General features: G+C 62.1%; 38 protein-coding genes. 23 read left to right on the top strand and 15 right to left on the bottom strand.

Going from position 1 to position 54,812, the window contains the following annotated elements; genetic code table 11:
* The first annotated feature begins 94 nt into the window (after positions 1–94).
* The 3 genes from VF629_RS02930 to VF629_RS02920 all read left to right on the top strand — a co-directional run bounded on the left by VF629_RS02930 (position 95) and on the right by VF629_RS02920 (position 2,858).
* On the top strand, positions 95–1,276 hold the full coding sequence (locus VF629_RS02930) for an acyltransferase family protein (protein ID WP_331056955.1): 1,182 nt from the start codon (positions 95–97) through the stop codon (positions 1,274–1,276).
* Positions 1,277–1,504: 228 nt separating this feature from the next.
* Entirely contained in the window at positions 1,505–2,305 is an 801-nt protein-coding gene (gene proC / locus VF629_RS02925; RefSeq protein WP_331056954.1) for a pyrroline-5-carboxylate reductase, read from the top strand.
* A 46-nt stretch (positions 2,306–2,351) separates the two neighbouring features.
* Positions 2,352–2,858 (top strand): DUF2059 domain-containing protein, encoded by a 507-nt coding sequence (locus VF629_RS02920; RefSeq protein ID WP_331056953.1) that lies wholly within the window; start codon positions 2,352–2,354, stop codon positions 2,856–2,858.
* Between the two features lie 36 nt (positions 2,859–2,894).
* Here VF629_RS02920 and VF629_RS02915 read toward each other — a convergent pair whose 3' ends face one another.
* From VF629_RS02915 to VF629_RS02905, 3 genes are all read right to left on the bottom strand, one after another.
* Positions 2,895–4,520, bottom strand: coding sequence for a 3-(methylthio)propionyl-CoA ligase (locus VF629_RS02915; protein WP_331056952.1), 1,626 nt, complete (start codon positions 4,518–4,520; stop codon positions 2,895–2,897).
* A gap of 72 nt (positions 4,521–4,592) precedes the next feature.
* Positions 4,593–5,225 (bottom strand): hypothetical protein, encoded by a 633-nt coding sequence (locus VF629_RS02910; RefSeq protein ID WP_331056951.1) that lies wholly within the window; start codon positions 5,223–5,225, stop codon positions 4,593–4,595.
* A gap of 94 nt (positions 5,226–5,319) precedes the next feature.
* On the bottom strand, positions 5,320–8,403 hold the full coding sequence (locus VF629_RS02905; RefSeq protein ID WP_331056950.1) for a glycoside hydrolase family 3 N-terminal domain-containing protein: 3,084 nt from the start codon (positions 8,401–8,403) through the stop codon (positions 5,320–5,322).
* Between the two features lie 2,242 nt (positions 8,404–10,645).
* Between VF629_RS02905 and VF629_RS02900 the strand changes: the two genes are divergently transcribed.
* From VF629_RS02900 to VF629_RS02855, 10 genes are all read left to right on the top strand, one after another.
* On the top strand, positions 10,646–11,221 hold the full coding sequence (locus tag VF629_RS02900) for a T9SS type A sorting domain-containing protein (RefSeq protein ID WP_331056949.1): 576 nt from the start codon (positions 10,646–10,648) through the stop codon (positions 11,219–11,221).
* A gap of 164 nt (positions 11,222–11,385) precedes the next feature.
* The gene (locus VF629_RS02895) at positions 11,386–13,197 is read left to right on the top strand and encodes a DUF885 domain-containing protein (RefSeq protein ID WP_331056948.1); all 1,812 of its coding nucleotides are present in this window, start codon (positions 11,386–11,388) and stop codon (positions 13,195–13,197) included.
* Between the two features lie 228 nt (positions 13,198–13,425).
* Positions 13,426–15,234, top strand: a complete 1,809-nt coding sequence (locus tag VF629_RS02890; protein ID WP_331056947.1) for a DUF885 domain-containing protein — start codon at positions 13,426–13,428, stop codon at positions 15,232–15,234.
* Between the two features lie 160 nt (positions 15,235–15,394).
* The gene (locus tag VF629_RS02885) at positions 15,395–17,212 is read left to right on the top strand and encodes a DUF885 domain-containing protein (protein WP_331056946.1); all 1,818 of its coding nucleotides are present in this window, start codon (positions 15,395–15,397) and stop codon (positions 17,210–17,212) included.
* Positions 17,213–17,306: 94 nt separating this feature from the next.
* Positions 17,307–18,914 (top strand): serine hydrolase, encoded by a 1,608-nt coding sequence (locus VF629_RS02880; protein ID WP_331056945.1) that lies wholly within the window; start codon positions 17,307–17,309, stop codon positions 18,912–18,914.
* A 69-nt stretch (positions 18,915–18,983) separates the two neighbouring features.
* Positions 18,984–21,029: a S9 family peptidase gene (locus VF629_RS02875; protein WP_331056944.1), complete on the top strand. Its 2,046-nt coding sequence runs from the start codon at positions 18,984–18,986 to the stop codon at positions 21,027–21,029.
* A gap of 221 nt (positions 21,030–21,250) precedes the next feature.
* Entirely contained in the window at positions 21,251–22,759 is a 1,509-nt protein-coding gene (locus VF629_RS02870) for a M28 family peptidase (RefSeq protein ID WP_331056943.1), read from the top strand.
* A gap of 194 nt (positions 22,760–22,953) precedes the next feature.
* Positions 22,954–23,892, top strand: a complete 939-nt coding sequence (locus tag VF629_RS02865) for a proline iminopeptidase-family hydrolase (protein ID WP_331056942.1) — start codon at positions 22,954–22,956, stop codon at positions 23,890–23,892.
* 63 nt (positions 23,893–23,955) lie between these two features.
* The gene (locus tag VF629_RS02860; protein ID WP_331056941.1) at positions 23,956–24,363 is read left to right on the top strand and encodes a DoxX family protein; all 408 of its coding nucleotides are present in this window, start codon (positions 23,956–23,958) and stop codon (positions 24,361–24,363) included.
* Between the two features lie 111 nt (positions 24,364–24,474).
* Positions 24,475–25,104, top strand: coding sequence for a flavin reductase family protein (locus VF629_RS02855; RefSeq protein ID WP_331056940.1), 630 nt, complete (start codon positions 24,475–24,477; stop codon positions 25,102–25,104).
* A 92-nt stretch (positions 25,105–25,196) separates the two neighbouring features.
* On the opposite strand, the gene VF629_RS02850 is transcribed toward VF629_RS02855, so the two are convergent.
* The 3 genes from VF629_RS02850 to VF629_RS02840 form a co-directional block, all read right to left on the bottom strand.
* The gene (locus tag VF629_RS02850) at positions 25,197–26,678 is read right to left on the bottom strand and encodes a di-heme oxidoredictase family protein (protein WP_331056939.1); all 1,482 of its coding nucleotides are present in this window, start codon (positions 26,676–26,678) and stop codon (positions 25,197–25,199) included.
* Between the two features lie 421 nt (positions 26,679–27,099).
* Complete coding sequence (locus VF629_RS02845; protein ID WP_331056938.1) at positions 27,100–28,299, bottom strand: MBL fold metallo-hydrolase; 1,200 nt, start codon at positions 28,297–28,299, stop codon at positions 27,100–27,102.
* A 198-nt stretch (positions 28,300–28,497) separates the two neighbouring features.
* Positions 28,498–28,884 (bottom strand): hypothetical protein, encoded by a 387-nt coding sequence (locus VF629_RS02840; RefSeq protein WP_331056937.1) that lies wholly within the window; start codon positions 28,882–28,884, stop codon positions 28,498–28,500.
* 115 nt (positions 28,885–28,999) lie between these two features.
* Between VF629_RS02840 and VF629_RS02835 the strand changes: the two genes are divergently transcribed.
* A complete protein-coding gene (locus VF629_RS02835) occupies positions 29,000–30,175 on the top strand; it encodes an esterase/lipase family protein (protein WP_331056936.1) in 1,176 nt (391 codons plus the stop codon).
* A 79-nt stretch (positions 30,176–30,254) separates the two neighbouring features.
* On the opposite strand, the gene VF629_RS02830 is transcribed toward VF629_RS02835, so the two are convergent.
* The 3 genes from VF629_RS02830 to VF629_RS02820 all read right to left on the bottom strand — a co-directional run bounded on the left by VF629_RS02830 (position 30,255) and on the right by VF629_RS02820 (position 32,828).
* Complete coding sequence (locus VF629_RS02830; RefSeq protein WP_331056935.1) at positions 30,255–30,542, bottom strand: hypothetical protein; 288 nt, start codon at positions 30,540–30,542, stop codon at positions 30,255–30,257.
* Between the two features lie 105 nt (positions 30,543–30,647).
* On the bottom strand, positions 30,648–32,192 hold the full coding sequence (locus tag VF629_RS02825) for an HTTM domain-containing protein (protein WP_331056934.1): 1,545 nt from the start codon (positions 32,190–32,192) through the stop codon (positions 30,648–30,650).
* 303 nt (positions 32,193–32,495) lie between these two features.
* On the bottom strand, positions 32,496–32,828 hold the full coding sequence (locus VF629_RS02820) for a hypothetical protein (protein WP_331056933.1): 333 nt from the start codon (positions 32,826–32,828) through the stop codon (positions 32,496–32,498).
* On the opposite strand from VF629_RS02820, the gene VF629_RS02815 reads away from it, so the two are divergent.
* The 3 genes from VF629_RS02815 to VF629_RS02805 all read left to right on the top strand — a co-directional run bounded on the left by VF629_RS02815 (position 32,827) and on the right by VF629_RS02805 (position 36,397).
* On the top strand, positions 32,827–33,012 hold the full coding sequence (locus VF629_RS02815; protein ID WP_331056932.1) for a hypothetical protein: 186 nt from the start codon (positions 32,827–32,829) through the stop codon (positions 33,010–33,012). The genes VF629_RS02820 and VF629_RS02815 overlap by 2 nt on opposite strands.
* 199 nt (positions 33,013–33,211) lie before the next feature.
* Positions 33,212–33,628, top strand: coding sequence for a thiol-disulfide oxidoreductase DCC family protein (locus tag VF629_RS02810; RefSeq protein ID WP_331056931.1), 417 nt, complete (start codon positions 33,212–33,214; stop codon positions 33,626–33,628).
* A 315-nt stretch (positions 33,629–33,943) separates the two neighbouring features.
* Positions 33,944–36,397, top strand: coding sequence for a reprolysin-like metallopeptidase (locus VF629_RS02805; protein ID WP_331056930.1), 2,454 nt, complete (start codon positions 33,944–33,946; stop codon positions 36,395–36,397).
* Between the two features lie 110 nt (positions 36,398–36,507).
* Here the strand turns inward: VF629_RS02805 and VF629_RS02800 are convergent, their stop codons facing one another.
* Both VF629_RS02800 and VF629_RS02795 read right to left on the bottom strand, forming a co-directional pair.
* Positions 36,508–37,812 (bottom strand): serine hydrolase, encoded by a 1,305-nt coding sequence (locus VF629_RS02800; RefSeq protein WP_331056929.1) that lies wholly within the window; start codon positions 37,810–37,812, stop codon positions 36,508–36,510.
* Positions 37,812–38,927 carry a dipeptide epimerase gene (locus VF629_RS02795; protein WP_331056928.1) on the bottom strand — a complete coding sequence of 372 codons (1,116 nt, stop codon included), beginning with the start codon at positions 38,925–38,927 and terminating at the stop codon, positions 37,812–37,814. The genes VF629_RS02800 and VF629_RS02795 overlap by 1 nt, the downstream gene beginning before the upstream one ends.
* A gap of 214 nt (positions 38,928–39,141) precedes the next feature.
* Between VF629_RS02795 and VF629_RS02790 the strand changes: the two genes are divergently transcribed.
* Positions 39,142–40,080, top strand: coding sequence for a T9SS type A sorting domain-containing protein (locus VF629_RS02790; RefSeq protein ID WP_331056927.1), 939 nt, complete (start codon positions 39,142–39,144; stop codon positions 40,078–40,080).
* Between the two features lie 125 nt (positions 40,081–40,205).
* Here VF629_RS02790 and VF629_RS02785 read toward each other — a convergent pair whose 3' ends face one another.
* Both VF629_RS02785 and VF629_RS02780 read right to left on the bottom strand, forming a co-directional pair.
* Positions 40,206–41,135, bottom strand: a complete 930-nt coding sequence (locus tag VF629_RS02785) for a DUF389 domain-containing protein (protein ID WP_331056926.1) — start codon at positions 41,133–41,135, stop codon at positions 40,206–40,208.
* A 770-nt stretch (positions 41,136–41,905) separates the two neighbouring features.
* On the bottom strand, positions 41,906–44,392 hold the full coding sequence (locus VF629_RS02780) for a glycoside hydrolase family 31 protein (protein ID WP_331056925.1): 2,487 nt from the start codon (positions 44,390–44,392) through the stop codon (positions 41,906–41,908).
* Between the two features lie 225 nt (positions 44,393–44,617).
* Here VF629_RS02780 and VF629_RS02775 point away from each other — a divergent pair, with 225 nt between their 5' ends.
* From VF629_RS02775 to VF629_RS02760, 4 genes are all read left to right on the top strand, one after another.
* Positions 44,618–45,910 (top strand): glycosyltransferase family 4 protein, encoded by a 1,293-nt coding sequence (locus VF629_RS02775; RefSeq protein ID WP_331056924.1) that lies wholly within the window; start codon positions 44,618–44,620, stop codon positions 45,908–45,910.
* A 99-nt stretch (positions 45,911–46,009) separates the two neighbouring features.
* Positions 46,010–46,834, top strand: coding sequence for a universal stress protein (locus tag VF629_RS02770; protein ID WP_331056923.1), 825 nt, complete (start codon positions 46,010–46,012; stop codon positions 46,832–46,834).
* An 86-nt stretch (positions 46,835–46,920) separates the two neighbouring features.
* Positions 46,921–47,394, top strand: coding sequence for a YdeI/OmpD-associated family protein (locus VF629_RS02765; RefSeq protein ID WP_331056922.1), 474 nt, complete (start codon positions 46,921–46,923; stop codon positions 47,392–47,394).
* A gap of 160 nt (positions 47,395–47,554) precedes the next feature.
* Positions 47,555–49,420, top strand: a complete 1,866-nt coding sequence (locus VF629_RS02760; RefSeq protein WP_331056921.1) for a glycoside hydrolase family 13 protein — start codon at positions 47,555–47,557, stop codon at positions 49,418–49,420.
* 788 nt (positions 49,421–50,208) lie between these two features.
* Here the strand turns inward: VF629_RS02760 and VF629_RS25750 are convergent.
* Both VF629_RS25750 and VF629_RS02755 read right to left on the bottom strand, forming a co-directional pair.
* Positions 50,209–50,610, bottom strand: coding sequence for a DUF6193 family natural product biosynthesis protein (locus VF629_RS25750; protein WP_414653844.1), 402 nt, complete (start codon positions 50,608–50,610; stop codon positions 50,209–50,211).
* Positions 50,611–50,654: 44 nt separating this feature from the next.
* Positions 50,655–52,703, bottom strand: a complete 2,049-nt coding sequence (locus tag VF629_RS02755) for an alpha amylase C-terminal domain-containing protein (protein WP_331056920.1) — start codon at positions 52,701–52,703, stop codon at positions 50,655–50,657.
* Positions 52,704–52,848: 145 nt separating this feature from the next.
* On the opposite strand from VF629_RS02755, the gene ggt reads away from it, so the two are divergent.
* Positions 52,849–54,600 carry a gamma-glutamyltransferase gene (ggt, locus tag VF629_RS02750; protein ID WP_331056919.1) on the top strand — a complete coding sequence of 584 codons (1,752 nt, stop codon included), beginning with the start codon at positions 52,849–52,851 and terminating at the stop codon, positions 54,598–54,600.
* Positions 54,601–54,812 lie beyond the last annotated feature (212 nt).

Below are 54,812 nucleotides of genomic sequence, written 5' to 3'. Positions count from 1 at the left end.
GCGCGGACGCCAGATGAGGATGACAAATAAGGACGACAGGCTCAACACGAACTGCTTTAACTTTAGCCCACCTCATTCCTTTTCCTGTCGAATCATGAATACCACCACGCAGGCGGCCGTCGCCACCACCGGCACGCTGCCCCTGGCCGAGGCCTCGCAGCCGGGCCGGCTTATCTCGCTCGACGTATTCCGGGGCCTCACGGTGATGGCCATGATTTTGGTGAACAACCCCGGCGACTGGGGCCACATCTACCCGCCCTTCGAACACGCCGAATGGAACGGCTGCACGCCCACCGACCTCATTTTTCCTTTCTTTTTATACATCGTAGGCGTGAGCCTGGTGTATGCGCTCGATGGTGTGAAGCAGCGCGGCGGGCCGCAAGGCGCGGTGCTGCTGCGCGTGGCCAAGCGCGCGGCGGTGCTGTTTGGGCTGGGCCTGCTGCTGTCGCTTTACCCAAAGTTTGACTTCTCGGTAGTCCGAATTCCGGGCGTGCTGCAGCGCATTGCGCTGGTATTTTTAGGCTGCAGCATCATCTTTCTAAAAACCAGCTGGCGCACCCAAGTCTGGCTGCTCCTCAGCTTTCTCATTGGCTACGCCGTGCTGATGCAGCTGGTGCCGGTGCCCGGCTTCGGCCCAGCCAACCTGGAGCCCAGCACCAATCTCGGGGCCTGGCTCGACCGCACCATTTTCACCGAAGCCCACCTCTGGAAATCCAGCAAAACCTGGGACCCCGAAGGCTTGCTGGGCACGCTGCCCGCGTTGGGCACGGGCTTGCTGGGCGTACTCACGGCCCAGTGGCTCCGCCGCCGCGACCAGGAACCCGCCGCCAAGGTGGCGTGGCTGTTTGTGGCAGCCTGCGGAATCATCGTCTCAGGGCTCATCTGGGCGCCGTGGTTCCCCATCAACAAAGCACTGTGGAGCAGTCCCTACGTCCTGTACACCGGCGGGTTGGCCATGGCCGGGCTAGCCGCACTCTATTGGGTATGCGACGTGCAGGGCTACCGTAGGTGGACGCGCCCGGCCCTGGTCTACGGCGTCAATGCCATACTGGTGTTCTGCCTTTCGGCGCTGCTGTCGCGCACCTTCGGGCTGCTTGAACTCGGCCTGCCCAACGGCAAAACCGGCGGCTTGAAAGAGTGGCTCTACGAATGGGGCATCGCGCCTTTCTTCGCCGACCCACGCACGGCTTCGCTGGTCGGCGCGGTTGTTCTTATCGTCATCTGGTACTTCATCCTGAGTTGGATGTACAAGAAAAACGTGGTGCTGAAGGTATGAGCTTACTGACTTTTTGAATAGAAAGTAAGCGTCCCATTCCTCTGGCCTCGGCAGAGCCGAAGTATGTCAACTGCGCTTCCTTTCGTGCTGAGCGCAGCGAACCGCATGACAGCCGATTGAGTGCCCACCCCAGGCGGAAGGCTTTGGCGACGCCGATGCCAGCGACCAGAGCAGCAGGCGCGTTCCTTTCTGCATGACGTTCTTTCGGAGAATCCCGAACCCTCAGTTATGAAAATTCTGATTATTGGCGGCGGCAACATGGGCCTTACTTACGCCCGGAGTTTCGTGCGGGCGCACATAACCTCGCGGCTCGACTTACGCCTCCTGGCCCGCTCGCCCGAGCGGGTGCCCGCCCTGGCGGCGCACGAAATAGGCACGGTGTGGGGCACGCCCGCCGAGTGCGTGCCCGGCGCCGATTTGCTCATTCTGGCCGTGAAGCCGCAAGACTCGCCGGCCTTGTTTGACGCCCTGCGCGGGCTGGTGCAGCCGCAGCAAGTGGTGCTCAGCATCATGGCTGGGGTGCGCATTGCCACCCTGCGCGACGAGCTGGGCACGCCCAAGGTCATTCGGGCCATGCCCAACCTGCCCTCCCAAATCGGCATGGGCATGACGGCCTTCACCAGCACCGACGCCGTGACCCGCGCCGAGCTGGTGCAAGTGCAAAACCTGCTCAGCACCACCGGCAAAACGGTGTACGTGGAAGAAGAGCCCGCCATTGACGCCGCCACGGCCATTTCGGGCAGCGGCCCGGCCTACGTGTACTACTGCATGGACGCCCTGATGGCCGCCGCCACCCAAATGGGCTTCAGCCCCGCCGAAGCCGAACTACTGGTGAGCCAAACCTTCCGCGGCGCGGTAGAACTCTACTCTCAATCGGGCCTGAGCTGCGGCGACTGGATAACGAAAGTGGCCTCCAAAGGCGGTACCACCGAAGCCGCTATGAAGGCCTTTGGCGCCGGCCAGGTGCGGGAGGGGCTGGTAGCCGGCGCCAGCGCCGCCCGCGACCGGGCCGAGGAACTGGGCAAGTGAGCCCCTTTTCACGGATAGTTCGCGTTCCAGTAACGTTATTCGGCAAATGAATCTTCGCCCTCTTTTTCTTATCCTGCTCGCCCTAAGCTTGAGCGTATCGGCCAGCGCACAAACCGTCACTGCCTCCGCTCCGGCTGTTCCCAAAGCCTCGTCCGCGAGCATCGCCCCCAGCCAGCGCCAGGCTGCAGACGTCTTGATAGGTTCCATCTATACTGCTGCTTCTTTCAACCAACTCATCGACCAGTTCTTGGACGCACAGTTGAAAACACATCAAGAAATTAAGCCATACGAGCCAGAAATGCGTGCCTTTCTGACCAAGTATATGGGGTTTGAGGTGATTCGACCGGCTCTGGCCGAAGCTTACGCCCAAAAGTTTACAGAAGCAGAGCTGCGGGAGCTGACGAAGTTCTACCAATCCCCGGTGGGGAAAAAAATGGCAGCCCTTTTACCCGAAATGATGCAAACTGGCGGTGAAATCGGGCAGCGCCTGGTTAAAGAGCACCTACCCGAATTGCAGGAGGCCATCGCCGCCAAAACATCCGGCACCAAGTAGTGCATCGGCAAGAAGCCGCGCCGCCATCCCGGCTAGCTACGCCACCGAATAGCCCGCGAAGTCCTTTCTTATCTGCGTCTTGAGCAGCTTGCCGGTGGCGGTGTGCGGCAGTTGGTCCACGAATTCTACTGCGTCGGGCTCGCAGAACTTAGCCACTTTGCCTTTGAAGAAATCGAGCATTTCTTCAGCCGATACGTCCATGCCGGGGCGGCGCACTACTACCAGCAAGGGCCGCTCGCTCCACTTGGCGCTGGGCACGCCGATAACGGCGGCCTCGGCCACGGCGGGGTGGGCCACGGCCAGGTTTTCGAGGTCGATGCTGGAAATCCATTCGCCACCTGACTTGATGACGTCCTTCGAGCGGTCGGTGATTTGCATGAAGCCGTCGGCGTCGATGGTGGCCACGTCGCCGGTGCGGAACCAGCCGTCGGCGGTAAGCTCGCCGGGCGTGCCGCTGTTGAAATAGTCGCCCACCACCCACGGCCCGCGCACCAACAAGTCGCCGAAGGCCACGCCGTCGTGCGGCAGCTCCTGGCCGTCGTCGCCCACAATTTTCATATCCACCCCAAACACCACCCTTCCCTGCTTGGACCGCACGGCCAAGTTATCGGCCGGGCTCAGGGCCGCATGTTGCGGCTTGATGCTGGCCATGGTGCCCAGGGGGCTGGTTTCGGTCATGCCCCAGGCGTGCAGTATTGTCACGCCCAGCTCTTCTTCAAAAGCTTTCATGAGGGCTGGCGGGCAGGAGGAGCCGCCCACCACCGTGCGTCGCAGCGTACGGAATTTGCGCTGGCCTTCGCGCATGAATTGCAGCAGCCCCAGCCAAATGGTGGGCACTCCGGCTGAGAACGTGACGCCCTCGTTTTCAAACAATTCGTAGAGACTGGCCGCGTCCATGCCCGCGCCCGGCAGCACCAACTTGGCGCCGTTGATGGGGGCCGCATAGGGCAAACCCCAGGCATTGACGTGGAACATGGGCACCACGGGCATAATCACGTCGAGGGCCGAGCAGTTGAGGGCATCGGGCAACGAAATGCCCAGCGCGTGTAGCACCGTAGAGCGGTTCGAATAAAGCACGCCCTTGGGCTGGTCGGTGGTACCGGAGGTGTAGCAGAGGGAGCAGGCCGTGTTTTCGTCCAGCATCGGCCACTCGTAATCGGCGGTTTCAGCCGCCAGCAGGTCTTCGTAGCTGCACAGGCCGGGCATGGCGGAAGCAGCCGGCAGGTGCGCGGCGGGGGCCATCAGCACCCATTTTTCCACCTTGGGGCACACTGGAGCGAGCCGCTCCACAAGTGGCAGAAACGTCAAGTCGAAGAACAGCAGCCGGTCTTCGGCGTGGTTGATGATGTAGACCAACTGCTCCGGAAACAGGCGCGGGTTGATGGTGTGGCACACCGCCCCGATGCCGGCCACGCCGTAGTACAGCTCAAAGTGGCGGTGGGTGTTCCAGGCCAGCGTGCCCACCCGGTCGCCGGCGGCCACGCCCAGCTTGAGCAAGGCGTTGGCCAGCTGCTTGCTGCGGCCGCGCGCGTCGACGTAGGTGTAGCGGTGCAGGCCGCCTTCGGGCAGGCGCGACACGATTTCGGCAGTGGCGTGCCATTTGGCGGCGTGCTCGATTATGCCAGCCACGCGGAGCTGGTCGGCCATCATTAGTCCTTGCATGTTATGAAAAGCAGGTAGGGAAAGAGGCTGTAAGGTAGCAGCTAGCGCCTGGCTTTTCATTGCGGCCAAACACTACGGCAACCGGTACCAAAGGCCCTTGCCGACTTCTTCAAAGGCGACCACGCCCTTGCCTTTGGCGTAGTAGAGGCGGCGCGTTATACGGCTTGGGGTTGCGGACCCAGTGTACGGTCGGTAGTCAGTTCGGATAACTTGTGAATAGGTTACCGCCCCGAAGACAGCTGTGGGCAAAAAATAGACGCCAGGAAACTGGTAAGCAGACGTATCAATTGCAGCGCCACGATTTACCACATCTATGGGCAAGGATGCGTACCTGTACGATTCCCAACCAGCCAAGGCGTGGACAATTCTATCGTCAAAAGGAGCTTCCGGCAACCTCAGCTCCAACACTTGCTCTGGCCGCGACAACGAATCCGTTCGCTGAACCTCCACGATAATGCGCTGATATTCTGGTCGGGTTCCAATAAAAAACCCACTCTGAGGTTCCATTATATCGTCGATTTTCGCGACTTGGTACGTGCGTACTTGGGCATCCCGGTCGCGGCCGAATCGCAATACCTCGCCGGCCTGGTATCCTTGCCAGGCCAGTTGCTCGTTTGAAAACCGGTGTTGCACCGGGTCCTTGGAGCAAGATGTTAAAAGCAGCGACGGCAACACAGCAGCTAACAGAATGCGAAGGGAGCACATAAAATCAGAGAATGAGAGGCGATTGGCTTAGAAGTACGAATAAAACAGGGATACTTAATTTATAGAAACCTTACTTCTGCAATTTATAGAAACCTTACTTCTGCACCGCCTCCAACGCCAGCTGCAGCAGCGACGAGCGCACGCTCAACTCCGTCAGCTTGTTGTTGTTGCGGGTGGGGTGCACGCGGTTGGTGAGCAACACCACCACCAACTCCTCCTTGGGGTCGACCCAGAAGTAGGTCCCGGTGAAGCCGGTGTGGCCGTAGCTGCCGGGCGAGGCGCTTTTGGCCGTGTTCACGGTAGGATTGGCAGCGGGGCGGTCGAAGGCCAGGGCCCGGCGGTTGTCGGGGCAAAATTGGCAACGGGTCCAGTCGGCCAGAATCTCCTTGCCGAAGACCTGCTGGCCGCCGTAGCGCCCGCCCCAGGCGTAGGTCTGCACCAGCTTGGCCACATCGTTGGCGTTGCCAAACAAGCCGGCGTGCCCGGACAAGCCGCCGAGCAGGGCCGCGCCTTCGTCGTGCACCGTGCCGTGCAACAGTTGGCCCCGGAAAGCGGAGTCGACTTCGGTGGGCACAATGCGCGACAGCGGGAAACGGTTGGTGGGCCGGAAACCCATGGTGGTTGCGCCCAGCGGCCCGTAAACTTCGCGCTGCAAAAAGGCATCGAACGGCATCCCGCTACGGGCCTTCACCAGCTCGGGGTAGAGAATGAAGGACAAGTCGGAATACACATAGCCGGGCTTCTCGTTCAACGGCGACTCCCCTATTTCCTTGTAGATGCGCTCCGGCAAGGTTTTGCGCGCCCAAAGGCCGTTGGCAGCTTCCAGGGGAAAACGCGCCGACGAGTCGGCGTGGAAATAGCGCCGCCGCAGCTTGCCCTTTTTGTTGGTTAGCTCCTTCCAAAACGGAATCCACGCCTTGAGGCGAGCTTGGTGAGCTAGCACGTCGCGCATGCGCAGGTTCTCCTTGTTGGTGCCGCGCAGGAAGGGAAAATAGTTGCCCATGGTGCTGTCGGGGCTGAATTTGCCTTGCCCCTGTAAGCGCAGCAAGGCCGGGGTCGCAGCCATCAGCTTCGTTAGGGAAGCCAGGTCGTAGATGTCGCCGTCGCGCACGGGACGCGGCACCGTCACCGGCTGGGTCCCGGCTGGGGCGGACTGGGACTGCTTCTTTTTCTTGTCGTCTACCAGGCCCGTTCCAAAGCCCGCATAAGTCTGGTTGCCATAGCTTTTGCGCAGCACCACCGTCCCGCGGCGGGCGATGACGACCTGAGCCCCCGGAAAGGCCTGGGCCGCCAGCGCCCGTCCCAGTAGGCTGTCCACGCGCGCTTCCAGGCGGCCGTCAAGGCCTTCGTCTTCGGGGTTGGCGTAGCGCAGCCGGTAGCTGCCGGCGGTGCGCAGCCCAAAGCCCCGCGGGTAGCGGTCCGAAACCGTGACAGGCAGCTTGCCCGTGGCCGCGCTGCCCCCGAAGATGACCTGAGCGGCCAGGCTTTGAGCGTCTTTGCTTTCCTGGTAGGCCAGTACCACGGCACCGGACCGTTCCAGGTCGCGCACCTTCGCCACGGCGTAGGCGGAGCCGAAGACACTCAGCACGATGGTTTGCTTTTGCCCCACCAGCTCTCGCAGCAACAGGTTGGTTTCAGGGGTGATGCCGAAACTGGTGGCGGGCAGGCGCCCCAGCCCCTGCAGGGCCACCAGCACGGTATTGTAGCGCTTCAGCGACTCGCGCAGCTTGGTCAGCTCGTCGAGCGTGGGCGAAGCAGAAGCGTGGTAGTGCGCCGCGGGGGCGTAGTCGGCCACGGCTTTCTGGAAGTCGGTGGTGTCGCGGGGCGAGCCGCCAATGACCAGCGTGGCAATGCGCAACGTGTCGAGCCGCTGCAGGGGCAGCAGGTTTTTTTGGTTGCGCAGCAAGGTCATGCTCAGCTCCGTGAGGCGGTGGCTGAGGTACTGGGCGTGCGGCGCGTTGAGGTCTTCGTGGAGGTTTTTGGTGTCAATGGGCCGGTAGCGGTTCAGCCCCGCCCATTGCTTGAGCGCCAACACGCGGCGGCAATGCAAGTCGATTTCCTTTTGCGAAATCCGGCCGCTGTCCACGGCGGCCCGCACCATTTGCAGGGCCAGCGGAATGTTCTTGCTGAACTCCAAAATGTCGTTGCCGGCCATGATGGCGCGCACGTCAGCCTCACCGGGCGGGAACATGCTAATCACGCCGCGCATGTTCATGGCATCGGTGAAAACCAGGCCTTTAAAGCCCATCTCCTTCCGCAGCAAGTCGTTGATGATGGGCCGCGACAAGGTGCTGGGGCCCGGCACGGTGTCCAGGGCCGGCACGTTGAGGTGGGCCACCATCACGCCGCCCAGGCCGCCCGCCATTAGGCTGCGGAAGGGCGGCAACTCGAGCGTATCGAGCCGGCGGCGGTCGACGCGCACTGTGGGCAGGGCCAGGTGGGAGTCGGCGTCGACGTCGCCGTGGCCGGGGAAGTGCTTGGCCACGGCCAGGATGCCTGCGTCCTGCATGCCGCGCATGTACTGACGGCTGTCGCGGGCCACCGCGGCGGGGTTTTCGCCCCAGGAGCGAAAGCCGATGACGGGGTTGGCGGGGTTGTTGTTCACGTCGACCACCGGCGCAAAGTTCACGTGCATGCCCAGGCGCTTGAACTGCGCGGCCACTTCACGGCCCATGTCGTAGAGCAACGTGGTGTCGGTGTCGCCGCCCAGGCTCATTTGATAGGGGAATTTCACCACGCTGTCGAGGCGCATGCCCACGCCCCATTCGCCGTCCATGGCCACCAGCAGCGGCACCCGGCTCTGGCTCTGGTAGCGGTTGAGCAGGCGCGCCTGCCGGCCCGGCCCACCCTGGAAGAAGATGAGCCCGCCGATGCCATACTGCTGAATGAGGGTGGAAATGGAGTCCTCGTCGATGCGCTTGCGGTTGGAATACGCGGCCACCATGAACAGCTGCGCGGCCCGTTGGTCGGGCGTGAGCACCCGCATGAGGCTATCTACCCACCGCGAGTTCAGGTATTTGGTAAAGGCGGGGGAAATGGGTGCTTTGGGGGCAGCTTTGGGCTTCTTGGCAACGGGGCGCGCAGGTTTGCGAACGGGCTGGGTTACAGATTTGGCGCGGGCCGGTACGGGGCGCCGTTGCGCTGACACCAGTGACGGCAAGGCCAACAGTGCTAGCAAAAACAGGAGAATTCGGAATGAAGCCAAGTAACGAGCGGCGGGAAATGTGGAGGGAATGCCGGCCGCAAATGTCGGCATCGGCACGCTATGAACGATGCCTCTTACTCATTCATAACTGAGCGTCGCCGGATACTGACGCATGTACTCGGGCCTAGCCAGACAATCGCACCAAATGTCTTCCTAACGTCGCGTCAACAGAAAATTTAACAGTGCCCGCAACCTAGGCAGTTTCCTATTTCACTACACAAGCCTAACCCATCGGTCCAAGTGATGCACAAATGGTCGTTAAGCCCCCACCACTAGCAGAATGCTAACCACTAAAACCTCTCAAACTTCGCTCTTACGGACGGAACGGGTGGTTTTATCCAGGTAGGGCTATTGACTTAATCCAATTGAAAAAGGCAAACGTTACGCTATTTAAAAGAAGTTGTTTCACGATTACTATAAATAACATTTATATTGCTTAATAAATACAATTTTGCATAGTAATATGAACAAATTTTCCGCAATTCTGCATGGTAGGAAGCGTTGCTGCTCACTGTTAAGCAGAACCTCGCTACTCTTTGGCGCGCTAATGCTGTGGTCGGCTGTGGCGCAGGCGCAGACTACTTATTACTGGAAAGGCACCGCAAACAGCAGCTTTGACGCATTAAGCAACTGGAGTACTGGCCCAAATGGAACAGGTGCTACTCGCACAACGCGCGCCAACACCGACATCTTGGTATTCAGCGGTGGCATTCCGAGTGCTACAGTCGATGTGACTCGAACCATAGGCCAGCTTAAATTCATCAATAGCGCCTCCGTTACCCTAGCTATCAATGGAGACATCACGCGTGTCATAAATATTCAGGGTGATGCCGCCGGGTCCGATTTCGTTCTTGACGCTGGTAGTTCACTTGCAGTGGTAGGCACAGTTGGCAATAACGACAATGCTGTTTTGAATTTTGATTTAGGTCCTGCTGCTACGGCCAGCATCGCAGGGCCCGTCGTTTTCTCGGGCTCAGGAGGCAACCCACAATCATCAGTCACTATTCAGCTACAAGGCGACGCCGCAAGCGCCATACAATTCACAAGTGGAGGAAGCCTGACCACTAAAACTGTTGCTGACACAAAATTGACGGGCAGCCCTTTAGGCGGGCCAAATGGCGTAGCCGTATTTGGAACAGGTTCCACCTTCCAACAGGAAGTAGGCGGTGACCCTTATGGCCCGGCCTCTTTTCAATCAGGCAGCATTTACCGCTATGTAGGCGGCACTTTTGGTGCTTTCAGTGCTGCACGGTCTTATGGAAACCTAGAGTTTGCCAATGCCGGCGCTACTACAATTAGCGGAACCGTAGCGCTCGCAATCACGAACAATTTGACTATTTCTAGTAGCGCTGACGTCACCATAACGCTTACTAACACTGCCGGAATTAACATCGGTGGCAATCTGACTCTTTCCGGCGCTGGGTCTTCGCTTTTTTTTAATCCTGGGACGACACGTTCCTTTTCCTTTAACGGAACATCTGCTCAAACCATAGGCGGAGTGGGCACGCTGACCTTTGGCAATAACGCCCGATTGGAAATTAATAATACCAGTTCAGAAGGCGTGACATTATCGCTGCCCCTTACCATCGTTGATGCCATCAGATTCACAGCAGGGCTGCTTAATACTACTAGTGCTGCCCCGTTGAACTTGGCAGTTGGCGCTGGGGTGGACGCTGCTCCCGGTTTCACGAATAGCACGCTTACGAATACCAGTTTCGTAAATGGCCCCATAACGCGGACCACCACATCAGCAACAGGAAATGTTGCTCTTAATACAGCCGATGGAACCGGCTTATTCTTTCCTATTGGCACCCCCGGCGCATATCGTCCAATCAGCCTTGCATTGGCCCAGTCTTCGGGTAGCGCCACGTCCTTCACCGCGCAGGTTATTTTAGGCCCAGCCCCCACACAAACCTTTCCCGCTTCAACGCCAACGAGTATTAAACGAGTCTCTGGCGTCCGTCACTATTCAGTTACCACAAACGGAGCCTCAGCCTTTACCGCTGGCCGAATCACCATTTACTATGGCGTTGATGACAAGGTTGATGCTCTTTCTAAATTACGCGTGGCCAAAAGCCAAGCCAGCGGTGTATGGGCCAACTTGGGCGGTGGCGCCACAACGACGGCTGGGGACGGCACTGTTTTTCTTACTGGCTCTATTCAATCGGCTGGTTCTGTGGACGGAACAACTGCGCCCAACGCGCCTTTTACTTCGTTGAGCAATTTCACTTTAGCATCCATCGAAGCTTCGCGGGCCGCCGGTAACAACCCCCTCCCCGTTGAGCTCACGCGCTTTGCCGCTGCACCCAGCACCGCTGGCGTGGCGCTGGCCTGGGCCACGGCTTCCGAGAACAACAACGACCGGTTTGAAGTGCAGCGCAGCGCCACTGGTGAAGGGTTCGAAACCATTGGCACGGTGAAGGGCCAGGGCACCAGCAGCCGCGTGCAGGACTACGCTTTTGTGGACAGCCGCCCCCTGGCGGGGCTGGCTTACTACCGCCTGCGGCAGGTCGATGCGGACGGCACCGGCACGTATTCGCCCGTGGCTTCGGCCGAATGGCAGCGGACGGAACTGGCGGCTTTCCCCAACCCCACCACCGGCACCGTGCGCCTGCCTGTTGCGCTGGGCGCCGTGCGCTACCGCGTGCTCAACAACGTTGGCCAAACCCTGCTGAGCGGCACAGCCAGCGCCAACGAAGCGCTTGACCTGCGTGCGCTGGGCAAAGGAGCCTACTTCCTGGAGCTGACCGGCGCCAGCGGCCGCAGCACCCAGCGGCTGGTGCGCGAATAGCGCCGTTGCGCCTTGCCTGCCTTGCAACGCCCCGTGCCTTCGTCAGGTGCGGGGTGTTGTTTTTTGGGCCGGGCCCCTGCGGCCACGCCCATGCAGCCGCCCCCGGATTTTGCTGTTATTTGGCCCCACGGTTTTGTTTATCTCTGCATTCTCATCCTTCGTTCATGAAAAAAATTGCCCTCGCCGGCCTCGTGGCCGCGGCGCTTACCACGGCCTGTAACCAAACCAAAACCTCGGACACCGCCAGCGCCGACGGCAGCCCAACGGCGACCGACTCCACCACCGGCCTGCCGGGCCTGTTCAACAGCTATTGGGAAGAAAACTCGCGCCTCGACCCGCTTTCGGCCACGGCCACCGGCGACAACCGCTACAACGACCAGCTGCCCAACAACCAGACCCGCGCCTTCCGCGACACCCTGCGCAACTTCTACCAGAGCTACCTGACGCGCTTGCAGAAGTTCGACCGCGAAAAGCTGAGCGAGAACGACAAAATCAGCTACGACATCTTCGAGTACGAGATGAAGCACGGGCTGGCGGGCCTGAAGCTGAACTCGTGGATGATGCCGGCCAACCAGTTTTACGGCCTGCCCATTACCCTGGGTCAGTATGGCTCAGGACAGGGCAACCAGCCCTTCAAAACGGTGAAGGACTACGAGAACTGGCTGGGCCGGGTGCGCGGCTTCACGGCCTGGACGGACTCGGCCATTGCCAACTTCCGGGTGGGCATGCGCACGGGCGTGGTGCTGCCCAAGGTGCTGGTGGAGCGCATGATTCCGCAGCTGCAAGCCCCTGACATGCTGGTGACCGACCCCACCAAGAGCCTGTACTACGGCCCCATCACGCGCATGCCGAAAGACTTTTCGGACGCCGACAAAACCCGCCTGACGGCTGCCTACAAGCAGGCCATCCTCACCGAGCTGGTGCCTTCTTACAAGAAGCTGGGCACGTTCATGGCCAACGAGTACTTGCCCAAAGCCCGGGCCACGAGCGGCATCGACGCCGTGCCCGGCGGCAAGGAGATGTACACGTTCCTCGTGGAGTACCTGACCACGACGGACAAGACGCCCACTGAAATCTACCAGACCGGCCTATCGGAAGTGGCGCGCATCCGGAAGCAGATGGAGCAGATAAAAACCGAAGTGGGCTTCAAAGGCGACTTGCCGGCCTTCTTCACCTACCTGAATTCCGACGCCAAATTCCGCCCCTACAAGAAGCCGGAGGAAGTGCTGGCCGCTTTTGAGGACATCCACCAGCGCATGCTGCCCAACCTGAAAACCATGTTTGGCCGCACGCCCAAAACGCCGTTTGAAATCCGCGAAACGGAGAAATTCCGCGAGGCGTCGGCGTCGGCGGAGTACAACCAGGGGTCGCCGGACGGCTCGCGGCCGGGCATTTTCTACGTACCCATCCCGGATGCCACCAAGTTCTCCACCACTTCGGGCATGGAGTCGCTGTTTCTGCACGAAGCCATCCCGGGCCACCACTACCAGATTTCGCTGACCCAGGAGAATACCACGTTGCCCAAATTCCGTCGCTTCGGCTTCCAAAATGCTTACGTGGAAGGCTGGGCCCTGTACTGCGAGAGCCTGGGGCCAGAACTGGGCCTCTACAAAGACCCCTACCAGCGCATGGGCGCCCTGGGCGACGAGATGCTGCGCGCCGTGCGCCTGGTGGTGGACACCGGCCTGCACTCCCGCCAAATGACCCGCGAGCAAGCCATTGCCTACATGCTGAACAACCTGAGCATCAGCTCCGATGACGCCACTTCGGCCATCGAGCGCTACATGGCCATTCCGGGCCAGGCGCTGGGCTACAAAATTGGTCAACTCAAAATCCGGGAGCTGCGCACGAAGTACGAGAAGCAGCTGGGCGGTAAGTTCAAGCTCAGCAACTTCCACGACGAGTTGCTGAAAGACGGCTCTATGCCGCTGGCCGTACTGGAAAAGAAGATGGACGCCTGGGCCGCCAAGCAGTAGCGTGTGGGTCTGGAACACCTGCTTTTTTATGATTTCAGAAAAAAGCAGCACGTCATGCTGAGCGCAGTCGAAGCATCTCGCCCTCGCAACTAATCGGGTTTACTGTTGCAGTACAGATGCCTCGACTGCGCTCAGGATGACGTTCTATTTTTATTTTATTGTCCTACTGCGAGCGACTCGCTTGGTTTTAATCAAGGCTTACCGGCCTTTTCCCACACACTAATTCCGATGCACAAGCATTCATTCGCGTTGCTGCTGGCGCTGAGCCTGCCGGCCGCATCCGCAGCGGCCCAAACCCCCAAAACAAAACCGGCCCCTAAAGCCACGGTGGCAACCACCGCCTCAGTGCCCTTGGCGACCCTGTTTGACGCGTACTGGGAAGAGCGCGCTAAGCTCTCGCCGCTGAGCGCCACAAGCCAGGGCGACAACCGCTACAACGACCAGTTGCCGAACGACCAGACCCGCGCCTTCCGGCAACAGCAGCGGCAGTTTTACGAGCAGTACTTGGCGTCGCTTCAGAAATTCGACCGGGCCATGCTGTCGGACGAAGACCGGGTGAGCTACGACATCTTCCAGTACGAGATGCAGAATCGGCTGGAGGGCCTGCAGCAGAACACCTGGATGATGCCCTTCGCACAGTTCTACAGCCTGCCCAACACGCTCGGTCAGTTGGGCGCGGGCACGGGCGCGCAGCCGTTCAAAACCGTGAAGGACTACGATAACTGGCTGGCGCGAGTAAGCCAGTTTCCGGTGTGGGCCGACTCGGCGATGGCAAATTTCCGACAGGGCATGAAAGCAGCCGTGGTGCTGCCCCGCGTGCTGGTGCTGAAAATGGTGCCCCAGTTGCAAGCTCAAGTCACGACGGACGCCACCAAGAGCCTGTTTTACGGCCCCATCACCCGGATGCCGGCCAGTTTCCCGGAGGCCGACAAAGCCCGCCTCACCACGGCCTACCAGCAAGCCATTCTCACCCAGCTGGTGCCCACTTACCGCAAGCTGGCCGACTTCCTGCAAACCGAATACCTGCCCCAGGCCCGCACCAGCACCGGCCTGGCCGCCGTGCCCGGTGGCGCCGCCATGTACCGCTACAACGTGCGCTCGATGACCACCACCGACCGCGCCCCGGACGCCATTTACCAAACCGGCCTCGCGGAGGTGAAGCGCATCCGGACCGAAATGGAAGCGGTGAAAAAGCAGGCAGCTTTCCAAGGCGAGCTGCCGGCCTTTTTCACCTACCTGAACTCGGAGCCCAAATTCACGCCCTACAAAACGCCGGAGGAGGTGCTAAACGCCTTCCGCGCCATTCAGGCCCAGATTGAGCCGAATTTGCCCAAGCTATTCGGCCGCACGCCCAAGTCGCCCTTTGAAATTCGGCAGACGGAGGCCTTCCGCGCCGCCACCGCCTCGGCCGAGTACAACCGAGGCACGCCCGACGGCTCGCGGCCGGGCATTTTCTACGTGCCCATTCTCGACGCCACCAAGTTCAACACCACCTCGGGCATGGAGTCGCTGTTTGCGCACGAGGCCATTCCGGGGCACCACTACCAGCTGTCGTTGCAGCAGGAAAATACCGCGCTGCCCAAGTTCCGGCGCTTTGCTTCGTACCCGGCCTTCAGCGAGGGCTGGGCGCTGTATTGCGAAAGCTTGGGGCCGGAGTTGGGTCTCTATAAGGACCCCTACCAGAAAATTGGGGCGCTGGGCGACGAGATGCATCGCGCCATCCGGCTGGTGGTAGACGTGGGCATGCACGCCAAGAACATGACCCGCGAAGAAGCCATTAAGTACATGATGGCCAACGAGCCCATCAGCGAGCAAGGCGCCACGGCCGAAATTGAGCGCTACATGGCCATTCCGGGCCAGGCGCTGGCCTACAAAACCGGCGCTTTAAAGCTGCGCGAGTTGCGCGCCCGCTACGAAAAGCAGCTCGGTCCGAAATTTAGCCTGAAGGCCTTCCACGACGAAGTGCTGGCCGGGGGCTCCATGCCGCTGGCTGTACTGGAACGCAAGATGGACGCCTGGGCCGCGAGGCAGAAATAAACTTTTCATAAGAGCCGCTCATGCAGAAAGCCGGTAATGCAGAGCGCAGCGAAGCATCTCGCCAGCTGCCAGTAATCATTTACTGCCCCACGCGAGATGCTTCGCTGCGCTCTGCATGACGGCCTTTCAGCCCCACTCATTGACATTATCCCCTTTTCTAATGCAAAAAACTACTCTCGCGTTGCTGCTGGCCTTGTGCCTACCCGCTGCGCCCTTGGCAGCTCAGTCTCCCAAAGCCAAGCCCGCCGCTAAGGCCGCAGCGGCTACTTCGAAGGCCTCGGCTCCGCTGGCGGCTTTGTTCGACGCTTACTGGGAAGAGCAAGCCAAGCTCAATCCCTTCTCGGCCACGGCGCAGGGCGACAACCGCTACAACGACCAACTGCCCAACACCGAAACCCGCGCCTTCCGCCAGCAGCAACAGCAGTTTTCCAAGCGCTACCTGACCAAGCTGGGCCAACTAGACCGCGCCAAACTCTCTGCCAACGACCAGCTGAGCTACGACATTTTCCGCTACCGACTCGAAACGGTGCTTCCGGACCAAAAGCAAATCGGCTGGATGATGCCGTTTGGTCAGACCGGCGGCCTGCCGCAAGCCATGGCTCAGTTCGGCTCGGGCACGGGCGCGCAGCCGTTCAAAACGGTGAAGGACTACGACAACTGGCTGGCGCGGGTAAGCCAGTTTCCGGTGTGGGCCGACTCGGCCATCGGCAACTTTTGCCAGGGCATGGCCCGGGGCGTGGTACTACCAAAAACGCTGGTTCTGAAAATGATACCGCAGCTCGACGCCTTGGCCGCGGCCGACCCCACCAAAAGCGTGTTCTACGGCCCCATTGCCAAGCTGCCCGCTACCCTGCCGGCCGCCGACAAGGAACGCCTAACCGCGGCTTACCAGCGCGCCATCGGTGCCCAGCTGGTGCCGACCTACCAGAAGCTCAGCGCGTTCCTGAAAAACGAATACCTTCCCAAAGCCCGCGCCACTTCGGGCTACGGCGACCTGCCGGGCGGGCCGGAGGCCTACCGCTACGCGGTAAAAGCGAGCACCACCACCGACAAAACCCCGGAAGAACTTTACCAGACGGGCCTGAGCGAGGTGAAGCGCCTGCGCACCGAAATGGAGCGGGTGAAGCAGGAAGTGGGCTTCCAGGGCGACCTGCCGGCCTTCTTCGCCTACATGAAAAACGACCCGAAGTTTCGGCCCTACAAGACGCCGCAGGAAGTGCTCGACGGCTTCGAGGCCATTCACCAGCGCATGATGCCCAACCTGAACAAGATGTTCGGCCGCGTGCCCAAAACGCCGTTTGAAGTGCGCCAGACCGAGGCCTACCGCGCGGCTTCGTCCAGCGCGCAGTACGTGGCCGGGTCGCCCGACGGCAAACGCGCCGGCATTTTCTACGTGCCCATTCTGGACGCGACGCAGTACAACGTGACGTCGTTGCCGCCCATGGAAGACGTGTTTTTGCACGAGGCCATTCCTGGGCACCACTACCAAATTTCGTTGCAGAACGAAAACGCCAGCCTGCCCAAGTTCCGGCGCTTCGGCGGCTACAGCGCCTATAGCGAAGGCTGGGGGCTGTATTGCGAGAGCCTGGGCAAAGAACTAGGCCTCTACACCGACCCCTACCAATACGTGGGCTCGCTGGGCGGCGAAATGCACCGCGCCATCCGGCTGGTGGTGGACGTGGGCTTGCACGCCAAAGGCATGACCCGCGAGGAAGCCATCAAGTACATGCTGGATAACGAGGTCATCACCGAACAGTTGGCCACGGCCGAAATCGAGCGCTACATGGCCTCGCCCGGCCAGGCCCTGAGCTACAAAACGGGCCACCTGAAACTGCTGGAACTGCGCAGCCGCTACGAAAAGCAGTTGGGCCCGAAGTTCAGCCTGAAGGCCTTTCACGACGAGTTGCTGGCCGATGGCGGGATGCCGCTAGCCCTGCTGGAGCGCAAGATGGATGCCTGGGCAACCCGCCAACGGTAAACTTTCAGCGGGTCCGAGCTGACAAATATTGAAAACCGGTAATCCAGACCTAATTTGGTCCGAATTACCGGTTTTCATCTATAAAATTCTTCTGATGGTACAACTTGTTACGCTCACTGCTTTCCGGCCCGCCTTGCTCCTGGCCGGACTGTGTTTGTCCTTCGTGCTACATCCTGGCGCAACCCAGGCCCAAACGGCACCACCTGTCACCGCTCCGCTCGATGTGGCGGCCGTGGATGCAGTAGTGGCCCGCACGCTGAAGGGCTTTAACGTGCCGGGCATCTCCGTGGCGGTGGTGAAGGACGGCCAAGTGGTAATGGCCAAGGGCTACGGCGTGCGTTCGCTGAAAACCAATGAGCCCATGGACGCCAACACCCTGTTTGGCATTGCCTCCAACACCAAGGCCTTCACCACGGCTGCCCTGGGCCTGCTCGTGGACGAGGGCAAGCTGCGCTGGGACGACAAGGTGACCGATTACATCCCCGAATTCCGGATGTACGACCCCTACGTGACGGCGGAGTTCACGGTGCGCGACTTGCTCTGCCACCGCAGTGGGATGGGCCTGGGCGCCGGCGATTTGATGTTTTTTCCAGACTCTACCGACTTCACGGTCAAGGACGTCATTCACAACTTGCGCTATTTCAAGCCGGTGTCGTCGTTCCGCACCAAGTACGATTACGACAACAACCTGTACATCGTAGCGGGCGAAGTCGTGGCCCGCATCTCAGGTAAGTCGTGGGCCGAATTTGTGGAAACTCGCCTGGTGAAGCCACTGGGCATGACGCGCACCGCCACGTACTTTTCCCGCCTCCCCGACCCCACCAATTTCATTGACGGGCACGGGCCGGTTGACGGCAAAGTGCAGGTCGTTCAGCGCTCCCGGGTCTCGTTCGCTGCCGCGTGCGGCGGCATGTACAGCAGCGTGAACGACCTGAGCAAGTGGGCCTTGATGCTGCTGGGCGGGCCGGGCGCACCGGCATCACTGATTAAACCCGCCACGCAGTGGGAGCTGTGGAGCCCGCAAACCCTCAAGCGGGTGGGTCCTGGTCCGACCCAATACAACACGCATTTTGCAGCCTACGGCCTGGGCTGGGATTTGGCTGACATGCGCGGCTACAAAGTAGTGTCGCACACGGGCGGCGAAGTGGGCATGGTGACCAAGGTGCAATTGGTACCCGAGTTGCACCTGGGCATCATCGTATTAACCAACCAGGAAGATGGGTTGGCTTTCTCAGCCGTGGGAAACTCTATCCTGGACCACTACCTGGGCGTGACTGGAAAAGACCGTGTACAGGAGATGCTTGGCTACCGTCAGGCGGCCAATGGCGAGGCAGACAAGGTGCTGACCGATACATGGAAACAAGTGGCCCTGACCCAGAAGGCAGCTCCCAAGAAACCCAACTACAGTGCTTACTTGGGCCGCTATCACGACGCTTGGCTGGGCGATGTGAACTTGTACATGCAGGGCAACCAGCTGTGGCTCCGCGCCGTGCGCGCCCCGCGCTTGGTGGGTCAGGTGCTGCCCTACCGCGGCAACACGTTTGCAGTGCGCTGGAAGGCGCGCAGCTTGAACGCCGACGCTTATGCCACCTTCGACCTCGACGAGCAAGGCCGCGCGACGGGGCTTAAAATGAAGGCTATTTCCCCGGCTGCCGACTTTAGCTACGACTTCCAGGACCTGGACTTGCAGCGGGTGGAGTAAATCGGCGGGAGTAGCCCCACCCCAGAAAATCAGCTTAGCTTTAGCGCAGATATTCTTGTATTGTCTGCCATGAAATCGTTGTTTGCGGCGCTGCTCTTGCGCATGCGCGCTGTGCTGCTCTTGCTCCTGATGTGCGCAACGGCCGGGCCTAGCTGGGCCCAGCGCCGCTTCGAACTGGCCGACATCGCCAAGACCGTGGGCGTAAGCGACCCGCAGCTGTCGCCCGACGGCAAGCGCATTTTGGTGGTGGTGTCGCGGGCAAACCTGGCCACCAACCGCCACGACGCCGAGGTGGTGCTGGTGGAGGTAGCCACCGCTCGCCAGCGGGTGCTCGTAGCCGGGCGGCCCACGGTGAAGCAGCCGCGCTGGTCGCCCACCGGCGACCGGGTGGCGTTCCTGGCCCGCACCGGCAAGGACGCGCACACCCAGCTGTTTGTGCAGCCGGTGGCCGGGGGCGAACCCCGCCAAGTAACTACGGCCGCCGAAAACGTGCAGCTCTACAGCTGGAGCCCCGATGGCAGCTCTTTCGCCTATTCCTCGGCCGACCCGCCCGCCAATGCCGCCGAGCTGGCCCGCGGCAACGACAGCTTCGAAGTAGGCAATGGCAGCATGACCCTGACTGCCGCGCCCGCGCCCGACCACCTGTGGGTGATAAACGCCGACGGCAGCTCCCCGGCGCGGCGCCTCACCAGCGGCCCACGCAGCCTGCCCGATGATTCCTCCGCGCCCTTCGCCTGGGCCCCCGATGGCCGCACCCTGGCCTGCGTGCTACGCCCTAGCCCGCAAACCGGCGACCAGCAAACCGCCTTGTGCACCCTCGACGTAGCCACGGCCACGGTGCGCGAACTGCCCGGCACGCCCAACCGCGTGGACTTGCCGGCATATTCGCCCGATGGCCGCTGGATTAGCTACCAAACCCCGCGCGAGCCGCCCTATTTCGAGTCCTTGGAGTTTGACGTGATGCCGGCGGCGGGCGGTGCAGTCCGCCACCTTTGCCGCCCGCTCGACCGCAACTTGCAGCGGGCGTTGTGGAGCGCCGACAGCAAAAGCCTGTGGGTGGGCGGCAACGACGGGGCCACCGTCTCCATCTGGCAGCAGGGCTTGAACGGCAGCAGCCGCAAGCTGAAGCTGGGCCCGGTTTCGCCCAATGGCAGCTACTGGGTGGAAATGGCCGTGGGCCGGGGCAACGCGGTGGCCATCACCGCCAACGAGCCCGACCGCCCGGCGGAGCTTTACCACCTAGCCTCCTCCACCGCCACCCCGCGCCGCCTCACCGATTTCAACCACGAAACCGCCGCGCTGGCCCTGGGCCGCATGGAAGCCGTAGAGTGGACTTCCGACCAGCTGCGCCCCAACGGCATCCTCACTTACCCGCCCGATTTCAACCCCGCCAAAAAGTACCCCTTGGTGCTGATGATGCACGGTGGCCCTTCCAATTCTTCGCGCGCCGCGTTCTACGGCTTGGGGCAGGCCGTGGCGGCGCGGGGCTACGTGGTGTTTCAACCCAACTACCGCGGCAGCGACAATTTGGGCTATGCATTTCAGCGGGCCATTCGGGAAGATGCTGGCGCGGGGCCCGGGCGCGACGTGCTGGCCGGCATTGCCATGCTCGAACGGCGCGGCTGGGTCGATACCAGCCGAATTGCGCTGAGTGGCGCTTCCTACGGCGGCTTCATGACGGCCTGGCTCATGGGCGAGTCGCGCCGCTGGCGGTGCGCCGTAGCCGCCGCGGCCGTAACCGACCTGCTGGACAGCTACAACCTCGGCGACAACAACATAGCCAACGCCGGGCACTACGGCCCCTCGCCCTGGCTCAGCCCCGAGAACCTGGCCCGCTACCAAGTGCAATCGCCCATTTCGCGCGTCGGCCGCTGGCGCACGCCCACCCTCATCCTGCACAACGTGGGCGACTTCCGGGTGCCCATCAGCAATGCCTACAAGCTGTACCACGCCCTGCAAGACCGCGGCGTGCCGGTGCGCTTCGTGGCCTTCCCCATCTCAGCCCACGTGCCCTCCGACCCCGTCCGCAGCGCCGAATGGAACCGGCTGTGGGTGGAGTGGCTCGACCAGTACTTGCAGCCGGAAAAGGCTGACACAGCCCGGCCTAATAAATAATGTTTTGGGATATCACAAAAAACGGCCATGCAGAGCACAGCGAACCGAAGGCCGGCGTAGCCAAGCATTTCGCGTGCCTCTAATAACTCATTTCACCGATTGAGTTGCCACTAAACACGAGATTCCTCGCTACGCTCTGCATGACGAGCCCCACCTTTTCTGCCTTCCCTGTTGCGTATCATTCCGAATAACCTCTCTAGTTTCTCATCTACATTGCCTGCATGAATTATTTCTTCAAGACGACTTCCAACTGGTTGCTGGCTGGGTTGGCGCTAGCCGCACCCCTGGCGGCTTCGGCCCAAAAGAAAACGGCCCCAAAATCCGTTGCTAAAGTCTCCAATGCCCAGGCCGCCATCCGCGAAGCGGACCTCAAGCGCGACTTGTATGCGCTGGCCGGCGACCATTTTCGGGGCCGCGAGGGCGGCACGCTGGACGAGTTGAAAGCTTCCGTGTGGCTGGCCGACCAGATTCGGGCCATTGGCCTGCAGCCGGCCGGCGACGACGGCACCTACTTTCAGTGGTTCAACCTGCAACGGACGCGCCTCACCAAGGTCAGCAAGCTCACCATCGGTACGCACCAAATCAGGCTGAACGAGGACGGCGTGGTGACGGCCCCCACCAATGCCACCGTCAACGCGCCGGTGGTGTACGTGGGCACGGGCTCGGCGGCGGAACTGGCGAAGGTGGACGTGAAAGGCAAGGCTGTGGCCGTGCAGATTGCGGGCGCCCCCACCGACGGCATCAGCTACCGGCGCTACGTATTTGGCAAATTCAGCGGGCAGGCGGGCGAACTGATTAAGGCCGGTGCGGTGGCGGTGGTGTTCATTTCCGATGCGCCTTCGCAAGCCCTGTACGAGCACTGGAGCCACATTTACGAGCGGGGCCGCTACAGCTTGCCGGGCGCAGCCAGCACCCGCGTGGTGAGCGCGCCGCCCGTGGTGTGGCTGCCCGCCAGCGCCGCCGCCTGGGCCCAGCAAGCCGGCCAGCAGTTCACCGCCGACCTGAAGGTGGAAAGCTTCCAGTACCCGTCGGTGAACATCGTGGCCAAAGTGCCCGGCACCGACGCGCAGTTGAAAAAGGAGCACGTGCTGTTCAGCACCCACCAGGACCACGACGGCGTGCGCGCCCCGACGGCCGGCGACTCGATTTACAACGGCGCCGACGACAACGGCACCGGTTGCGCGGCCCTGCTGGCCATCATGCGGGCCTTCAAGCAGCAGCCGGCCCGGCGCTCGGCCTTGTTTGTGTACCACGGCGCGGAAGAGCGCGGGCTCATCGGCTCGACGTACTACGCCGCCAAACCCACGGTGCCGCAGGCGTCCATTGTGGCGGTGCTGAATGCCGAGATGATGGGCCGCAACGCGCCCGACAGCGCCGCATTGCTGGGCTCGACGCCGCCCCACCTGAACTCCAGCGACTTGGTGAAAACCGCGCTGGCCGCCAACCAAGCTGGCCCAAAATTCAAGCTCGACACCGAGTGGGACAAGCCCACCCACCCCGAAGGCTGGTACTTCCGTTCCGACCACCTCCCCTACGCCCGGCTGGGCATTCCGGCCGTGATGTACACCTCGCTGCTGCACGTGGACTACCACACGCCGCGCGACGAACCCAAGACCATCGACTTTGCCAAGCTCACGCGCATGACCAACTGGATGTACCTCACCGGCTGGGCCGTGGCCAACCGCACCGCCGCGCCGGCCCGGGAGCCCGGCTTCAAGCTGGAACGGTAGCGCCAGAATGAAGCCGGGCTGACTAGATGTGCCCAAGCATGATGCCCCATCTAAAGAAACGTCATGCTGAGCGCAGCCGAAGCATCTCTCCCGCGAGAGTAAACGACTACTACTGCAGTAGAGATGCTTCGGCTGCGCTCAGCATGACGGGCTGCTATTGGACCCTAAACGACGAGCTGATATTCAATCACAAAATGAAAAAACCTGCAATCGACCGTCATTTGCTGGCGGTGGTGGGCTTCTGGCTGCTGGCTTTCACGCTGCGGGCGCAAGCCGTTACCAAGGAAGGGTACACACCGGTGCCGGGCGGCAAGGTGTGGTACCAAGTGCTGGGGGCCGACAAGCCGGGCGTGCCCCTGCTGGTGCTGCACGGTGGGCCGGGCTCGGGCAGTGGCGCCTTTGGCAATTTTACGGCGCTGGCCGACGAGCGGCCGGTGATTCTTTACGACCAGTTAGGCTGCGGAAAGTCGGACCGGCCCGACAACCCCAGCCTTTGGACCCTGGGTCGCTACGTGGACGAGTTGGATGCCGTGGTGCGCAGCCTGGGCTACCCCAAACTGCACCTGCTGGGCCATTCCTGGGGCACGACGTTGGCCACGGAATACGTATTGACCAAGAAGCCGCCGCAAGTCGTTAGCCTAATTGAGTCGAGCCCCTGGCTGGACACCAAGCGCTGGATTGCCGACGCCCAGCGCTACGTGGCGGAGTTACCGCCCGCCACCCAGGCCGCGTTCAAGCTGGAAAACGCCACCGACTCGGCGAGCCGCCGCCAGTACCAAGCGGCCGTGGACTATTACTACAGCCTGCACGTGTGGCGCAACCGCCCGGCCGTGATTACCTGGCAAAAAGGCGAAGGCAAACAGGCCTACGAAACCATGTGGGGCAAGAACGAAACCACTTCGACCGGCAACATGAAGAACTACTCGAGGGCCGCCGACCTCAAAAAGCTGACGCTGCCGGTGCTCTACTTGTGCGGCCGCTACGACGAAGCCACCCCCGGCTCCACGGCGTATTTCCAGCGCCACACGCCCAACTCGCGCCTGGTGGTGTTCGAAAATGCTTCGCACACGGCCTACCGGGAAGTGCCCGACGTCTATTTCCGAACGGTGCGCGAATTCTTGCGCCAGCAGTAGCCACAGGCCGCCGCCTTACGTTAAGCTCAGCAGCTGCACCTTTTTTCCTACCGAATACGGCCCATGAGATTAACCAATGTTGAACTAGCCTTTGTCCTGGGCCGGCTCTTGCTGGGCGTAAACTTCCTGACCCATTGCCTGGTGCGGCTGCCCAAGCTGGCCGGCTTCAAGGCAGGACTGATGAAGCAGTTCGCGGCCACGCCGCTGCCCGCGCCGCTGGTAGAAATATTCGCGACCGTGCTGCCCTTCGTGGAAGGCGGCATCGGCCTGCTGCTGATTGTGGGCCTGTTTACGCGGCCGGCGCTGGCGGCGGCCATGCTGGTGATGACGAGCCTGGTGTTTGGCAGCAGCTTGCTGGAGCAATGGGACACGGTGGGCACGCAGATGCTCTACGGCCTGTTCATTTTTGCCTTATTGCTGCATTGCCAGCACAACCGCCTGTGCCTCGACCGGACGCCGTTTAATGGTTAGCGGTTAGTGGTTAGCGGTTAATGTTCCATCTGTTTCAACCACTAGTCATTGACCACTAATCGTTCACCACTACTCATTAATCACCAACCGCTTACCATTAATCACTGCCGAATGCGCCACCTCACCGCCGCCGACATCAAGAATTTCGAGCGCATCTACCGCCTCAACCTTATCAACGGCCTGCCCGGTTTCAAGCCCGCCAACCTCATCGGCACCGCCGCCCCCGACGGCGCCACCAACCTGGCCGTGTTCAGCTCGGTGCTGCACCTCGGGTCCGACCCCGCCCTGCTTGGCCTCGTGACGCGGCCCACCACTGTGCCCCGCCACACCTACCAAAACCTGAAAAGCAGCGGCTGCTACACCCTCAACCACGTGCCCGTGGCCCTCACGGCCCAGGCCCACTACACCTCGGCCGACTTCCCCGATGCCGTCTCTGAGTTTGACGAATGCGGCTTCACGGCCGAATACCGCGACGACTTTCCCGCGCCTTACGTGGCCGAGAGCCCCCTGAGCATTGGCATGCGCTGGTTGGAAGAGCACGCCATCAGCAACGGCACGGTGCTGATTGTGGGCACCGTGGAGCACGTGTATTTGCGGGAAGAAGGCTTGCGCGAAGACGGCACGCTGGACCTCGTGGCGCTGGGCGACTCCTGCATCACGGGGCTTGATGGCTACCACGAGGTGTTGCCGCCGGTGCGGTACGGCTACGCCCGGCCGGGCCAGAAACCGGTGGCGCAGTAACCCAACCCGGGCCGCTTCCCACCCCCACAAATGCCAACGGCGCCCCAGCCTAACAGGCCGGGGCGCCGTTGACGCCGACTGATTAACCAGAACTAGAGCGAATTAATAAAAGCCAGGAGTTGCTCGCGCTCCTGTGCGCTCATTTCCTCTTGGAAAAACTTGCGCGAACGCTGCGCTTCGCCGCCGTGCCACAGAATGGCCTCGGTCACGTTGCGGGCGCGGCCGTCGTGCAGCAGCAAGGTGTGGCCGCTAGTGGCTTGGCTCAGGCCCAAGCCCCACAGCGGGGCGGTGCGCCATTCCTGGCCATTGGCGTTGAATTCGGGGCGGTTGTCGGCCAAATCGGGCCCCATGTCGTGCAGCAACAAGTCGGTGAAGGGGGTGATGACTTGGTTCGACACCTCGGGGAAGCCGGGCAGGTTGCCAGTTTGCAGCCGGGGCACGTGGCACGCGTCACACTGGGCCTTGAGGAAGAGCGTGAGGCCTTCTTTGAGGATTTTCTGGTTGCCGCTCGTGTTGCGCACGGCCGGCACGCCCAGCGTGTTGATGAATGCGGTTACCGCCGTCAACTCTGCCGTGCTCAGGTCGACGCCCGAGGCGCGGGGCGCGGTCTCGCCCGGCTCAATGGGAAACAGCGGCGTGGTGATGGCCATGTCGCCGTTGAAAGCGCCCGCGTTTTGCTGCTGCACCGACGGCTGGCCGGCCTTCCAGCCAAAGCGGCCCAAGCGGCGGCTGTTGGTGGTGTAGTCCCACACCATGTTAACCCGGCCCGTAGCCGGGTTTTGTTTGGGGTCTTCGGCGTTGGCTTGGCGCTGCCGCGCCGCCATGTTCAGGATGGTGCCTTCGGACACGGCTTCGAGCAAGCCCAGACCGGCTACGTTGGAGCCAATGCGTGGTGATACCTCGGCCCCGGCCGGCAGCGGCTTGCTGAACGTGTAGGACGGCCGGCGCAGGCTGACGCTTCCTCCGTCTTTCAATTTGCGGGTTTCTTCCACGTACGTCGTCGTCACCTGGCCTTCGGGGCCGTTGGTGGTCACGCGCTGCTTGGTCACGGGGTCGATGTGCACGGGCTGCAGTTGGTTGCCGAAGCCCGGCACCGGGTTGTTCTCGCCCTGCTCGTTTTGGCCCGGCATGCTCAGGCGGAACAGGAGTTGCGGCACGTTGTTGGTGCCCACGCGCGGCGCGCGCGACCGGCCGCCGCCGACGTGGCAGTCGGAGCAGGCGTCCTGAATCCAGATGGGGTCCAGCAGCGCCAGGTCAAACGTGAGGTCGAAGGTTTGCTTGCCGGCTTGGTGGGCGCTCGCATTGCTCCCGGTCAAGTTGGTGGCCGGCTGGTTGAAGGCGTCAAAGCCCGCGTTGAGCACCGTGGTGGCGCCGCCGGCCTGTCCGCTTTGCAAGGTGTGCAGCACCAATTGCTCGTCGGTGTCATTCCAGTTGTTTTGGTGGATGGCAATCGGCTGGATGGTTTCCTCCTGTTGCTCGGAAGTTTCGCAACTGCTCAGTGCCAGCGCCGCGCTCAGCAGCAAACCGGTTCCAAGAAATCTTCGCTCGTTTAGAAGAGTAAGGGGTTGGGGCATACAAAATTTGAAAAAGGGATAAAAAGGAAATGGTTGATAGCCTGTGTCAATGATTGCGCCAAAGGCGGAGCAAGCAGCCTCGCAAGGAAAACACGGGCCAAGCCCACTGGCCCAGTGTATTTCGGTCGAGGGTGTGCCCCAGGTTTGCGAATGCGTTCCTATGACGGGCGAAAGATATAGCACAACCACATATGTGCCAATTGAAATCTTGGCATATGCCTAACCGAAGGAAGCAATTTTTGCCCTCGTTCCCTTCCATAACTTGTTAGCACCACTCTACTTTTTTGCTATTCAATAGATAATCACAAGTTGTTATTAAATTAATCTATAATCACAAGTTGTTATTAAATTAATCTAATACAAGAAAAGCCCATTGCAGTAATTGAAATGGGCTTTTCTTGTGCAAGGCGAAGCCGAGCTGCTACGGATACTGCGTCTCAATGCGGCGGGCGTTCATGTCAGAATACCGCGAGTCGGCGTGCGGGGCGGGACTGGATTCGTGGTCGGTGTAGGCGCCGGGCCGGCGGTCTTGCCAGTCGGGCCCGGAAGCTCCGGACGGGGCCGGGTTGTCGCGGTACCAGGCCCGGTACGAGCCGTCGGCAGTGCGCGCGCTGGCTTGGCTGGAAACGGCTTTTTGGCGGATGCCTTTGCGTTTTTTGCCCTTCTTCTTGCCGTTGCCGGCGGTGGCCAGGGCCACCGCGCCCAGCGCCAGGCCCGCCAACGCCAGGCCCTTCAGCCAAGGCTTCACCACGGGTGGCGGCACCGAAGTCACGCCGCCGCCGTCGGCGGTAGCGGGATGGTGGACGTAGCGGCCCGTTTTGGGCCGGGCCAGCTCGTCGAAGCGGGGCACGAAGCCGGCGAGTTGCTGGCGCAAGGTTGCGCCGTGCATGGGAATGCCGTGGCCCGTGGCGGCCACTTCGGGCTCCATGCGGGTGAGCAGTTCCATGGAGGCGCGGGCGGCGTCCCAGTCCGGGGTGAAATAGGCGGGCGGGCCGTGCACTTCTTGCTTCTGGGTGTAGGTGGCCGTGCCGGACTCGGCGAACACGGTCGTGAAGGCGTCACCGGCCACCAGCACCTTGTCGTGCTCCCGGAAAAACGACACGTGCCCGAAGCTGTGGCCCGGCGTGTGCACCCAGCGCCAGCCGGGCAGGCCGGGCACGCTGCCGTCGGCGGGCAGGGCTTGCACGCGGCTGCCGAAGTTGTAGGGATGCTTGGGATAGGCAAACGAGAGGTAGGCAATCATGCCGCGGCCCACGGTGGGGTCGGGCGGCGGGAAACTAGACTTGCCCGTGAGGTAGGGCAGCTCCAACGTGTGCGCGTACACGGGCACATCGGGCCAGGTCGCCAGCAAGCCATCCAGCGCCCCCACGTGGTCGAAATGGCCGTGCGTGAGCAGAATGGCTACGGGAGGTGTGCTGGTCCCAAACAACTCATGCGCGTGTTTCTGGATTTTATCTGCCGAACCCGGCAGGCCCGCATCAATCAGCACCCAGGGGCCCTGCGGCTGGTCTTGCTGAAAAGCGTAGTACAGGTTCACAAACACGTCGCGTAACACGCTCAGACCGGGCACTACGGCCGTGAAAGCGGGGGTGCTGGCCCGCGTAGCATCGTTGGAAAGCATGGACAGTGGGAAAGGTGAAAAAAGACAGTCGCGACTGAAGCAATCAGGCCACATCCGGGTACTACGCGCCCCGCCCCGCCCGGGGTTGCCCATTTTCCGACTTCTCCGTGCCCAACCCCGTGGGAATGTTGGGCTTGGGTTAAACGCAAAAAGCCCGCTACTCAGGTAGTAGCGGGCTCGAATGGCTGGGCTAATAAATTATTGCTGCGGCGGATTGGACTTCGGCTGCTGCTGGTCGTTCTGGTTGCCCACGCCGTTGGTCGACTTGTCGGGGCTGGCCAGCGTGCCGCTGGCCGCCTGGGGCGACGCCGTGCTTTTGCCAGCGGGCGCCGAGTTGAGCTGGTCCTGCACGGTGCCCTGCTCGATGGCCGCGGCCGACCCTACGCCGCCGGGCGGGGGCGTCACTTGCTTGTAGTTGATGCTGTCGCGGTACACGTCGAAATTGCGCCAACCCGGAGGGTTGTTGAAATCGTTGACGTAGTGAGAATCGACGCCGGGGGTCCAGCGGTAATCGCAGGACGAAAGCGAGGCCGCCAGGGCGGTGCCCAGCAATAAGGCCAAGGCGGGACGGAAAGAAAGCTTCATGAAGTGGTGCTTGGAATAACTCCTGCAAAGTACGTGGATTTCGCGCGGAAGGTCAACCCGAAGCCAACCGTCGCCTTACTTTCGGGTTACTGCTACGCCTTTAGCCGCTGTGTTCATGCCCGATTCCGACCCCAAACCACCTTCCCGTTTCCGACGTGCCCTGGGCGCAATGGGGCGCGCGGCCCTGCTGCCCGTGCAAGGAGCGGGCTACCTGGTGCGGTCGGGCCGCGCCCACCAGCACTTTTTTCTGCCGGTGCTCAACGGCGCCCTCGGCGACCAGCTGGCCGCCCGCTACGACCGCCGCGCCATCCAGATGAGCTTCCGGCGGGGCGGCCAGGACGTGCGCGTGGCCGACCTGCGCCTCACCGAGCCGCACCAGAAAACCGTGGTGTTCGTGCACGGGCTGATGGGCGACGAGCTCATTTGGCAATCTGGCTTTCAGGACGAGCCGGGCAACCGCCGCTACGGCCCGCGCCTGGCCGAAGAAGCGCGCCTGCGGGCCCTCTACATCCGCTTCAATTCCGGGCGCCACCTTTCCGAGAACGGGCGCGAGCTCAGCCGCCTGCTTACCGAGCTGGTCACTACCTACCCCGACGCCATCGGCGAGCTGGTGCTGGTGGGCCACAGCATGGGCGGGCTGATTATCCGCTCGGCCGGGCATTACGCTTCGCATTCTGCTTCGCGTAATGGAGAATTAAGGAATGAGGAATTAAAACAGCCTCCATCTTCATCCCCACTCGAAGAAAATTCCTCCTTCTTCGTTCCTCGTTCCTCAGTAAGCGAAGCGCCCGCGCCCTGGCTCTCGCATCTGCGCTCGGTATTCTTGCTGGGTACGCCCAACGACGGCTCGTGGCTGGAGCAAAACTCCCACTTCACGGCGCGGCTGCTGGAGCGCATCAACCTGTTTCCGACGCGCTTTTTGAGCAAGGCCCTCAACCAGCGCAGCAACGGCATCAAGGACCTGCGCCATTCCATACTGGTGGACGAGGACTGGCAGGACGCCCACGCCAACGACCTGCTGCCGCCGCGCACGCCCGTGCCGCCCCTGCCGGGCGTGCAGTACCACATTCTAATCGGTTCCTGGCTGCGGGCCACCCGGCCGTCGGCCCTGCGGGAGTATTTCGGCGACGGGCTGGTGGGCCAGGGCAGCGCGCGGGGCCACGCCACTTTCGGCGACGAAGCCGCCCTACCGGCGGGGGCCAGCGTGCGCACGGCCGTGTTTAGCCAGCAGCACCACGGCAACTTGCTCAATCATCCGGAGGTGCTTCAGTACCTCAAGCAGTGGGTGTAGCGGGTGCCCGGCCGCGCACCAAAAAGGGCCACACTCCTTGCGAAGTGTGGCCCCGTTGCATGCACAGGTGGTGCGGTGCTTAGGTGGTGGTGCCCGACGTAGTGCCGGACGTGGTGGTGCCCGACGTGCTAGTGCCCGACGTGGTGCCGGTGGTTCCACTCGTGGTGCCCGACGTGGTGCCAGTGGTCGTCCCCGAGGTGGTACCGCTTGTGCTGCCCGACGTCGTGCCCGAGGTGGAACCCGAAGTCGAACCCGAAGTAGAGCCGCTGGTCGAACCGGCGTTTTCGGACGCGGTGCAGGCACCGAGGATGGCGAGCGACGAGCACAGAGCTGCACAGGTCAACCCAGAAAGGAGTTTGCTTTTCATAAGGCTTTGGAAAAGTGTTAGAAAGAATTTTGGCTTGAGGCCACTCTACTATACGTGGGTTCCTGGCGCGATTTACCCGTATTTCGGCGCGTTAAACACGTATTTTTAGTCGGTTTTGGCCGCTGCCACGGGTGTTGGCGCGGGCAACTCGCAGTCACACAGCACTTCCCGGGTGGGTTTTGACACCCGATAGTCGGGCAGCGAAACCTCTTTCATGTACACCACCGACAGGTGGCGTAGCGGGGCGTGGAGCGGGTTTTCGTGCCAGATGCGCAGCAGGTAGTTGCAGTAGTACGGCCGCATCCAGGTGTTGCTCACGAACAGGTAGTTCTCGGAATACTTCCGCCACCGGTCGTTCTTAAAAAGCGACACCACCGACGCGGGCTTGTCGTAGCGCACGGGCGCCCCGCCCCGGTTCAGGTCCAGCTGCTTGCCATCGACGGTGGTGCCCTCCAGGATGTACCAGCCGTCGTCCTTGAACACCGTGGGCGCAAACATGCCCCAGTGCTGGTCGATGCGAAACAGGTAGCCAAACCAGCGCGTGTTCTCCGACATAATCCCGCCGGTGGGCCGCACCACGGCCACGTCGTCGAGGTTCCACCAGCAGACGTAAAACAGCGTCACCCCCACAAAAACGTCGCGCACTTGGCGCAGCACCTCCCGGGTGGTGGGCGTGGGCTCGGCCGTGCGCTCCAGCCGCCACGGCAACTGCCAGGCGGGCAGCCGCGGCCGCAGGCGTTGCGCGCGCGCCGCGTGGGGCGCCAGCTTTTGGGTGAGCCAGTCGAGCGCCACGGGCGGCAGCAGGCCCACTACCGAGGCCAGGTTGATTAAATAGAACAAGCCCACGAACAGCGTGACGCTGATGGTGAGGTGAAACCCGACCATGATGCCGATGAACAACAGCCGCCACCAGCGCACGCCCACCGGAAAAAACAGCACAAAAGGCAACAAGAGCTCAATGAAATACGCCCCAAAAGTGAGCACCCGCAGCAGGTCCGGGTACGGGTAGAGCAGCCGCCCGCCGGGCAGCAGCACTTGGTCGAGGCTGAAAGCGTAGTACAGCGCGGTGCCGTCCTGGGTCCACTCGCCGCCGCTTTTGAGCAAGGCCGTGCACCAGTACAGCAGCGCCAGCTGCACCACGTAGGCCACCGTGGCCGGGCTGAAATACTCCAGCTGCTCGGGCGCCGGCTTGCCGCGGGCGTCCCGCGACCAGACCCGCCCCCACGGCAAAAAAATACCCCAAAACAGCAGCATGCGCAGCAAGTCGTCGCCGCCCTGCCCAATGAAGGGGTTGCGGTTTTGCAACGACACCAGCAGCACCCACGACACGATGGTGGCCAGCCGCGTGTGGTAGCCCAGCAGCAGGGCCCCGGCGAAGGCGGCCGCCACCAAAAACAGCACGGCCTGCACCTGCCACATCCCGCTGCCCACGTGCAGCGAAAACTGGTAGGGCGTCCAGCCGTGGTCGAGCACGGCGCTCACGGGCAGCACGCCCATGTTGGCGTAGTGCGCCTCCAAATCGGTGCTCCGAATGGCCAAATCGACCAGCACCACGGCGGCCGTGGCCATGCGCAGCAGCGCCAGCGCCCGCAAGTCGAGTACAAATGGCCGCCGTAGCACTCCCCAAAACCCGGTACTATTGATGGCCATATGTTGTCACAAATCTTCTGCTAAGTAGTGGTTATTGGGGGTAGTTGCTCGTTGTTGGGGGTGCAAAGCTGCCCGAAAATTCGAGTAAATTGGCAAATTCATCCTGCCGGATTGCGTTAGGCGTGAGGGGGCCAATGGAAATTTCCAGACAGCTTCCACAGCTAGCCGCTTGAGAAAAAACAAACAACTAACAACGAATAACTGACAACCAAAACCTGTCGAAACCCAACAAGGCGAAAAGGGAGTCATACGCATGACCCGCCTTTTCGCCTTGCGAAAGAGAAAAAAAGTAGCTGCGCTTGCTTAGCGCGAGGTGGTGCCACCAGCGCCCGTGCTACCCGATGTGGAGCCGCCGCCCGTGCCGCCCGACCCACCGGTCGTGCTGCCACCCGACGTGGTGCCGCCGGTGCTGCCCGTGCCACCGGCTGTGGTGCCGCCAGTGCTACCCGAGGTGCTCATGCCCCCCGTGCTGCCACCGGCCGTCGAACCACCGGCGGTAGAGCCCCCGGCCGTAGAACCACCCGCAGTCGAACCACCGCCGGCGGTTGAGCCCGAGCCGCTCGTCGACCCGCCCATGTCGCCCGAGCCGCTGGTAGAGCCCGAGGTGCTCATTCCGCCGCCACCGGACGCATCCATGGTCGACGTGCTAGTGGAGTCCATGCTCGTGCTGCCCGACTCGCTGCCCGTGCCCGACCCCGTGCCACCGCCTTCGGCGGAAGAGGACGATTTGCTCTCGCAAGAGCCCAGCGACGCGGCACCTAGTGCCAGCGCAGCGATGAACAAAGAAGGTTTTCTAGTAAACATCATGGTGAAAGAGTAGTTGGTTTGGTTAGCTATACGGCCAATATCCACCGGATAAACATGTAAAAAACCCGTATTTTTTGACGGTATAACTACGTAGTGAACAGCCTAATGCTGAGTTTATTGGCCCCAAAACCACCAGCCTGGCTACCCGCTTCAACCCTTGTGCCAACCGGCGCGTTAGTCCCCCGGACGGCTTCTGCCTCTGCTACTTCACCATGCCAGCCCCTTCCCCTGATGTTATCCTTTTCGACGGCGTATGCAACCTCTGCAACGGGTTCGTGCAGTTCGTCATTCGCCGCGACCCGGCGGGCCGTTTCCGCTTTGCCGCGTTGCAAAGTGCCGCCGGCCAAGCCCTGCTGGCGGCCCAGGGGCTAGACGCCGCAACTGTGGCTTTGGAGCCTGAATCGGTGCTGCTGTTCAGCGGCGGCCGGCTGTACTCGCATTCCTCGGCGGTGCTGGGCATCGCCCGCCGGTTGGGGGGCGTGTGGCAAGTAGCATCGGTTGGGTTGGTGCTGCCCCGCGAGCTGCGCGACGCCCTTTACCGCTTCGTGGCCCGGCACCGCTACCGCTGGTTTGGGCGCCAGGAAAGCTGCATGCTGCCCACGCCTGCCCTCAAAGCGCGGTTTCTGTAGGAGGCATTTGCGGCCGTAGAAAAGCTCTGGTTAGGCAACTAATAAGAATGGCCAACAGTTAGCTTAATTTTTGGATTTATTATATTATGCCGACATATTATTACTTTAATTGATTGATTAACTGAGCATTAGTTGCATAGCAGTAGCATTATAGCTGAACTATTTCCAGCTGTTTGGTGCTTAAGTCAGCACCAAACCGGACCGGCTGAAGCAATCCGAAACGGTGCCAGTTGCGCGTACGCAGCCGCTTTACAGAGGCAGAGCGGCGCTGCCGACCGGCCCGCTAGCTTGCCCGGCTGCCATTACCTGTACTCTATGACGAAGGGTTGCCGCGCTGTTTTCACCCTGTTGATTTTCTGGGCTCTGCTCGTTGCCGAGCATGCCTACGCCCAATCGGGCACGCCGCTGTGGCAGCCAGCCCCGGCCCCCAAGGCCCGCGACGGGGCCGCAAAGCCCGGACCAGGACAATGGTTCACCCTGGACGCCGCGCAGCTCACGTCCCGTTTGGCAGCGGCCCCGCCCGAAAATCAGGCCGCGGCGGCCGTTACGTTGGAAATTCCTTTTCCTGATGGCACGCTGCACCGGTTTGCCGTAACCCACGTGCCGGTGCTGGCCCCCGAGCTGGCCGCGCGCTACCCCCAGATTCAGACCTACGCCGGCCGCGGCCTCGACGACCCCGACGCCTCCCTGCGCTTGGAAACGGCCCCCACGGGCGTGCACGCCCAGGTGCTCACCGCCACCGCCACCATCGGCGTGGTGGCCGAACCCAGCGTGGCCAACCGCTACCAGAGCCGTGCCGAAGCCCCGGGCAATTTTGATTGCGTGACCCGGCAGATTCCCGGCCGGGCGCAGCGCGTGGCCGGCGGCGTGCCGCCCCTGCCCCCCGCCCCCTACGGCACCCAGCTGCGCACCCTGCGCCTGGCCCTGGCCGCCACCGGCGAATACGTGCAAAACCTGGGCGGCAACAGCGTGGCCGGCACGCTGGCCAGCATGGCCACCCTGGTCAGCAACCTCAATGCGGTGTACGAGCGGGAGCTGTCGCTGCGCCTGCAGCTGGTGGCCAACACCGACCAGCTGATTTACCTCGATGCGGCCACCGACCCGTACAACAACGCCAACCCCAATGAGTTGATGGAAACCAACCGCACCTCCCTCGGCGCGAAACTGGGGGTGACCACCTTTGACCTGGGCCACGTGCTGGGCTACCGCGCGGGCGGCTACTCGGGCATTGCCTACGTGGGGTCGGTGTGTTCGGCTTCGTACAAAGGGGGCGGGTCTTCCACCGGGTCTTCGGCGGGCCTCATGACTACGGTGGTTACCCACGAAATAGGCCACCAGCTGGGTTCCAGCCACACGTTTAACGGCGAAGGCGGCAACTGCAGCGGCGGCAACCGCGACCCGGACCTGGCCTTCGAGCCGGGCGCCGGCAACACCCTCATGTCGTACGACTCGCGGTGCTCGCCGGATAACGTAGGCCCGCCCGTGCGCTTTTTCCACGCCGGCAGCCTCAGCGCCATCATCCCCGAACTCACTTGCGGCAGCACCAGCGCCACCGGCAACCGCCCCCCGGCCGTCACCGTGCCGCCTTCTTCCTACACCATTCCCATGGGCACGCCCTTCGCCCTGACCGGCGCCGGCACCGACCCCAACGGCGACGCCCTCACGTATTCCTGGGAACAGCTGGACCGGGGCAACCCCACGGGCCTGGACGGCGCCGCCGCCGACCCTTCCGGCCCGCCGCTGTTTCGCAGCTTCGCGCCGGTGGCTAGTCCGGCACGGACCTTCCCCGCCCTTGCCAACCTATTGAACAACACGCTTTCGGTCGGCGAAATCCTGCCCCTGGTGGCGCGTTCGCTCAACTTTCGCCTCACTGCGCGCGACAACCGAGGCGGGGTGGCCGGCGCCAACGTGTCCCTGGCCGTGGCCGCGGCCGGCCCGTTTGCCATCACGGCCCCCGCCGCCGCATTCACGGCAGCCCCGGGCAGTGCCTACGCCCTGACGTGGAACGTGCTGGGCACCGACCAAGCCCCCGTGAACTGCGCCAACGTGCAAGTCTTGTTTTCGAGCGACGGCGGCCTCACGTTTCCCACGGTGCTGCTCGCCAGCACGCCCAACGACGGTTCGGTTTCGGTGCAGCTACCGCGCCTCAACACCACCCAGGGACGCCTGAAAATCCAGGCCGTGAACAACGTGTTTTTTGCCATCAACAACGCCAACATCACCCTGGCGGGCCCCCTGCCCGTGGAGCTCACCCGCTTCACGGCGGAAGCGCAGGGCAGCGCCGCCTTGCTGGAATGGACCACCGCTTCGGAGAAAAACAACACCGGCTTTGCCGTAGAAGCCTCGGCCGACGGCACCACCTTCCGGCGCGTGGCTTGGGTGGCCGGCAAAGGCAATAGCACCAGCCCCACGCCCTACCAGTTCACCGACGGCGCCCTCCCCACCTACGCCGGCCCCACCGTCTACTACCGCCTGCGGCAGATTGACGCCGATGGCACCGAGAGCTTCTCGCCAGTACGCACCGTGGCGGTGCCCGCCGGTGTGGCAGCCCGGCTGCAGGTGTGGCCCAATCCCGCTCGCGGCGCGGTTTCGGTAGGCGGCATCGCGCCGGGCAAAGCAGTGCAGCTCATCGACCTCACCGGCCGGGTGCTGCTCAGTGCGGTGCTGCCCGCCGATGGGCCGCTTCAACTACAGTTGCCAAGCGGATTGGCTCCCGGACTGTACGTGGTGCGCAGCGGCGGACAGTCGCAGCGGCTGGTGGTGGAGTGAGGAGTTGTTAGTTGCCAGTTGTTGGTTGTCAGTTGCTAGCTGGTTTTTGAAGCAGATAACTAATAACTGACAACCAGCAACCAGCAACCAACAACTAACAACCAAAAAATTCAGCGCTGTTTCCGGCGTTCGGCTTCGTAGACGCGGCGGCCCAGGTCGCGCAGAAAAGGAAAACCGATGCTGTCGTATTCGTACCGGTCGTCGTTGAGCACCCCGTCGGCATTCACATAAAGCACGGCGCTCAGCATGAATTCCACGCCGTTGGCTTGGTCCTGCACATAGGCGTTGTCGATGAGGAAGCCGTAGGCCTGGCCGATTTTGTTGAACACCCGCACGCCCGGCGGCAAGGGCACCTGCCCTCCCCCGCCCAGGAGGAATTTGGCGTAGGTATCGGGGTAATGGGCCACGTCGTAGCGCGGCGACGGGCTTTCGCGCGGCGCTTGCGACAGGGCTTGGCGCAGCAGCGCGTAGTCGTCGGGCGCGAGGCGCAGGCGCTGGGCGGGCGGCAGGCTTTCGGGGAAAAGCACGGCTTGCAACATGCGCTGCAGGTCGGGCAGCGAAAAGGCATTTTTCTGGCGGAAGTCCAGAGGCCCGGCCACTACCTGCGTGCCTTGCACGTGGCTTTTCCCGACGCCTTCGCCGCGTAGTCGCAGCTGGGGCCACGGGCCGCCGTAATGGGCGGCCGGCTGCTTGTACAAAAGCTGCGTGGCGGCGGTGTCGGCGTAAAATGCCACGAGGTTGGTGTGGCGGCTGCCGGGTTCCTGGTCGCCCACCGCCAGGCGGTGCTGCAGGCGGCTGTCGCGCAACCCCAGCCGGACCAGGCCGGCATTCAACTCGGCGGGCCCCACGAATTCATACAGCCGGTTGAAGGCGTCGTTGTCGCTCACCAGCAGCGCCTTGCGCACGTAGTTGGCCAGCGTGGGCCGGCCGCTGGCACTGCTACTGTCGCGGCGCACCCGCGTTTGGCCGGCAAAGGCCGAGTCGGTGAGCATGATGGCCTCGGGGCTGAGGCCGGGGACTTGGGTGGCCAGGGCTCGCAGCTTCTCCAGCGCCAGGGCCGCGGCGGCCAGCTTCACGGTGCTGGCCGGGTAGAAGTATTCTCGTGGCCGCAACCGGTAGCCATACCGGCGAAAGTGCGGCGTCCCGGCCGCGTCGCGACGGATTTCAGTGTAGAGAATTTGGAGGCGGTAGCGTCCGGGATGGGCCAGCACACGCCCGAGGCCCACGGTGTCGTGGCGCAGCATTTGGCGCAACGGGTTCGGCCGAATCTGCGCTTGCGCAGGCCCGTTCAGCATCAGCAGCAGTCCCAGCAGCAGCCATGTTAGCGCGCCCTGGCAAACAGCGGAGGGTAAAATCGTAGAGTTCGGGCCGCGGGTACCATCACCCAGAAGCGGCATCAGGTTCGCCTTGCGCATCAGAAATGGACTTGTTCGGCCCGGCGCAAAACTGCGTCGTCGATGGTGGCGCCCAAGCCCGGGCCGGCGGGCATTTCAATCACGCCGCCGGCGCCGTAGCGAATGCCGCCCACCACGGGGTCTTCGGTGAACATGAGCGGCGTGTCGAAATCGCAGTGCCGAATGGCGTCGTTGGTGAGGGCCAGGTGGGCAGCGGCAGTCATGCCCAGGCGCGACTCCAGGAAGCCGCCCACTTGCAAGGCGAGGCCCGCTGCTTCGCCCAATTTGGCGATTTTCTGGGCTCGGTGAAAACCCGACGACTTGCCCAGCTTGATGTTAAGCATCTGGCAGGCCTGCAGTTGAATGAGCCGCGCGGCGTCGTGCTCGTCGCCGCAGCTTTCGTCGGCCATAATCGGGATGGGCGAGGCCGCCGACACCCGGCTCAGCTCCATAAAATGCTGCCGCAGAATGGGCTCTTCGCAGTGCTCAATGTTGAATTCGGCCAGGGCGTGCAGCACGGCAATGGCATTGTCGGCGGTCTGCCAGCCTTGGTTCGCGTCGATGCGCAACGGGTGCGCCAGGCCAATGCCCTCCCGAATGGCTCGAATTCGAGCCACGTCCTCCTTTAGCGTACCGCCCAGCTTCACCTTGATGGCCGGGAAGCCTTCCCGCTGGAAGCGCACGGCATCGGCGCACATCTTGTTGGGGGCGCCCAGGCTCACGGTCATGTCGGTGTGCAGGGTTTTGCGGTTGTTCCCGCCCAGAAACTTATATATCGGCAGGCCCGCGTGCTGGGCCGCAATGTCGTGCAAGGCAATATCAAAAGCGCTTTTGACGCTGCTGTTGCCGTAGATGATGCGGTCTAGCTCGGCCAGATTGCCGGCCAGGTTCAACGCATCGCGGCCCTTCAGGACCGGCGCAAAGTATTGGCCCACCACGAAGCAGGTATCCACGCTTTCCCCGTTGATGGTGAGGAAAGGGCTGCACTCGCCGAACCCAAGGTGCCCGTCTTTGGTGCGAATGACCACCACCACGTTTTGCACCGCCGCCAGCGGGCCGAGGGAAATCACGAACGGCTCGCGCAGCGGCACGAGCAACTTGTAGAGGCTAATGGCTTGAATGGTGGTACCGGGCATGGGGCAAAGTAATCCCAGCAAATGACGGGGCGCCGGGCAACTAAATCAAGGAGAGCTGGGGTAGAGCGCATCCTGGGGTTAGCACACGCCTCTCAAGTGCGCCAACCCGATAAATCAATAGGAAAAATTATTTTTAGTAATTCATACAACCTTACTGGTAGTTGATACATCAATTACGTAACTCTGTTTCACTAACCATTTTACCTTTTCATTTATGAAAGCACTTCTCCGCTCGCTACTGGCCCTGACCGCCGGCGTCAGTCTGCTGGCTGCTGCCCCAGCCCAGGCCCAAACCTTCCCCAACAGCAACCTCGATTCGTGGGCCCCGCGCAACGGCATCGAACCCCCCACGAACTGGTTGGTGACGAACGACTTTCTGCCGTCGTTTTTGCCGCTGCCAATCCCCGGCCTTAGCATTAACAATGTAACCAAAACGACAGATGCCCGCACTGGACCGTTCGCGGCTAAGCTGGAAACAGCTACTATTCCTTTTACACCTATATCAGTGCCCGCTTTCATGATTTTGGGCACTCGCTTAACCACTAACGCCGAACTTCCCGGCGGCCTACCCTTCACTGGGCGGCCAGCCCAGATGCAGTTTGGTTACAAGCTAACCGGACCGAGTGCTCTTGCTGACTCGGCAGCCATGGGCGTGCAACTTACCCGCACCGTGGGCGGCAACACGACAGTCATTGCTGAAGCTTACATCGACCGCCTAACCCCGGCCACCGCCTATACCTTGCAAACGCTGCCGTTAGATTACTTCTCCAGCGCCCAACCCGACACCGTGCGCATCATCTTCGTGTCGGGCTCTGTCGAAGGCGTAACCCCCGGCACCGTGCTGCAAGTCGACGATATCTCCTTCACCGGCACGGTCACGACCACGCGCGACGCCGCCCTGGCCGCCACCCTGAGCGTGTACCCCAACCCCAGCGCCGACGGCCGCTACGTGCTCAGCGCCACCGAGCCGGCGCTGCTGGCCGCGCCCCTCACCGTATTCGACGCCACCGGCCGCGTGGTGCGCAGCGAAGTGGCGCCCAAAGCAACCACCGCGCCCCGCTCCCTCGACCTAAGTGGCCTGCCAGGCGGCGTCTACACGCTGCAAGTTCTGACCAGCAAGGGCATTATCACCAAGAAGCTAATAACTCGATAAGGGGGCAGAAGCCTTTTAATGGTTGAATGCAAGCGGCGTCCTTCATGGGCGCCGTTTTTGTTTCCAGGCTGGCAGAGTTCTAAATCCAATCCCCTGCTGGCACTGACTGGCGGTGGCCGGGCGGGTTACACCAACGGCTGTCGCCGGTGAACGAAGCGTTGCTTCAGCCACAAAAAGGGCACGCCCAGCGCCACAATGAACCCCCAGTCGGCCCCGAACCGCTCCAGCCCTTCCAACGCCAAATCAAAGCGGCCCACCACCAAGCCGGCTCCTACCAGCGCAGCGGCCGGAATGAACGCCATGGCGATGAGCGGCCCGGCCTGGAAGCTGCGCCGGAAAGCCGCCAGGATGACCAAACCCGAAAGGGCCCCTGCGGCCGCCAGCAGCAGTTCCATCAGTTTGGGGTGGGCCAAATGCTGCACTTCGCCGTTGGCCGCCAGTGCGTCGGCGCTGGTTTCGCCAGCCGCCACCAAGGCCCACATGGTGAGCGCGGCAGCGGCCACCAACACCGCGTAGCCGGCCAAGAACGACTCGATGCCGCGCCGCACCAACTGCCAATGCCGGAGCACCAGCCCCAGCGGAACCTTGGTCATGGGGTCGAACCCTGGGGCAATGATGGCCGAGGCCACAAAGGCCACGGCCTGGGGCACTGGCTCAGACACCAGGCCGATGGCGGCTACGATGCCGCCCAGCCCCATCAGTAAGAGGTAGTTGACGGTGATGCGACCTTGATGGCGCAAGCCACTCTCCATTTCTTCCCAAATGGCCTCGTCGCGGTCGTCGTCCACGGCCTCGTGGTTGGCGGGGGCAATGAAGCTGGCCACCTCGCTGGTTACCACCGACAGGGCTTGCGGGTCGGCAATGGCGGCGCGGGCGCAGCGCAGCACGTCGTCGGTTCCGCGGTTGAGCACGTGCACAGTCAGTAAATCGCCGACGGGCTTGAGCGAGGCTCCGCGCTGCAGCGACAGGCCAATCACGCTATCTAATTCGCCCAATTGGGCGCTCAGCGCGTCGGTAACGGCCGGTGGAACGGTCAGTTCTAAGGTCCGGTGCATTAAAAAAGAGCAGAAGCGTGGCGCGAGGTGCGGCACGCTTCTGCTTTACGTGCCTCATCCGTTCGCGTTGGCAAGGCCAGCTCACCGGCACCACGGGGCTGGCCCGCGCCAGCCCCGTTTCCCGGGCGGCTTTAGTTACTGGGGCGGCTGCGACACGAAGTGGGGGTGGCGGTGCGACGTGCCTGCCACAAACACTAGGTGGCAGCGCATCGCAAATATTCATCAAAGCAGGAGGCTCACCTTCTCTTCTCCGCGTTATTGGTCACGGGTTACGCTGCGCTAAACTCATGCCAGCCGGGTACCGAAAGAAAGGTATTTGTCCAACTAGCAGAGGGCTAACAATGACGGCTACGCACGTCACCCTAAACATAATACCTTCGGCTGGAAGGGGCACATTCTTCCCCCATATCATCTCACTGGCGCAAGAAAGTCCCACATAGACGAGTATATTGACTACTGACAAGAGTAGGAGCCGTTTGTTAATGCTCAGCGAAGAACTGTACTTATAGTAGAATACCCAAAAGATGATAACCCAAGGCAATCCATAAAAAAGCACTCTCCATAAAGTCGTTAGTATAACTCCGTCAATATTCCTCCGAAAGTTGAAGGAATCAAAAAGAAGGCAACAGAACTCAACAACCATTTCCACCAGCAGCAGGGCCAAGTAGTAAATAGAGAAGTGCAGTAGTTTCTTCATGAGGCAGTTTTGATTTATTTCAAACAAAGAAGGTGCTTATTGAGCACCTTCTTTGTTTGAAACTTAAAGAAACTTAAGCGGCCGGAGTAACTGGCGCCGGCGCAACTGCCTTCTCCCCCAACGGCGGCCCCACGCTCACCCGCACCTCGCCGAAGCCAACCGGCACCACGAGGCTGGGCAGCGTCAGCCCCGTTTCTAAAGTGGCTTCCGTTACCTGGGCAGCCTGGCCGTCGGCGGTTACTTCGATGGGGCCGGCCACGCCGTGCAGCACCACGCGGTAGGTGGCGTAGCTGGGCTGGTAGTCGCCTTCGATGGCCTGGGTGAGCAGCAGCTCGGTGGGCGAGCCGGTGACGGTGAAGCGGCGCACGGTGCGCTGGCCTTCCTGGTAGGCGTAGCCTTCGCCGCCGTCGTCGTAGTGCAGGCTTTCGAGGGTGCCGTTTTTGTAGTAAACGTGCAGGGTGAGCTCCTCAACGGCTTTTTCGCCCACGTACTGGAGCACGGGCTGCATGGGGAGCACGGCACCGGCTTTCACGAAAAGCGGAATGCGTGTGAGGTCGGCGGTGGCCCAGACTTCGGCGCCGCCGGCCGTGGGGGCGTCGGTCCAGTAGTAGAACCAGTCGCCGCGGGGCAGGTACATCCAGCGGCCCTCGGCGCCGGGCTGGGTGATGGGGCAGACCAGCAGGTTGTCGCCGAGGCCGAATTCGGCCATGCGCAGGTAGGTTTCGGTGTCGTTCTGGTCGAGGAAGGTGAGCGGGCGCAGCATGGGCGTGCCGGCCGTGGCGTACTGCCAGAACGTGGTGTACATGTAGGGCAGCAGGCGGTAGCGCAGCTCGATGAAGTGCCGGGCCAGGTCGGTCACGGTGTCGCCGAAGCTCCAGGGCTCCTGGTCGCCGTGGTCGCCGGAGGAGTGAGTGCGGAAGAACGGGTGGAAGGCTCCCAACGCAATCCAGCGGGCGTAAAGCTCGCCGGTGGGCGTGTCCACGAAGCCGCCGATATCAGACCCAATGAAGCTAAAGCCCGAGATGCTCAGGCGCTGGCACTGGATGTTGGCCAGCCAGAGGTGTTCCCAGGAGGCAATGTTGTCGCCGGTCCAGCCGGAGGAGTAGCGCTGGCCGCCGCTGTAGGTGCTGCGCGTGATGGTGAAGGGCCGGTTGGGGTAGCTGAACTGCTTCACGCCGTCGTTGGTGGCGCGGGCCATCTGCATGCCGTAGATGTTGTGCGCTTTCTGGTGCGAGGCGTGGTGGCCGTCGTAGTTGAAGCGGACATCGGGCGGGAAAGTGCCTTTTTCGAATACCGCCGGCTCGTTCATGTCGTTCCACACGCCCTTCACGCCGATGTCTTGGATGAGCTCCTTGAACAGGCCCGCCCACCATTCACGCACTTGCGGCGCGGTGAAATCGGGGAAGTTGCAGAGGCCGGGCCAGACCGAGCCCTTCATCAGCGGGCCATCGGCGCGGCGGCAGAAGTAGTCGTTGGCAATGCCTTCCTGGTACACGCTGTACTCGGGGTCAATCTTGATGCCCGGGTCGATAATGACGACGGTCTTGAAGCCGTCCTCGGCCAGCTCGCGCACCATGCGCTTGGGGTCGGGGAAATGCTGCTTGCTCCAGGTAAAGCAGCGGTAGCCCTCCATGTAGTCGATATCCAGGTAAATGGCATCGCAGGGAATCTTGCGGTCGCGCAGGCCGCTGGTGATTTCCTTCACGTTGCTCTCCGGGAAGTAGCTCCATTTGCACTGCTGGTAGCCCAGCGTCCAAAGCGGCGGCAGCTCGGGCGGGCAGGTGAGCAGCGTGTATTCCTGGGTCACCTCCATCAGCGTGGGGCCGTAGATGAAGTAGTAGTTCAGCTCGCCGCCCTGGGCCCAGAAGCTGGTCACGTCGGCGCGCTCGGCGGCAAAGTCGAAGCTGGCGCGGAAGGTGTTGTCGAAGAAAATGCCGTGGGCAATTTTCTGGTGCAGCACGTGGTAGAACGGGATGTTCTTATAGAGCGGGTCCGAGCCTTTGGTGTAGCCGTAGGTGTCGCTTCCCCAGTTGGTGAAGCGCTTGCCACGCAGGTTCATGTTGTCGGGCTTGTCGCCGAGGCCGTAGTAGTGCACGCCGGCCGGCACCTGCTTGCTCATCTTCACAATGTCGTTGCCGGTGTCGTAGTCGTACTCCCAATGAAAGCCTTTCTCGTCGTCGCTCAGGATGGTGCCCGACCGGTCCAGCACGCGGGCCTTGAGGTTTTCCTTCTGAATAATGCAGATGAGGCGGGCCGTGGTGAGGCGGTAGTGGTCGGGCTTTTCGCGGAATTCTACGTGCGCAGGGGCCAGCCGGGTGGTGGCATCGGCGGGCACGGCGTAGGAAAAGTCAGGCGAGAGGGGGCCGTCGGTGAGGTAGCGAAAGCGCAGGATTTTGTCCGAAAGTACGTGCAGCAGCAGCCGCACCCCATTCTGGCAATTAAATAAAAAGCGGTTACCGTCGAGTTGGTCGGCGCGAATGACTTCGCCGGGATAATGTTCCTGGTGGCTCTTGGCCGCCAGGTCGTTTACCATGTAATTATTTTCCTGAATCGTATTCATAAACCAATGCGGGGCAAAAGGCAAAAGCCGCGGGCGAACCGGGCAAAAAAAGACCGGCCGGGCCGGTGAAATGAAGAATAAGTACGCAAGTTACTTTTTACCGGCCGGCTGTTCGCGAAATTTTAGCCGATATGTGGGCCCGCTGCCGTAGCATTGGGGATTGATTGGCTGCTGCACCGCCGTGCGCGTCCCCACCGGCCGGAATTTGCCTCTCCCTAGCTGCCTATGACCCCGCCCGATTTTTCTGTTCTGCTGCTGGCCTGGGACGAAGCCGACCCCCGGGTGGCCGTGCTTGGCGGGGCGGCCCTGCCCCCCACCCTGCCGCTGGTGTACCGGCTGGCCGCCGAGCAACCGGTGGTGGCGCTGTACCCTCACCTGCCCGAAGCCCCCGAAACCGATACCGAGAACAGGCCCGCTACCGCTGCAAGCTCCAGAACGAAGGCATCCGCGGCCGAAGACACAGCAGCAGACACAGAAATTTCTGCCCTCGAAACCGCAGTTGAAGCAGGCACGCCGGGCATTCGTCGCCTCGACCAACCGGTCTTGGTGGCCCGTAGCGCCCCTTTTGCTTCGCTCCTGATTGGGTTAAATGAGCTGAATGAAGCCGACGCAGCTCAAGTCGAAGCCGCGCTGCCCGCGCCCAACCCCGCTGCGCAGCCTGCATCGGCCCTGGCCCGCAGCCAGTGGCCCACCGGCGTCAACGCTCCCCAAGGGCTCAGCTGGCAGACTCCGGCCGCCCCCTACCTCGGCTCCAGCACAGTGGCCGGCCCGCCAGTGGTGGCGCCCGTGCCCTCGCCCCGGCCCACCCCCACCGTGCGCGAAGCCGCCGACCTTGCCCAAGCCGCCCGCAGCTGGCCCACGGGCTTCAGCCCCCTTGCCACAGCGGCCGCCTTGGCCCCCACCGACGGAGAAGCCGCCCCGGACGCAGCGGAAGAAGACACGTCGGAAGCGGGCCCAACCCTACGCCCCGAAGCGTTCGATGAGCCCATCGAAGAAATGGGCCCCGACGAAGCCAGCGACCTGTCTGCGCCCGAAGACAACCTGACGCCGGACAAGCCAGCCCCTAGCGCCTCCGTGCCGGAACTGCCTGCTCCCCCACCGCCTGAGGCGGTGCTCACGGCGCGGACGCCGGCCCTGGATGGCCTGAACTTTCGGATGATAGAGTACGCCCGCCAGGCCGCCCGGCTGGTGCGCAACCACGCCGAGTTTGGGGTGATATATGCGCCCAACTGGCCGGCGTGGTTGGCCGCGCTCGAAATTCGCAACAGCACGGGCCAGCCGCTGGTGCTGTACGCCGCCAGCCTGGCCACCGACTTCACCAGCCCCGCCGAGCGCGGCTGGCTGCTCGAAATAGAGCGCATGGCCCTGCGCCGCGCCCGCCTCATCCTCGTGCCCGACGACGGCGTGGGCCAGCGCATGCGCGCGCAATACGGCACCAGCATTGGCGAAATCTTGGTGGTGGCGGCCGCCGACGAGGACGCCGTGCAACACGCCCTGCAGGGAGCAGCTACTAGTTGAGCCTCAGGCAAGAAGCGGAGGGGTTTCCGTTTGCCGGACGACTTACCCAATGAGTTAAATTGGGCTATGTTCACAGGTTTCACCTTTTTCCGACTTCTAATGGTTCCCTCCCTCCTGATTTTGACCGATTTCTTCGGCGCCGCGGTCAAGGCTTTGGATTACGCCACCAATTTGGCCGCCCCCCTCGCCGCGCGGCTGGTTTTGCTGCACGTGCGCCGCGACTCCATCCTCGACCCCGAGCGGTTTACGGGCGCGCTGCACAACCTGAATTCGGAGGCCATCAAAGTGACTTTTAACAGCCTGGCAAAGGATTTATCGGTTCCCATCGTTTCGGAAGTGGGCCACGGACGGGTGGTAGATGCCGTGGCCGATGCCGTGAGCCGCCACCGCCCCACATTCGTAGTATTGGGCCGTCCCGACACTGGGCCCGTTCCGGACGAGCTTGTAAGCACGACGTCGCTGGAGCTGTTACGGGCCGCGCCCTACCCCATGCTGGTGGTGCCGCACGCCATTCACGCGGCGCACCCGCCCCGCCGCCTGCTGCTCGCCGTCGATGGTGAGCCCTTCGCCCTGGGCGAGCACGCCTTGGTGCTGAGCCAAGTGCTCAGGGCTCTGAAAGCCGAGCTGACCGTGCTGCACGTGGCTGAGGAATCGCAGCATCTTGGCGCGTCGACCGCCGCGCTCGATTCGGTGTTGCACGCGGGCGTGTTGGTAGACAAACCTCAGACCATCCGGACGCGCTCAGTGGTAGCCCCGCACCCGGCCGAGGGGATTTTGCAAACCGCGCAGGCCGTGGAGTTCGACATGGTGGTTCTCATTGCCCGGCGGCGTAGCGTGTGGGGGCAGCTGTTTCATCAGAGCGTGACGGCGCAGGTGCTGCTGCACAGCACCCTGCCCGTGCTGGTGCTTCCGGCCCAGGAATAGGCGACAAGGCGGCAGGTCAGAATAGAAATGCACCGGCTTACTTTGTCGGACTGACTTGTTTCAATCAACCGCCATTCCCAGATTATATGCAGCCCGAACACGAATTTGAAGCCGTTTTAGAAGCGGGCGAGGAGGGCGATGGCGGCGTATTTGTCGTGCTGCCGTTTTCGGTGCCGGAGGCCTACGGTACCAAGGGCCGGGTGCCCGTACAGGCTACTTTCGACGGCTACCCCTACCAAGGCACCGTGGTGCCGCTCGGCGACGGGCACCACGGCTTGTTGCTGCTCAAGCAGATTCGCCGGGCCATCGGCAAGACCGTGGGCGACACGGTGCGCGTCACGCTGTCGCGCGACGTGACCGAGCGCAAGATGGAAGCCCCCGCCGACCTGGCCGAACAGCTGGCCGCCAACCCCAAAGCCGCGGCCTACTTCGCCAAGCTGGCCTACACTCACCAGCGCGACTATGTGCGCTGGCTGGAAGGCGCCAAAAAGCCCGAAACCCGCGCCAAGCGCCTGGGTGAGGCCGTGGCCATGCTGGCCCAAGGCCGCAAGCGCGGGTAAGTGACTTTTGTAAAAAAAACGTCATGCAGCGCGCAGCCAAGCATCTCGCCCGCCACCAGTAATCAGTTACTGCCACACGCGAGATGCTTGGCGGCGCGCTGCATGACGTGATGATTATAACCGTTCTTCCCTGTTGGTTTCCCACCCATCCACTGTTCCCATGAAAAAAAGCTGCTTCCTGCTGCTCTTGTTGCTGCCGCTGCTGGCCGGCGCTCAAACCGTCAGCATCGACCGCGTGAATCCCACCAACTGGTGGGTGGGCATGAAGAACCCCAACGTGCAACTGCTGGTGCACGGCCCCGGCGCGGGCACGCTGGCCTACACCGTCAATTATCCTGGGGTGAAGCTGGTGAAAACCAACACCGTGGCAAACCCCAATTACGCCTTCTTGGACCTCAGCATTGCGGCCACGGCCAAGCCCGGCAAGGTGCAACTGATAGGCAAAAAAGGCGGCCAAACCGTGACCCAAAGCTGGGAGCTGCGCGCCCGCGACAAGGCCCCCAAAGCCCAGGGAGTGACGGCGGCCGACTTCATCTACCTGGCCATGCCCGACCGGTTTGCCAACGGTGACCCGAGCAACGACAAGTTCGCCGACCTGCGCGACCCCAACCACGACCGCGCCAACCCCTTCTTTCGTCACGGCGGCGACCTGGCCGGGGCCGCCCAGCGCCTCCCCTACCTCAAAGACCTGGGCGTGACGGCCGTGTGGTTCACCCCCCTCATCGAAAACAACCAGCCGCTGACCAACGAAGGCGGCACCATGCGCGCCTCCTACCACGGCTATGGCTTCACCGACCAGTACAACATCGACAAGCGCTTCGGCGGCAACGCGGCCTACGTAGACTTCGTGAAAAAAGCCCACGCCGCCGGCCTGAAAGTGGTGCAGGATGCCGTGTACAACCACGTGGGCAACACCCACTGGATACTGCAGGACCTGCCCATGAAAAGCTGGCTGCACCAGTGGCCCACCTACACCAACACCAGCTACCGCTACCAGCCCATCACGGACCCGCATGCGTCCGAGAGCGACCGCAAAAACACCCTCGACGGGTGGTTCGTGCCCTTCCTGCCGGACCTCAACCAGAGCAACCCGTACGTGGCCAACTACCTGATTGCAAACGCCATCTGGCAGGTAGAATATTTTGGCGTTGATGCCTACCGCATCGACACCTACATGTACAACGACCAGCCGTTTATGAACCGCTGCAACGCCGCGCTGCTGGCCGAATACCCGCGCCTGCACATCTTCGGCGAGTCGATGGTGAACAACGTGGTGGACCAGGCGCACTACACCCGCAACAACATCAACTTTCCCTTCAAGTCGAACCAGCCCGGCACCATCGATTTCGTGCTGGAATACGGCATGCTGGATGCGCTGAAGCAAGGCGTGAGCTACGACGGCGGCGTGCACAAATTCTACCAGGTGCTGGCCCAGGACGCCGTGTACCAGGACCCCACCAAGCTGGTGACCCTGCTCGACAACCATGACCAACACCGCTTCCTCTCCGAAATCGGCGACGACCTCGACAAGTACAAGATGGGCCTGACTTGGCTGCTCACCACCCGCGGCATTCCGAGTTTGTACTACGGCACCGAAGTCCTGATGAAGAACTTCAAGGACCCCACAGATGCTGAGGTGCGCCGCGATTTCCCCGGCGGCTGGCCCGACGACAAGGAAAATAAATTCACCGCCGCCGGCCGCTCGGCGCGCGAAAACGAGGCCTTCGACTTCGTGCGCAAGCTGGCCACCTATCGCCGCGACCACAAAGTGCTGCACACCGGCAAGCTGATGCAATACCTGCCCGAAAACGGCCTCTACGTGTACTTCCGATACGACGCCGCCGGCACCGTGATGGTGGCCTCCAACACCTCCGACAAGCCCGCCGCCCTGCCCACCGCCCGCTTCTCGGAGCGTATGACTGGCTTTACCAAGGCCCGGAATGTGCTGACCGGTGAGAGCTTAAGCAGCCTGGCGACGCTGCAGCTGCCGGCCAAAACGGCGGTGGTGCTGGAGTTGCAGCGGTAACTATCGGGCTTTATTGGCACTGGCCAATTGCAAAAAAGCTGTCCAGCCCTCGATAGCATCCTTACCTAAGATGGATTCACGAAACTCACCTCCAATTCAAGTTTCGTGAACTTTGAAAGCTAGACGAGTTTTCTAAATTCCATCCCAATAATAGGGCCTTTTTGCCCGGTTGATAAGTACCATTAGGCAGTCGGTTCACCGAAAGGAACATTCAACTGAACCGGAGAAATAGAGAAAAGATGATTAAACTACTGTTAACCTGTGCCTCCGTGTTTCTCCTATGGGTCCCGAATAAGTTTCCTGTGTCAAGGATGCGTCAAAAGCCGCAACAGACGGTTACCCTGGTGGTTCGTCACAATGAATGCACTTCGTGCCAAGACTTAACCGTAGTTAGCGGTACCGTCAGCATTCCGTCTCATTTACGGCAAGCGTTTATTGACAATCAAGTGAATGACCGAGGGCCGGGGCCTCGGCTAAGTCGAGATGAACTCCTCGAATGGCATAACAGTCGGGGGTACGAGGTAACCGATTTAGACTTGACCAGCAAAGCTATTTTTGAGTCGCTCTTTTCGGTCCCCGGTCGAACTATAACGCTCTACAAGGGCAGCCCCACTTTCGATTATCCTTGGAATTTTGACCGAAAATACCGCATTACAGGGCAAATCATTGCGATTCAGGGGAAGGTTCCGGTATTTAAAATTCAACGAGCCGTGCTGCTACGCAATTCAAAGTAGGAGGCGTAAAATTAGGAACCCCTTCTTTCACTAGTCGGACCGTTTCCCTCAATTCTAAATTTGGGGCACGACGATAAGGTGTTTCTCTGCGAAGGCAGTCGCCTCCGCCGCCGTGTCAAATGGCCACTTGGCCTCGTTGTCGTAGCTCGACACGATGTACCGCCCCTCATGGAAGTATAAGCAAGGAGAATCGTTGGTGGATAACGGGCCGCCCTGGGACGAGCGGGTTAGTGCTAAGCCTAACCGTCCGAGGCTCACGTACGGCATGACCCGTCGCAACACGGCGGACCGGCAGCAACAATCCACCAACTCGGCGGCCTGCTGTGGGTAGAAATGAGCGGGGAACTCCAGTAGGCGCTTCCGGACCCGGGCCCACTCTTGGAGTTGTGGCGCATACTGCAATCGGACCCGTACAGGCCGGTTGGTGCCAACAGCCTTCTTGGAGTTCTTCCACATTCTGCAAGGTTAACGTTGATTTAAACAAACATGCTAACTCCATCCTACCTCACTCCCTGGAGCACCAGCGCCACCCGACTCGGCAGGTACAGGCTGAGTTGGTGCTCGTAGGTTTCGTACACAAACGCCCCGTCCGTTCGGTCGAAGCCGCCGAAACGGACGTTGTCGGACGAAAGCACCACTCGGTATTGGCCTTCCTCGGTCACCCAGAAGCGGTAATCGGTCAGGCTCTTTTCGACGTGTAGGTTGACGATGAACACCAGGCCGCCGCGCTCGAAGGCCAGCACTCGGTTTTCCTCGTCGTGCTTGAGCAGCGTGGCGGGGCCAGCGGCCAGCAGGTGCTGGGCTTTGGCCAAGTAAATCAGCGCCTTGTCAAAGTTGCCCATCTGGTGGAACTTCAGGTCGGGGTTGTCGCCGAGGCTCCACTGGCGGCGGGCGAAGTGGTAGCTCCAGTCGTTGCCCTGGCGTGGAAAATCGACCCACTCCGGGTGGCCAAACTCGTTGCCGATGAAGGTGAGGTAGCCTTCGCCGCCCGCGGCCAGCGTGAGCAGGCGAATGATTTTGTGCAGGGCCAGGGCCCGCGCTGCGCCGGGGTCGCCGTCCACGGTGTGCATGTGGGTGTAGATGCCGGCGTCGAAGAGCCAGTGCGACAGAGTTTTGTCGCCCACCAGGACCTGGTCGTGGCTTTCGGCGTAGGCGATGGTTTTTTCGCCCGCGCGGCGGTTGGTGAGCGTGTGCCACAGGTCGCCGAGGGGCCAGTGCTCATCAGGCGTGTGCTTGAGCAGCTTAATCCAGAAGTCGGGAATGCCCATGGCCAGGCGGTAGTCGAAGCCCACGCCGCCTTCCTCGATGGGCCGGCAGAGGCCAGGCAGCCCGCTCATGTCCTCGGCCACGAGTATGCTGTCCTCTTTGAATTCATGAGCCAGCGTGGTGGCTAGCTGCAGGTACAGAATGGCGTCCTCGTCGGCGGCGGGGCCGAAGTAGTTGTCGTAGCCCACGAAGGCCACGCCCTCGCCGTGGTGGTGGTAGAGCATGCTGGTCACGCCATCGAAGCGGAAGCCGTCGAAGTGGTACTCTTCGAGCCAGAAGCGCACGTTGCTGAGCAGAAACTGCTGCACCTCGGGCCGGCCGTAGTCGAACAGCTTGCTGTCCCAGCCGGGGTGGTTGCCGCGCTCGCCTTTGTGGAAATACAGGTTGCCGGAGCCATCGAAATCGGCCAGCCCTTCGGCCTCGTTTTTCACGGCGTGCGAGTGCACGACGTCGAGCAGCACCGCGATGCCGCGCCGGTGGGCTTCGTTGATGAGAAACTTGAGGTCTTCGGGCGTGCCGAAGCGGGAGCTGGCGGCAAACAAATTCGCCACGTGGTAGCCGAAGGAGCCGTAGTACGGGTGCTCCTGCACGGCCATCAGCTGAATGGTATTATAGCCCCCGGCCTCAATGCGCGGCAGGATGTTTTCGGCGAATTCGCGGTAGGTGCCCACCCGGCCTTCTTCGGTGGACATGCCCACGTGCGCCTCGTAAATTAGCGGTTCCGAGACGGCAGCAGCGGTTCGGAAGTTCTGGTCGGTCCAGGCAAAGGGCGTTTCGGGGCGCCAGACCTGGCCGGCAAAGTCCTTGGTATGCTCGTCTTGCACGGCGCGGCGCAGGGTGGCGGGCAGGCGGTCCTTACCCTGGCCGTTGGCCACCACGTGCACCTTGAAGCGACTGCCGTGCGTGAGGCGCTGACTATATTCCGTATCGGGCAAAAAAGCCTCCCACACGCCGAAATCCAACTTTTGCAGCGGGTTGGCCTGTCGGTTCCAGCCGTTGAAATCGCCAATCAGAAACAACGCGTCGGCACCGGGCGCCCACTCGCGGTACACGTAGCCGCCGCGGCTGGCGTCGTGGTTCAATCCCAGCTGCTGGTGCGCGGTGGCGTAATTCAGCAGCGAGCCGTGGTACTGTTCTATCTCGGCCAGCCGAGTTTGCAGCCGCGCCTGGCGCTGGCGCAGCACGGGCTCGAAGGGAGCCAGCCACGCATCGTTTTTGACCAGGGCCAGCGGGGGGCGGCGGGGAGTTTTGGTGGCGGGGGCGGTGGGGTTCGACTTAGCCATGGTGCGGGAAGGTTTACGCCAAAAGTAACAAGCCAAAGCTGCTGACCGAGAGCCGGCGTCAGCTGGCCGACGTTTTTAGCGGGCTGAACCTCAATTCCTGGTGCGTAGTAGCAAGCGCGGCAATCTTAACGTTATTTTGCCACTTATGATGAAACGTTTAGTAATGATTCCGTTGGCGTTGCTGTTGGCTTGCTCGGCCGAGCGTCCCGTCACGTCTACGTCGCGCGCTTTCGAGGGGTCGTTGGGTACCCCGCCGCCCAAAGCCGCGGCGCCCAAACTGGCCCGCTACGCCATGGTGGTGTCGGCCCACCCCGAAGCTTCCAAAATCGGCACCCAAATCCTGCAACGCGGCGGCAACGCCTACGACGCGGCCGTGGCCGTACAGTTTGCGCTGGCCGTGGCGCTGCCCGTGGCCGGCAACATCGGCGGCGGCGGCTTCTTGCTCTACCGCGACCGCAACGGCTCGGCCGGCAGCCTCGATTTCCGCGAGACGGCCCCCGCCAAAGCCAGCCGCGACATGTACCTCGACCCCCAGGGCAACGTCGTGCCCGGGCTGAGCACCGCAGGCTCGCTGGCCGTGGGCACCCCCGGCACCGTGGCCGGCATGGCGACCCTGCACAAGCAGATGGGCAAGCTGTCGTGGCCCGCGCTCATTCAGCCCGCCGTGGCCCTGGCCACGCGGGGCTTCCCGCTCACGGTGAAAGAGGCCGCAGGCCTGAACCGCACCCAGGCCGAGTTTAAGAAATTCAACCCCAGCAGCACGCCTGCCTACGTGCGCCCCAGCGGCGGCGAGTGGCAAGCCGGCGACACCCTGCGCCTGCCTGAGCTTGCCCGCACGCTCACCCGCATTCGCGACCAGGGCCGCGCCGGCTTCTACAAAGGCGAAACCGCCCGCCTGCTGCTGGCTGAAATGAAGCGCGGCGGCGGCCTCATCAGCCAAGCCGACCTGGACGGCTACCGGGCCAAATGGCGCGAGCCGCTGCGCGGCCGCTACCGCGACTACGACGTCATCACCATGCCCCCGCCGAGCGGCGGCGGCGTGGCGTTGCTGCAAATGCTGCAAATGCTGGAGCCCGTCGACCTGGCCCAGGCCGGCTACCACACGCCCCTGGCCGTGCACTTCATCACCGAAGCCGAGCGCCGCGCCTACGCTGACCGCGCCACCTACCTCGGCGACCCGGACTTCGGCACGGTGCCCACGCAAAAGCTGCTCGACGTGGACTACAACCGCCAGCGGGCGGCCTCCATGCGCCCCAAGGGCCGGGCCACGGCCAGCGCAGCGCTGGCAGCAGGCATGGGCCTGCCCGGGTACGAGAGCGACGAGACCACGCACTACAGCATCATCGACGCGCTGGGCAATGCCGTGAGCTGCACCACCACCCTCAACGGCGCCTATGGCAGCAAAGTGGTGGTGCCCGGCGCTGGGTTTCTGCTCAACAACGAGATGGACGATTTCAGCGCCAAAGCTGGCGTTCCCAACGCCTACGGCCTAGTGGGCGGCACGGCCAACGCCATTGCGCCCGGCAAACGCATGCTCAGCAGCATGACGCCCACCATCCTCACCCGCAACGGCAAAGTAGCCCTCGTGACGGGCACACCGGGCGGCAGCACCATCACCACCAGCGTGTTGCAATCCATTCTGGGCATTGTTGACTACGGCCTGAATGCCCAGCAAGTGGTGACGGCCCCACGCCTGCACCACCAGTGGTTGCCCGACGTCATCGACGTGGAAGCCGGCGCCCTACTGCCCGCCGCAGTAGACACGCTGAAGGCGCGCGGCTACCACCCTGCCCCGCGCCTGCCCTGGGGAAGGCTCGACATCATCCACGTGCTGCCCGACGGCACGCTGGAAGGCGGCGCCGACCCGCGCGGCGATGACACGGCGCTGGGGTATTGAGTTGCCGGTTGTTAGTTGTTAGTTGTCCGTTCTTAGTTGTCCGTTGTTAGCCAAATAATCATACTAGCAACTGGGGTGGTCCAGTAAAAACAGACAGTGAGCTAAGGTAAGTTGGTTTTCAGCTCGTGTTCGAATTGGTGGGGCGAGCGGTAGCCCAGGGCGGAGTGGCGGCGGTCCAGGTTGAAGTACGTATCGAGGTAGTGGGCCACTTC

This window comes from Hymenobacter sp., assembly GCF_036388155.1.
Classification (GTDB): Bacteria; Bacteroidota; Bacteroidia; order Cytophagales; family Hymenobacteraceae; genus Hymenobacter.
Note: the sequence above shows the minus strand (reverse complement) of the source record. Positions and strands in the feature narration are given on the sequence as shown.

Excerpts from the sequence above, each read along its gene's own strand:
- VF629_RS02930 (WP_331056955.1), top strand. The coding sequence starts at position 95 with ATGAATACCACCACGCAGGCGGCCGTCGCCACCACCGGCACGCTGCCC.
- VF629_RS02865 (WP_331056942.1), top strand. The coding sequence starts at position 22,954 with ATGAAAAAACCTGCAATCGACCGTCATTTGCTGGCGGTGGTGGGCTTC.
- VF629_RS02880 (WP_331056945.1), top strand. The coding sequence starts at position 17,307 with ATGGTACAACTTGTTACGCTCACTGCTTTCCGGCCCGCCTTGCTCCTG.
- VF629_RS02760 (WP_331056921.1), top strand. The coding sequence starts at position 47,555 with ATGAAAAAAAGCTGCTTCCTGCTGCTCTTGTTGCTGCCGCTGCTGGCC.
- VF629_RS02910 (WP_331056951.1), bottom strand. The coding sequence starts at position 5,225 with ATGTGCTCCCTTCGCATTCTGTTAGCTGCTGTGTTGCCGTCGCTGCTT.
- proC (WP_331056954.1), top strand. The coding sequence starts at position 1,505 with ATGAAAATTCTGATTATTGGCGGCGGCAACATGGGCCTTACTTACGCC.
- VF629_RS02765 (WP_331056922.1), top strand. The coding sequence starts at position 46,921 with ATGCAGCCCGAACACGAATTTGAAGCCGTTTTAGAAGCGGGCGAGGAG.
- VF629_RS02870 (WP_331056943.1), top strand. The coding sequence starts at position 21,251 with ATGAATTATTTCTTCAAGACGACTTCCAACTGGTTGCTGGCTGGGTTG.
- VF629_RS02815 (WP_331056932.1), top strand. The coding sequence starts at position 32,827 with ATGGTCGACGTGCTAGTGGAGTCCATGCTCGTGCTGCCCGACTCGCTG.
- VF629_RS02780 (WP_331056925.1), bottom strand. The coding sequence starts at position 44,392 with ATGAATACGATTCAGGAAAATAATTACATGGTAAACGACCTGGCGGCC.
- VF629_RS02860 (WP_331056941.1), top strand. The coding sequence starts at position 23,956 with ATGAGATTAACCAATGTTGAACTAGCCTTTGTCCTGGGCCGGCTCTTG.
- VF629_RS02800 (WP_331056929.1), bottom strand. The coding sequence starts at position 37,812 with ATGCGCAAGGCGAACCTGATGCCGCTTCTGGGTGATGGTACCCGCGGC.
- VF629_RS02835 (WP_331056936.1), top strand. The coding sequence starts at position 29,000 with ATGCCCGATTCCGACCCCAAACCACCTTCCCGTTTCCGACGTGCCCTG.
- VF629_RS02885 (WP_331056946.1), top strand. The coding sequence starts at position 15,395 with ATGCAAAAAACTACTCTCGCGTTGCTGCTGGCCTTGTGCCTACCCGCT.
- VF629_RS02810 (WP_331056931.1), top strand. The coding sequence starts at position 33,212 with ATGCCAGCCCCTTCCCCTGATGTTATCCTTTTCGACGGCGTATGCAAC.
- VF629_RS02890 (WP_331056947.1), top strand. The coding sequence starts at position 13,426 with ATGCACAAGCATTCATTCGCGTTGCTGCTGGCGCTGAGCCTGCCGGCC.
- VF629_RS02805 (WP_331056930.1), top strand. The coding sequence starts at position 33,944 with ATGACGAAGGGTTGCCGCGCTGTTTTCACCCTGTTGATTTTCTGGGCT.
- VF629_RS02785 (WP_331056926.1), bottom strand. The coding sequence starts at position 41,135 with ATGCACCGGACCTTAGAACTGACCGTTCCACCGGCCGTTACCGACGCG.
- ggt (WP_331056919.1), top strand. The coding sequence starts at position 52,849 with ATGATGAAACGTTTAGTAATGATTCCGTTGGCGTTGCTGTTGGCTTGC.
- VF629_RS02850 (WP_331056939.1), bottom strand. The coding sequence starts at position 26,678 with ATGCCCCAACCCCTTACTCTTCTAAACGAGCGAAGATTTCTTGGAACC.
- VF629_RS02825 (WP_331056934.1), bottom strand. The coding sequence starts at position 32,192 with ATGGCCATCAATAGTACCGGGTTTTGGGGAGTGCTACGGCGGCCATTT.
- VF629_RS02920 (WP_331056953.1), top strand. The coding sequence starts at position 2,352 with ATGAATCTTCGCCCTCTTTTTCTTATCCTGCTCGCCCTAAGCTTGAGC.
- VF629_RS02775 (WP_331056924.1), top strand. The coding sequence starts at position 44,618 with ATGACCCCGCCCGATTTTTCTGTTCTGCTGCTGGCCTGGGACGAAGCC.
- VF629_RS02855 (WP_331056940.1), top strand. The coding sequence starts at position 24,475 with ATGCGCCACCTCACCGCCGCCGACATCAAGAATTTCGAGCGCATCTAC.
- VF629_RS25750 (WP_414653844.1), bottom strand. The coding sequence starts at position 50,610 with ATGTGGAAGAACTCCAAGAAGGCTGTTGGCACCAACCGGCCTGTACGG.
- VF629_RS02875 (WP_331056944.1), top strand. The coding sequence starts at position 18,984 with ATGAAATCGTTGTTTGCGGCGCTGCTCTTGCGCATGCGCGCTGTGCTG.
- VF629_RS02755 (WP_331056920.1), bottom strand. The coding sequence starts at position 52,703 with ATGGCTAAGTCGAACCCCACCGCCCCCGCCACCAAAACTCCCCGCCGC.
- VF629_RS02845 (WP_331056938.1), bottom strand. The coding sequence starts at position 28,299 with ATGCTTTCCAACGATGCTACGCGGGCCAGCACCCCCGCTTTCACGGCC.
- VF629_RS02915 (WP_331056952.1), bottom strand. The coding sequence starts at position 4,520 with ATGCAAGGACTAATGATGGCCGACCAGCTCCGCGTGGCTGGCATAATC.
- VF629_RS02895 (WP_331056948.1), top strand. The coding sequence starts at position 11,386 with ATGAAAAAAATTGCCCTCGCCGGCCTCGTGGCCGCGGCGCTTACCACG.
- VF629_RS02790 (WP_331056927.1), top strand. The coding sequence starts at position 39,142 with ATGAAAGCACTTCTCCGCTCGCTACTGGCCCTGACCGCCGGCGTCAGT.
- VF629_RS02840 (WP_331056937.1), bottom strand. The coding sequence starts at position 28,884 with ATGAAGCTTTCTTTCCGTCCCGCCTTGGCCTTATTGCTGGGCACCGCC.
- VF629_RS02770 (WP_331056923.1), top strand. The coding sequence starts at position 46,010 with ATGGTTCCCTCCCTCCTGATTTTGACCGATTTCTTCGGCGCCGCGGTC.
- VF629_RS02795 (WP_331056928.1), bottom strand. The coding sequence starts at position 38,927 with ATGCCCGGTACCACCATTCAAGCCATTAGCCTCTACAAGTTGCTCGTG.
- VF629_RS02820 (WP_331056933.1), bottom strand. The coding sequence starts at position 32,828 with ATGGATGCGTCCGGTGGCGGCGGAATGAGCACCTCGGGCTCTACCAGC.
- VF629_RS02830 (WP_331056935.1), bottom strand. The coding sequence starts at position 30,542 with ATGAAAAGCAAACTCCTTTCTGGGTTGACCTGTGCAGCTCTGTGCTCG.